The 56,016-nt window shown below is 72.0% G+C and carries 54 protein-coding genes and 1 pseudogene (2 of these 55 cut by a window edge); 17 read left to right on the forward strand and 38 right to left on the reverse strand.

The window, feature by feature from the left end; genetic code table 11:
• Positions 1–532: 532 nt before the first annotated feature.
• Positions 533–1,807, reverse strand: coding sequence for a tyrosine--tRNA ligase (gene tyrS / locus B0I31_RS38365; RefSeq protein ID WP_106620294.1), 1,275 nt, complete (start codon positions 1,805–1,807; stop codon positions 533–535).
• A 93-nt stretch (positions 1,808–1,900) separates the two neighbouring features.
• On the opposite strand from tyrS, the gene B0I31_RS38370 reads away from it, so the two are divergent.
• Entirely contained in the window at positions 1,901–2,359 is a 459-nt protein-coding gene (locus tag B0I31_RS38370; protein ID WP_245950758.1) for a hypothetical protein, read from the forward strand.
• Positions 2,360–2,458: 99 nt separating this feature from the next.
• Positions 2,459–2,980, forward strand: coding sequence for an EF-hand domain-containing protein (locus B0I31_RS38375; protein WP_181320759.1), 522 nt, complete (start codon positions 2,459–2,461; stop codon positions 2,978–2,980).
• A gap of 16 nt (positions 2,981–2,996) precedes the next feature.
• Here B0I31_RS38375 and B0I31_RS38380 read toward each other — a convergent pair whose 3' ends face one another.
• Genes B0I31_RS38380 through argC form a run of 9 tightly spaced genes read right to left on the reverse strand, consistent with a single transcriptional unit; the run spans position 2,997 to position 11,675 of the window.
• On the reverse strand, positions 2,997–3,626 hold the full coding sequence (locus B0I31_RS38380; protein WP_106620295.1) for a DNA-3-methyladenine glycosylase: 630 nt from the start codon (positions 3,624–3,626) through the stop codon (positions 2,997–2,999).
• A complete protein-coding gene (argH, locus tag B0I31_RS38385; RefSeq protein ID WP_106620296.1) occupies positions 3,610–5,001 on the reverse strand; it encodes an argininosuccinate lyase in 1,392 nt (463 codons plus the stop codon). The genes B0I31_RS38380 and argH overlap by 17 nt, the downstream gene beginning before the upstream one ends.
• A gap of 12 nt (positions 5,002–5,013) precedes the next feature.
• Positions 5,014–5,931, reverse strand: coding sequence for an argininosuccinate synthase domain-containing protein (locus B0I31_RS38390; RefSeq protein WP_106620297.1), 918 nt, complete (start codon positions 5,929–5,931; stop codon positions 5,014–5,016).
• Positions 5,924–6,430 (reverse strand): arginine repressor, encoded by a 507-nt coding sequence (locus B0I31_RS38395; protein WP_106620298.1) that lies wholly within the window; start codon positions 6,428–6,430, stop codon positions 5,924–5,926. Before B0I31_RS38395 ends, B0I31_RS38390 begins: the two co-directional genes overlap by 8 nt.
• The gene (gene argF / locus B0I31_RS38400) at positions 6,427–7,353 is read right to left on the reverse strand and encodes an ornithine carbamoyltransferase (protein WP_106620299.1); all 927 of its coding nucleotides are present in this window, start codon (positions 7,351–7,353) and stop codon (positions 6,427–6,429) included. The genes B0I31_RS38395 and argF overlap by 4 nt, the downstream gene beginning before the upstream one ends.
• Positions 7,353–8,540 carry an acetylornithine transaminase gene (locus tag B0I31_RS38405; RefSeq protein WP_106620300.1) on the reverse strand — a complete coding sequence of 396 codons (1,188 nt, stop codon included), beginning with the start codon at positions 8,538–8,540 and terminating at the stop codon, positions 7,353–7,355. The genes argF and B0I31_RS38405 overlap by 1 nt, the downstream gene beginning before the upstream one ends.
• A complete protein-coding gene (gene argB, locus B0I31_RS38410; protein WP_106620301.1) occupies positions 8,537–9,424 on the reverse strand; it encodes an acetylglutamate kinase in 888 nt (295 codons plus the stop codon). Before argB ends, B0I31_RS38405 begins: the two co-directional genes overlap by 4 nt.
• Positions 9,421–10,662 (reverse strand): bifunctional glutamate N-acetyltransferase/amino-acid acetyltransferase ArgJ, encoded by a 1,242-nt coding sequence (gene argJ, locus B0I31_RS38415; protein ID WP_106620302.1) that lies wholly within the window; start codon positions 10,660–10,662, stop codon positions 9,421–9,423. The genes argB and argJ overlap by 4 nt, the downstream gene beginning before the upstream one ends.
• The gene (gene argC, locus B0I31_RS38420) at positions 10,659–11,675 is read right to left on the reverse strand and encodes an N-acetyl-gamma-glutamyl-phosphate reductase (protein ID WP_106620303.1); all 1,017 of its coding nucleotides are present in this window, start codon (positions 11,673–11,675) and stop codon (positions 10,659–10,661) included. The genes argJ and argC overlap by 4 nt, the downstream gene beginning before the upstream one ends.
• Positions 11,676–12,343: 668 nt before the next feature.
• Between argC and B0I31_RS38425 the strand changes: the two genes are divergently transcribed.
• Positions 12,344–12,676, forward strand: a complete 333-nt coding sequence (locus B0I31_RS38425) for a hypothetical protein (RefSeq protein WP_106620304.1) — start codon at positions 12,344–12,346, stop codon at positions 12,674–12,676.
• Here the strand turns inward: B0I31_RS38425 and B0I31_RS38430 are convergent.
• Positions 12,643–13,836, reverse strand: coding sequence for a cytochrome P450 (locus B0I31_RS38430; protein WP_106620305.1), 1,194 nt, complete (start codon positions 13,834–13,836; stop codon positions 12,643–12,645). The genes B0I31_RS38425 and B0I31_RS38430 overlap by 34 nt on opposite strands.
• A 115-nt stretch (positions 13,837–13,951) precedes the next feature.
• On the opposite strand from B0I31_RS38430, the gene B0I31_RS38435 reads away from it, so the two are divergent.
• On the forward strand, positions 13,952–14,575 hold the full coding sequence (locus B0I31_RS38435) for an HAD family hydrolase (RefSeq protein ID WP_245950760.1): 624 nt from the start codon (positions 13,952–13,954) through the stop codon (positions 14,573–14,575).
• Here the strand turns inward: B0I31_RS38435 and sthA are convergent, their stop codons facing one another.
• Positions 14,576–15,988, reverse strand: coding sequence for a Si-specific NAD(P)(+) transhydrogenase (sthA, locus tag B0I31_RS38440; protein ID WP_106620306.1), 1,413 nt, complete (start codon positions 15,986–15,988; stop codon positions 14,576–14,578).
• 41 nt (positions 15,989–16,029) lie between these two features.
• On the opposite strand from sthA, the gene B0I31_RS38445 reads away from it, so the two are divergent.
• Positions 16,030–16,701: a DNA alkylation repair protein gene (locus B0I31_RS38445; protein ID WP_106620307.1), complete on the forward strand. Its 672-nt coding sequence runs from the start codon at positions 16,030–16,032 to the stop codon at positions 16,699–16,701.
• A gap of 6 nt (positions 16,702–16,707) precedes the next feature.
• Here the strand turns inward: B0I31_RS38445 and B0I31_RS38450 are convergent, their stop codons facing one another.
• The 3 genes from B0I31_RS38450 to pheS form a co-directional block, all read right to left on the reverse strand.
• Positions 16,708–17,199, reverse strand: a complete 492-nt coding sequence (locus tag B0I31_RS38450; protein WP_073891996.1) for a hypothetical protein — start codon at positions 17,197–17,199, stop codon at positions 16,708–16,710.
• Positions 17,200–17,506: 307 nt separating this feature from the next.
• The gene (gene pheT, locus B0I31_RS38455; protein WP_106620308.1) at positions 17,507–19,984 is read right to left on the reverse strand and encodes a phenylalanine--tRNA ligase subunit beta; all 2,478 of its coding nucleotides are present in this window, start codon (positions 19,982–19,984) and stop codon (positions 17,507–17,509) included.
• A gap of 3 nt (positions 19,985–19,987) precedes the next feature.
• Complete coding sequence (gene pheS / locus B0I31_RS38460) at positions 19,988–21,055, reverse strand: phenylalanine--tRNA ligase subunit alpha (RefSeq protein WP_106620309.1); 1,068 nt, start codon at positions 21,053–21,055, stop codon at positions 19,988–19,990.
• 343 nt (positions 21,056–21,398) lie between these two features.
• Between pheS and B0I31_RS38465 the strand changes: the two genes are divergently transcribed.
• Both B0I31_RS38465 and B0I31_RS38470 read left to right on the forward strand, forming a co-directional pair.
• Positions 21,399–23,153: an HSP90 family protein gene (locus B0I31_RS38465; protein WP_106620310.1), complete on the forward strand. Its 1,755-nt coding sequence runs from the start codon at positions 21,399–21,401 to the stop codon at positions 23,151–23,153.
• Complete coding sequence (locus B0I31_RS38470; protein WP_106620311.1) at positions 23,150–25,954, forward strand: hypothetical protein; 2,805 nt, start codon at positions 23,150–23,152, stop codon at positions 25,952–25,954. Before B0I31_RS38465 ends, B0I31_RS38470 begins: the two co-directional genes overlap by 4 nt.
• Before the next feature lie 587 nt (positions 25,955–26,541).
• On the opposite strand, the gene B0I31_RS38475 is transcribed toward B0I31_RS38470, so the two are convergent.
• The 4 genes from B0I31_RS38475 to infC all read right to left on the reverse strand — a co-directional run bounded on the left by B0I31_RS38475 (position 26,542) and on the right by infC (position 28,788).
• The gene (locus B0I31_RS38475; RefSeq protein ID WP_106620355.1) at positions 26,542–27,390 is read right to left on the reverse strand and encodes a TrmH family RNA methyltransferase; all 849 of its coding nucleotides are present in this window, start codon (positions 27,388–27,390) and stop codon (positions 26,542–26,544) included.
• On the reverse strand, positions 27,387–27,776 hold the full coding sequence (gene rplT / locus B0I31_RS38480) for a 50S ribosomal protein L20 (protein WP_106620312.1): 390 nt from the start codon (positions 27,774–27,776) through the stop codon (positions 27,387–27,389). Before rplT ends, B0I31_RS38475 begins: the two co-directional genes overlap by 4 nt.
• A 126-nt stretch (positions 27,777–27,902) precedes the next feature.
• Positions 27,903–28,097, reverse strand: coding sequence for a 50S ribosomal protein L35 (gene rpmI, locus B0I31_RS38485; protein ID WP_053722438.1), 195 nt, complete (start codon positions 28,095–28,097; stop codon positions 27,903–27,905).
• A 73-nt stretch (positions 28,098–28,170) separates the two neighbouring features.
• Complete coding sequence (gene infC / locus B0I31_RS38490) at positions 28,171–28,788, reverse strand: translation initiation factor IF-3 (protein ID WP_106620313.1); 618 nt, start codon at positions 28,786–28,788, stop codon at positions 28,171–28,173.
• 268 nt (positions 28,789–29,056) lie between these two features.
• On the opposite strand from infC, the gene B0I31_RS38495 reads away from it, so the two are divergent.
• Positions 29,057–29,407 carry a DUF1844 domain-containing protein gene (locus B0I31_RS38495; protein WP_053722440.1) on the forward strand — a complete coding sequence of 117 codons (351 nt, stop codon included), beginning with the start codon at positions 29,057–29,059 and terminating at the stop codon, positions 29,405–29,407.
• 172 nt (positions 29,408–29,579) lie between these two features.
• On the opposite strand, the gene B0I31_RS38500 is transcribed toward B0I31_RS38495, so the two are convergent.
• Positions 29,580–30,176, reverse strand: coding sequence for a hypothetical protein (locus B0I31_RS38500; RefSeq protein WP_106620314.1), 597 nt, complete (start codon positions 30,174–30,176; stop codon positions 29,580–29,582).
• A 97-nt stretch (positions 30,177–30,273) separates the two neighbouring features.
• Between B0I31_RS38500 and B0I31_RS38505 the strand changes: the two genes are divergently transcribed.
• The gene (locus tag B0I31_RS38505; RefSeq protein WP_245950762.1) at positions 30,274–32,565 is read left to right on the forward strand and encodes an ATP-binding protein; all 2,292 of its coding nucleotides are present in this window, start codon (positions 30,274–30,276) and stop codon (positions 32,563–32,565) included.
• 168 nt (positions 32,566–32,733) lie between these two features.
• Here the strand turns inward: B0I31_RS38505 and B0I31_RS38510 are convergent, their stop codons facing one another.
• The 3 genes from B0I31_RS38510 to B0I31_RS38520 are packed head-to-tail and all read right to left on the reverse strand — an operon-like array spanning position 32,734 to position 34,863.
• A complete protein-coding gene (locus B0I31_RS38510) occupies positions 32,734–33,117 on the reverse strand; it encodes a RidA family protein (RefSeq protein ID WP_106620315.1) in 384 nt (127 codons plus the stop codon).
• A 31-nt stretch (positions 33,118–33,148) separates the two neighbouring features.
• Complete coding sequence (locus B0I31_RS38515) at positions 33,149–33,898, reverse strand: IclR family transcriptional regulator (RefSeq protein WP_106620316.1); 750 nt, start codon at positions 33,896–33,898, stop codon at positions 33,149–33,151.
• Positions 33,895–34,863: a sugar kinase gene (locus B0I31_RS38520; protein ID WP_106620317.1), complete on the reverse strand. Its 969-nt coding sequence runs from the start codon at positions 34,861–34,863 to the stop codon at positions 33,895–33,897. Before B0I31_RS38520 ends, B0I31_RS38515 begins: the two co-directional genes overlap by 4 nt.
• A gap of 108 nt (positions 34,864–34,971) precedes the next feature.
• Here B0I31_RS38520 and B0I31_RS38525 point away from each other — a divergent pair, with 108 nt between their 5' ends.
• The 3 genes from B0I31_RS38525 to B0I31_RS38535 are packed head-to-tail and all read left to right on the forward strand — an operon-like array spanning position 34,972 to position 39,216.
• Positions 34,972–36,225, forward strand: a complete 1,254-nt coding sequence (locus B0I31_RS38525; RefSeq protein ID WP_106620318.1) for an amino acid deaminase — start codon at positions 34,972–34,974, stop codon at positions 36,223–36,225.
• 10 nt (positions 36,226–36,235) lie between these two features.
• On the forward strand, positions 36,236–37,825 hold the full coding sequence (locus B0I31_RS38530) for an N-acyl-D-amino-acid deacylase family protein (RefSeq protein WP_106620319.1): 1,590 nt from the start codon (positions 36,236–36,238) through the stop codon (positions 37,823–37,825).
• On the forward strand, positions 37,822–39,216 hold the full coding sequence (locus B0I31_RS38535; RefSeq protein ID WP_106620320.1) for a GntP family permease: 1,395 nt from the start codon (positions 37,822–37,824) through the stop codon (positions 39,214–39,216). Before B0I31_RS38530 ends, B0I31_RS38535 begins: the two co-directional genes overlap by 4 nt.
• A 213-nt stretch (positions 39,217–39,429) precedes the next feature.
• On the opposite strand, the gene B0I31_RS38540 is transcribed toward B0I31_RS38535, so the two are convergent.
• The gene (locus B0I31_RS38540) at positions 39,430–39,978 is read right to left on the reverse strand and encodes an SRPBCC family protein (protein WP_245950764.1); all 549 of its coding nucleotides are present in this window, start codon (positions 39,976–39,978) and stop codon (positions 39,430–39,432) included.
• A 441-nt stretch (positions 39,979–40,419) separates the two neighbouring features.
• Positions 40,420–43,293 carry an excinuclease ABC subunit UvrA gene (gene uvrA, locus B0I31_RS38545; protein ID WP_106620321.1) on the reverse strand — a complete coding sequence of 958 codons (2,874 nt, stop codon included), beginning with the start codon at positions 43,291–43,293 and terminating at the stop codon, positions 40,420–40,422.
• Between the two features lie 230 nt (positions 43,294–43,523).
• Between uvrA and B0I31_RS38550 the strand changes: the two genes are divergently transcribed.
• Entirely contained in the window at positions 43,524–44,315 is a 792-nt protein-coding gene (locus B0I31_RS38550; RefSeq protein WP_106620322.1) for a maleylpyruvate isomerase family mycothiol-dependent enzyme, read from the forward strand.
• 101 nt (positions 44,316–44,416) lie between these two features.
• Here the strand turns inward: B0I31_RS38550 and B0I31_RS42405 are convergent.
• Positions 44,417–45,355 (reverse strand): annotated as a pseudogene (locus B0I31_RS42405) (acyltransferase family protein); the annotation flags it as partial.
• A gap of 116 nt (positions 45,356–45,471) precedes the next feature.
• Between B0I31_RS42405 and B0I31_RS38560 the strand changes: the two are divergent.
• On the forward strand, positions 45,472–46,149 hold the full coding sequence (locus B0I31_RS38560; RefSeq protein ID WP_106620324.1) for an MBL fold metallo-hydrolase: 678 nt from the start codon (positions 45,472–45,474) through the stop codon (positions 46,147–46,149).
• A gap of 133 nt (positions 46,150–46,282) precedes the next feature.
• On the opposite strand, the gene B0I31_RS38565 is transcribed toward B0I31_RS38560, so the two are convergent.
• The 5 genes from B0I31_RS38565 to B0I31_RS38585 form a co-directional block, all read right to left on the reverse strand.
• Complete coding sequence (locus B0I31_RS38565) at positions 46,283–46,855, reverse strand: hypothetical protein (protein WP_146174115.1); 573 nt, start codon at positions 46,853–46,855, stop codon at positions 46,283–46,285.
• Positions 46,856–46,904: 49 nt separating this feature from the next.
• On the reverse strand, positions 46,905–47,552 hold the full coding sequence (locus B0I31_RS38570) for a hypothetical protein (protein WP_146174116.1): 648 nt from the start codon (positions 47,550–47,552) through the stop codon (positions 46,905–46,907).
• 401 nt (positions 47,553–47,953) lie between these two features.
• Positions 47,954–48,433 carry a macro domain-containing protein gene (locus tag B0I31_RS38575; protein ID WP_245950766.1) on the reverse strand — a complete coding sequence of 160 codons (480 nt, stop codon included), beginning with the start codon at positions 48,431–48,433 and terminating at the stop codon, positions 47,954–47,956.
• A 15-nt stretch (positions 48,434–48,448) separates the two neighbouring features.
• Positions 48,449–49,048, reverse strand: coding sequence for a DUF7711 family protein (locus B0I31_RS38580; protein ID WP_146174117.1), 600 nt, complete (start codon positions 49,046–49,048; stop codon positions 48,449–48,451).
• Positions 49,049–49,090: 42 nt separating this feature from the next.
• Positions 49,091–49,870 (reverse strand): class I SAM-dependent methyltransferase, encoded by a 780-nt coding sequence (locus B0I31_RS38585; protein ID WP_106620358.1) that lies wholly within the window; start codon positions 49,868–49,870, stop codon positions 49,091–49,093.
• Between the two features lie 89 nt (positions 49,871–49,959).
• Between B0I31_RS38585 and rnhA the strand changes: the two genes are divergently transcribed.
• A complete protein-coding gene (rnhA, locus tag B0I31_RS38590) occupies positions 49,960–50,445 on the forward strand; it encodes a ribonuclease HI (RefSeq protein ID WP_106620359.1) in 486 nt (161 codons plus the stop codon).
• Here rnhA and B0I31_RS38595 read toward each other — a convergent pair.
• The 6 genes from B0I31_RS38595 to B0I31_RS38620 form a co-directional block, all read right to left on the reverse strand.
• A complete protein-coding gene (locus B0I31_RS38595; RefSeq protein ID WP_106620328.1) occupies positions 50,401–50,895 on the reverse strand; it encodes a hypothetical protein in 495 nt (164 codons plus the stop codon). The two genes, rnhA and B0I31_RS38595, sit on opposite strands and share 45 nt — an antisense overlap.
• A gap of 14 nt (positions 50,896–50,909) precedes the next feature.
• Positions 50,910–51,299 carry a hypothetical protein gene (locus B0I31_RS38600; protein WP_106620329.1) on the reverse strand — a complete coding sequence of 130 codons (390 nt, stop codon included), beginning with the start codon at positions 51,297–51,299 and terminating at the stop codon, positions 50,910–50,912.
• Between the two features lie 107 nt (positions 51,300–51,406).
• On the reverse strand, positions 51,407–52,012 hold the full coding sequence (locus B0I31_RS38605; protein WP_106620330.1) for a response regulator transcription factor: 606 nt from the start codon (positions 52,010–52,012) through the stop codon (positions 51,407–51,409).
• Positions 52,009–53,082 carry a sensor histidine kinase gene (locus B0I31_RS38610; protein WP_106620331.1) on the reverse strand — a complete coding sequence of 358 codons (1,074 nt, stop codon included), beginning with the start codon at positions 53,080–53,082 and terminating at the stop codon, positions 52,009–52,011. The genes B0I31_RS38605 and B0I31_RS38610 overlap by 4 nt, the downstream gene beginning before the upstream one ends.
• Positions 53,083–53,089: 7 nt before the next feature.
• Positions 53,090–53,479 carry a hypothetical protein gene (locus B0I31_RS38615; RefSeq protein ID WP_106620332.1) on the reverse strand — a complete coding sequence of 130 codons (390 nt, stop codon included), beginning with the start codon at positions 53,477–53,479 and terminating at the stop codon, positions 53,090–53,092.
• 87 nt (positions 53,480–53,566) lie between these two features.
• Positions 53,567–54,700: an aminotransferase-like domain-containing protein gene (locus B0I31_RS38620; RefSeq protein WP_106620333.1), complete on the reverse strand. Its 1,134-nt coding sequence runs from the start codon at positions 54,698–54,700 to the stop codon at positions 53,567–53,569.
• A 143-nt stretch (positions 54,701–54,843) separates the two neighbouring features.
• Between B0I31_RS38620 and B0I31_RS38625 the strand changes: the two genes are divergently transcribed.
• Together B0I31_RS38625 and B0I31_RS38630 are read left to right on the forward strand one after the other, a co-directional pair.
• Entirely contained in the window at positions 54,844–55,167 is a 324-nt protein-coding gene (locus B0I31_RS38625; protein ID WP_106620334.1) for an ArsR/SmtB family transcription factor, read from the forward strand.
• A protein-coding gene (locus B0I31_RS38630) for an SRPBCC family protein (protein ID WP_106620335.1) crosses the window boundary here: on the forward strand, positions 55,167–56,016 show its 5' portion. It continues 2 nt past the right edge of the window; the window shows 850 of its 852 coding nt (coding positions 1–850); the start codon lies at positions 55,167–55,169; the stop codon is cut by the window's right edge — 1 of its three bases falls inside, at position 56,016. The genes B0I31_RS38625 and B0I31_RS38630 overlap by 1 nt, the downstream gene beginning before the upstream one ends.
• Positions 56,006–56,016: the end of an ADP-ribosylglycohydrolase family protein gene (locus tag B0I31_RS38635; protein ID WP_106620336.1), read on the reverse strand. 823 nt of this gene lie beyond the right edge of the window; the window shows 11 of its 834 coding nt (coding positions 824–834); its start codon lies off the right edge, out of view — the gene reads right to left on this strand; it ends in the stop codon at positions 56,006–56,008. The genes B0I31_RS38630 and B0I31_RS38635 overlap by 13 nt on opposite strands.

Consider the following 56,016-nt stretch of genomic DNA (forward strand, 5'->3'; position numbering starts at 1 on the left):
AGTTGTCCAGTAACAATCTCAAAGGAAACCTCTTGACGAGGTTCATAAATTTACTGGCTATTCGGCACGCTGTTGAGTTCTCAAAGAACACGCGCACATCATCACTCGCCGCTCGCGCGGTCCGATCCGAGGCTTGTGATTCGCTGAAGCTTGTGTTGGAAGCCAGACGCCCTGGTCGCAACGGCTCAGACGAGCCTGGACTGGGTCTTCCGTTCCGAGGTCACCCACTCTACCACGCTAGCGGGAGCTTGGTTCGTGACCTGCCGCACTCCGTTCCGGTGTTCCCGGCCCGTTCCGTGCTGACATGGAGAAAGTTACACGCACCCGAACCGGAGGTCAAATCGGGGGCGCGGCACCACGCCACAGGCTGAAACCGCAGGTCAGCAGCCCGTGCCGCAGTCCACCTCACGCTATCGGACCAGGTCCACCGGCAACAGTGTGACCGCGATCACACTCGAACGGCGCGAAGGCCGCCGGTCCTGGTGGGACCGACGGCCTTCGAGGTGACGCTCGGTGAGGCTGTTCGCGCAGGTCAGGCCTGCACGCGCACCCCGGCGGTGTTGCGCTTGCCGCGCCGGACGACCAGCCACGACCCGTGCAGCAGGTCCTCCTTGGCGGGCACCCACTCCTCGTCGGTGACCTTCGAGTTGTTCACGTACGCGCCGCCCTCCTTCACGGTGCGCCGCGCCGCGCCCTTGCTGTCCGCCAGCCCGGAGCTGACCAGCAGGTCCACGATGGTCGGCGCGTCGGCCAGGCGGACCTCGCCGGTCGGCGCCTCGGCCATCGCGGCCTCCAGCGTGGACAGGTCCAGCTCGCGCAGCTCGCCGCGGCCGAACAGGGCCTGGCTCGCCACGATGACCTGCTTGGTCTCGTGCTCGCCGTGCACCAGGTTGGTGAACTCCTCGGCCAGCTTCTTCTGCGCGGCCCGCAGGTGCGGCGCCTCGGCGGTCTGCCGCTCCAGCTCGGCGATCTCCTCCTGGGGCAGGAAGGTGAACAACCGCAGGTAGCGGAGCACGTCGGCGTCGCCCACGTTCACGAAGTACTGGTACCAGGCGTACGGCGAGGTCATCTCCGGGTCGAGCCACACGTTGCCGCCGCCGGTGGACTTGCCGAACTTGCGGCCCTCGGCGTCGGTGACCAGCGGCGCGGTCAGCGCGTGCACGGACTTGCCGTCGACCTTGCGGACCAGGTCGACGCCGCCGACGATGTTGCCCCACTGGTCGGAGCCGCCCACCTGGAGCCTGGTCCCGTACTTCCGGTTGAGCTGGAGGTAGTCGTGCGACTGCAGGAGGAGGTAGCTGAACTCGGTGTACGACATGCCCTCGCCGTCGAGGCGGCGTTTCACCGTCTCGCGGGCGAGCATGACGTTGATCGAGAAGTGCTTGCCGACGTCGCGCAGGAACTCCAGCACCGAGACGTCGCCGGTCCAGTCGAGGTTGTTGACCACGATCGCGCCGGTGGGGCTGTCGTCGAACTCGACGAACCGCTCCAGCTGGCCGCGGATGCGCCCGGCCCACTCGGCGACGGTGTCCAGCGGGTTGAGCGCGCGCTCCGCCGTGTCACGAGGGTCGCCGATCATGCCGGTGGCGCCGCCCGCGAGGACGATCGGCCGGTGCCCGGCGCGCTGGAAGCGGCGCAGCATGAGCAGCGGGACGAGGTTGCCGGCGTGCAGGCTGGGCGCGGTCGGGTCGAACCCGGCATAGAGGGTGAGCGGGCCCGCGTCCAGGTCCTCGCGCAGGGCGTCGAGGTCGGTGGACTGCGCGATCAGGCCGCGCCAGGACAGCTCATCGAGGATGTGCTCGCTCACGGTTGGCCATTCTCCCTTACCTGGTCAAAGCGGTTTGAGGCGGTGTCCGTGGCGGGTAGTCGGCGAGGGGCCCCTAGTGAGAGGACCGCGGCGATGACCTACCCGGACCGCGACCGACGTCCCGCTGACCGTCCGACCGAGTTCATGCCCTCCCAGGAGCAGGTGTACCGGCAGGAAGCGCCCTACCCGCGGGAGGAGGAGGTGGTCGAGCGGGGTGACGGCCGGGTGCGCACCGTGCGCGTGGTGTGCGCCGTGATCGACGTGATCTGCTGGCTGTTCGCGATCGTGCTGGCGATCCACATCTTCCTGGTGATCGGCGGCGCCAACCCGGCGAACGGGTTCGCCCAGCTGATCGAGTCGTGGTCGGCCGCGGTGTCGTTGGGCCTGCGCGACCTGTTCACGCCGGCGAACGAAGCCCTGCGGACGTTGCTCAACGACGGCCTGGCCGCCCTGCTGTGGCTGCTGATCGGCGCGGTGCTGACCAGCGTGATCAGCCGGATCGCGCTGCCCGCGCACGAGCGGCGCGTGTGGTATCGGCGGACGGTGCGCTAGCCGCGCTACTGAACGTCACCGATGTGTCACTCGGCCGCGCAGGGGTTTGCCCCGGCTGGTCAATTGTCCTCGTGGCGTTCGGCGACCAAGTTTGCTTGCGTGGCCAGCGACTTGCAGCGGAAGAAGACCTCCATCGTGTTCACCGCCATGGACTCGAACGGTGACGGGTTCCTGGAGCGGGCCGATTTCGAGGCGTTGACGGACCGGTGGGTGCACATCCGCGGCGGTGCCGAGCAGGACCGGTTGCGCGAGATCATGATGAGCTGGTGGGACGCGCTGCGGGAGGCGTCGGACCACAACCGCGACGACAGGATCACGGTGGACGAGGTGCTCAAGGTGGTGGACAACCTCGGCACCATGCTCGACCTGGTCGTGGCCACCGCGGAGTCGATGTTCGAGGCGGTGGACGAGGACGGCGACGGCCGGGTGTCGGCGCCCGAGTACGCCCGGATGATCCACGCCTGGACCGGGGACGACGCACCCACCGACACCGCGTTCACCCGGCTGGACCTCGACGGCGACGGCGCGATCTCGAAGTCCGAGTTCGTGCAGCACTGGGTGGAGTTCTGGGCGGGCGACGACGCGGACGCGCCCGGCACGCACGTCTTCGGCGAGGTCTAGGCCCCGAAGTCGGTCTTCAGCCGACGACGCGGGTGCGGCGGGTGCCCCGGCGGTAGGTGCTGACGGCGGGCGAGTCGATCCAGAACCGCCAAGGCACGTCCACCGCCACGGCCACGCCGACGCGCGGGCCGGTGCGGATGTCGGCTTCGTCCACCGGGTCGCCCGCGAGCAGCCGCACGGTCGCGTCCGGCTCGGTCAGGTCGACCCCGTTGTGCCCGCGGTCGAGGCCGAGGACGCCGGTCAGCCTGGCCGGGCCCTTGGCGAGTTCGGCGTGGCTGCGGGCGGACGGCCGGCGGGCGTGGGCCAGTGCCGAGCCGGTCACGACCTCGCCGGCGCGCAGCAGCACCGCGCCGGGCACGCCATCGGTCAGCGACACCACGTTCGCGCAGAAGTGCATGCCGTAGACGAAGTACACGTAGAGCCGACCGGCCGGGCCGAACATCACGTCGTTGCGCGGCGTGCGGCCCCGGTAGCAGTGCGACGCCGGGTCGTCGCCGCCCCGGTAGGCCTCGACCTCGACGATCCGCACGCCGACCACGCCCTCGTCGGTGGTCGACTCGATGGTGCCGCCGAGCAGGAGCCGTGCGGCGTCGACGGGGTCGACGGCCAGCTCCTGCTCGGTGAACCGCCTAGGTGTTGCGGGCAACGGAGACCTTGTCGCGCAACCTCTTCAACTGCTCGGCGACCCGGTCGGGGGCGGTGCCGCCGTGCGCGTCCCGTGACGCGATGGACCCTTCCACGGTCAACACGCTACGCACCTCGGGGGTCAGCGCGGGCGAGATGGTGGCGAACTCCTCATCGGTCAGCTCCTCCAGCCCGACGCCGCGGCCCTCGGCCACGCGGACGCACTCGCCCGCCGCCTCGTGCGCCACCCGGAACGGCACGCCCTGCCGGACCAGCCACTCGGCGATGTCGGTGGCCAGGGTGAACCCGGCCGGCGCCGCCGCGGCCATCCGCTCGGTGTCGAACCGCATGGTGGCGATCATCCCGGTCAGCGCGGGCAGCAGCAGTTCCAGCTGCTCGACCGAGTCGAACAGGGGTTCCTTGTCCTCTTGGAGGTCCCGGTTGTAGGCCAGGGGCTGTGCCTTCAGGGTGGCCAGCAGGCCGGTCAGGTTGCCGATGAGCCGGCCGGACTTGCCCCGGGTCAGCTCGGCGACGTCGGGGTTCTTCTTCTGCGGCATGATCGAGCTGCCGGTGGCCCACGCGTCGTCCAGCACCGCGAAGCGGAACTCGGCGGTCGTCCAGATGATCACCTCTTCGGCGATGCGGGACAGGTCGACGCCGATCATGGCCAGCACGAACGCGATCTCGGCGGCGAAGTCGCGGGACGCGGTGCCGTCGATGGAGTTCTCCACCGGCCCGTCGAAGCCCAGCTCCGCGGCCACCGCCGCCGGGTCCAGGCCCAGCGACGAGCCCGCCAGCGCGCCCGAACCGTACGGCGACAGGGCGGTGCGCTTGTCCCAGTCGCGCAGCCGGTCCACGTCGCGCAGCAACGCCTGGCCGTGCGCGAGGAGGTGGTGCGCGAGCAGCACGGGCTGCGCGGACTGCAGGTGCGTGCGGCCGGGCATGACGGCGGTGGCGTGCGCGGACGCCTGGTCGGCCAGCGCCTCGACCACGTCCAGCACGCCGGCGGCCACCCGCCCGGCGGCGTCACGCAGCCACATGCGGAACAGCGTGGCCACCTGGTCGTTGCGGGACCGGCCGGCGCGCAGCTTGCCGCCCAGCTCCGGCCCGGCGCGCTCGATCAGGCCGCGCTCCAGCGCCGTGTGCACGTCCTCGTCGGCCAGCGTCGGGGTGAACGACCCGGACGCCACGTCGGCTTCCAGGGCGTCCAGCGCCGCCAGCATGCGGTCCAGCTCGTCGGTGGTCAGCAGGCCGGCCCGGTGCAGCACGCGGGCGTGCGCGCGGGAACCCCTGATGTCGTACGGGGCGAGTCGCCAGTCGAAGTGCGTCGACGCCGACAGTCGCGCCATCGCCTCCGCCGGTCCCCCGGCGAACCGGCCACCCCACAATGAACTCACGTGATCGAATCCCTACGTCGCGGCGATCTTGTCCGGCAGGCGCCGGGGTTGCCCGCAGCCCAGGCCGAGGTCGGACAGCGCCTCCTCGCCGCGCCGGCCCGTGACGACCGCGCGGCCACCGTGCAGCACGAGCCGGACCTCGCCGGACACGTGCCACTGGGTGGTGTCGATGAAGCTGTCCAACGCCTGCTTGAGCGGCGAGAACCACAGGCCTTCGTGCACCAGTGCACCCCAGCGCCGCTCGACCCGCCGCTTGAAGCGGACCAGGTCGGGCTCCAGGGTGACGTCCTCCAGCTGTTGATGAGCGGTGGTCAACGCGCTCGCGCCCGGCGTCTCGTAGGCGCGGACGCCGGTCAGGCGGCCGGTCCCGGACACGCCCGCCCTCCGGTTCAGCTCCCGGACGGCCTGCGGCATGGTCACGGTCTCGCCGTCGACGGCGACCGGCCTGCCCCGGTCGAACGTGAGGACGAGCTCGTCGGGGTCGCCCGGCTCGATCCGCACCGGCGGGCGCGGTGGCACCGGCTCGTCGGCCCGTGCGACGGCTACAACCTCCAGGTCGGGCGCGAGGGCGCGGACACCGGCCTCGAAGCGGATCCGGTCGGCGCCGGTGCGGTCGTGCGCCACGGTCGTCGCGCCGTGCCGGCGGGCGGCCTCGACGAGGTGCGCGGCGACCAGCGGTGGCAGCAGCGCGGACGCCGGCCGGAGGGCGTTGGCGCGCAGGGCGGGCAGGCAGTAGCGGTCGGCGAACTCGTCGCGGGCGTCGATCACCTCGGCCTCGACCGCGCCGCCCGCCAGCGCCCGCGCGCGGGTGGCCGCCGGGTCCACGTTCCCGCCGAGGTCCACCGCAACGGCGACGACCTCGGCGCGCCCGCGGACCGCCGTCGAGGGGTCGAGCCCGCCGGAGTAGGCGAGGACGACCCGCTCACTCATGGTGCTCCTCCGGCGGCGACTGGTCCTCGCCCGCGGCGAGCGCGGTCACCCGGGCGGCCAGGTCCGCGCCGCTGAGGGGTTCCCGCGCCACGGCGAGGATGGTGTCGTCACCGGCGATGGTGCCGACGATGTCGTGCAGCGCGGCCCGGTCCAGCGCGCTGGCCAGGAACTGGGCCGCGCCGGGCGGGGTGCGCAGGACGGCGAGGTTGCCCGAGTGGTCCACGGACACCAGCAGTTCACCGAGCAGGCGGGTGAGGCGGGACGTGCCGCCCTGCACGCCGCGCACCGGGCTGCCGTCCTCGGGGATGACGTAGACGGGCGCGCCGCCATCGGGACCGCGCAGCTTGACCGCGCCCAGCTCGTCCAGGTCGCGCGACAGCGTGGCCTGGGTGACCTCGATGCCTTCCACCGCCAGCGTCTTCGCCAGTTCCGACTGGCTGCGGATGGCGCGTTGGGCGACCAGTTCGACGATGCGGGCCTGCCGCGCGGTCCGGGTCATCGTGACTGCTCCAGCAGCCACACCAGCAGTGCTTTCTGGGCGTGCAGCCGGTTCTCGGCCTCGTCCCACACGGCGCTGTCCGGCCCGTCGAGCACGTCGTCGGTGATCTCCTGGCCGCGGTGCGCGGGCAGGCAGTGCAGCACGGTCGTCTTCACGCCGGTCGCGGCGACCAGGTCGGCGTTGAGCTGGTAGGGCCGGAACGGGCGCATCCGGTCGCGGCCGTCGTTCTCCTGGCCCATGGACGTCCACGTGTCGGTCATCAGCACGTCCGCGCCGTCCACCGCCTCGCGCGGGTCCTCGATGACGGTCACCGAGCCGCCGGTGTCCGCGGCGCGCTTGCGTGCGTCGTCCAGCACCCACGGCAGCGGCTGGAACAGCGCCGGCGCGGCGATCCGCACGTGCATGCCCGCGGTGGCGCCGCCGAGCAGGATCGAGTGGGACATGTTGTTCGCGCCGTCACCCAGGTAGGTGACGGTGAGGCCGGCGAGCCTGCCGTGCACGCGGCGGAGGGTCTGCAGGTCGGCCAGCACCTGGCACGGGTGGAACTCGTCGGTCAGCGCGTTGATCACCGGGATGCGGGACACCGACGCCATCGCGTCGATGCGCTTCTGCGCGAACGTCCGCCACACCACCGCCTCGACGTACCCGGACAGGATGCGGGAGGTGTCCTCGATGGTCTCCTCGCGGCCGAGCTGCATGGACCGGCCGTCGATGATCACCGGGTTGCCGCCGAGCTGGGCGATGCCGACCTCGAACGACAGCCGGGTGCGGGTCGAGTTCTTCTCGAAGATCACCGCCACGGACTTCGGCCCGGCCAGCGGCTTCGCGGTCATCCGGTCGGCCTTGTAGTCGTCGGCGAGGTCGAGGACCGCGGCCTGCTCGTCGGGGGTCAGGTCGTCGTCACGCAGGAAGTGGCGCACCATCACGGCTCCTGGCCTGGGGTCGTGGTCGGGAGGAACGACGGCAGGTCGGCCACGAGCCGGTGGGCGTCGGCCTCGTCCAGCACCAGCGGCGGCGCCAGGCGGATGACGTCGGGCTGGATCGGGTTGATCAGATAGCCGGCCTGCTGCGCGGCCGCCGCGGCCTTCGCCGAGACCGCCTCGCGCAGCGTGATCCCGAGCAGCAGGCCGGCGCCCCGCACACCGGAGATGAGCGGGTGGTCCAGCGCCTCGACCCCGGCCGCGATCTCCTTGCCGACCGCGGAGGTGTGCTCCAGCAGGCCGTCCGCGGCGATCGTGTCCAGCACCGCGAGCGCGGCGGCGCAGCACACCGGGTTGCCGCCGAACGTGGTGCCGTGCTGGCCGGGGCCGAACAGGTCCTTGGCCGGGCCGACCGCGATGCACGCGCCCAGCGGCAGCCCGCCGCCGAGGCCCTTGGCCAGGGTGATCACGTCGGGCACGATCCCGACCTGGTGGAACGCGAACCAGGTGCCCAGCCGGCCGATGCCGGTCTGCACCTCGTCCAGGACGAGCAGCGCGCCGTGCTCGGTGGTGATCCGGCGGGCCGCTTCGAGGTAGCCCTCGGGCGGCACGACCACGCCGTTCTCGCCCTGGATCGGCTCCACGATGAACGCGGCGGTCTCGTCGTCGATCGCGGCCTCCAGCGCGGCCACGTCGCCGAACGGGACGTGCACGACGCCGGGCACCAGCGGCTCGAACGGCTCGCGCTTCGCGGGCTGGCCGGTGAGCGCCAGCGCGCCCATCGTGCGGCCGTGGAAACCGCCCTCGGTGGACACGACCTTGGTGCGGCCGGTGCGGCGGCTCAGCTTGAACGCGGCCTCGTTGGCCTCCGCGCCGGAGTTGCAGAACAGCACCCGGCCGTCACCGTCCACACCGGACAGGTCGAGCAGCCGTTCGGCGAGCTTGAGCGCGGGTTCGTTGATGTAGAGGTTGGACGTGTGGCCGATCTTGCCGATCTGCTCGGTCACCGCGGCCACGATCGCCGGGTGGGCGTGGCCGAGCGCGTTGACCGCGATGCCGGTCAGCAGGTCCAGGTACCGGTTGCCATCGGCGTCCCAGACGTACGCGCCCTCACCCCGCGTCAACGTCAGGCCGGGCGTGCCGTAGTTGTTCATCATCGCGGCCTGCCACCGCTGCTGGTGGTCGCTCATGCCTCGTCCGTCCCGGTCTTCTCGGTCACCATCGTCCCGACGCCCTCGGAGGTGAAGACCTCCAACAGCACCGAGTGCGCCAGCCTGCCGTCGATCACGTGCGCCTCGGGGACGCCGCCGCGCACCGCGCGCAGGCAGGCCTCCATCTTCGGCACCATGCCGCTGTCCAGGTCCGGCAGCATCTTCTCCAGCCGCTCGGCGTCGACCCGGTGCAGCAGCGAGGTCTTGTCCGGCCAGTCCGCGTACAGGCCCTCGACGTCGGTGAGCACGACCAGCTTCTCGGCCTTCAGCGCCACCGCCACCGCGCCCGCCGCCGTGTCGGCGTTGACGTTGTGCACCACACCGTCCGCGTCCGGCGCGACCGTGGACACGACCGGGATGCGGCCCGCGCGCACGATGTCCAGCACCGCGTCCGGGTTGACGTCGACGATGTCGCCGACCAGACCGATGTCGACCGGCTCGCCGTCCACCACGGCCGACCGCCGCGCGGCGGTCAGCAGGTGGGCGTCCTCACCGGACAGGCCGACCGCGAACGGGCCGTGCGAGTTGATCAGGCCGACCAGCTCGCGCTGCACCTGCCCGACCAGCACCATGCGGACCACGTCCATGGCCTCCGGCGTGGTGACGCGCAGGCCGCCGCGGAACTCGGACTCGATGCCCAGCTTCTTGAGCATCGCGGCGATCTGCGGCCCGCCGCCGTGCACCACGACCGGGTGCAGGCCCGCGAGCTTGAGGAACACCATGTCCTGCGCGAACGCGCGCTTGAGCTCGTCGTCCACCATGGCGTTGCCGCCGTACTTGACGACCACGATCGCGCCCCGGAACCGCTGCAGCCACGGCAGCGCCTCGATCAGGATCCCGGCCTTGACCTGTGGCGTGATCACGAGCTGTACGCGCTGTTCTCTTCGACGTACCCGTGCGACAGGTCGGTGGTCAGCACGGTGGCGGTGCCGTCGCCCAGGTTCAGGTCGACCACGATCTCCACGTCCCGGCCGGACAGGTCGGCCTCGCTGCGGTCGGCGGCCTTGTGGCCGTCGGCGAACAGCGTCACGCCGTTGATCGTGATGCCGAGCTTGTGCTGGTCCACGGTGGCCTGCGAGCGGCCCACGGCCATCGCGATGCGGCCCCAGTTCGGGTCGGAGCCGAACAGCGCGGTCTTGACCAGGTTGTCCTCGGCGACGGTCTTGGCGACCACGACGGCCTCGGCCTCGGTGAGCGCGCCGTTGACCGTGATCGAGACCTCCTTGGTCACGCCTTCCGCGTCCCCCTGGAGCTGCTTGACCAGGTCTTTCGCCACGGCGGTGAGCACGTCGGCGAAGTCGTCCGGGCTGGGGGTGACTCCGGAGGCGCCCGAGGCGAGGACGAGCACGGTGTCGTTGGTGGACGTGCCGCCGTCCACGTCGAGCCGGTCGTAGGTCTTGGCGGTGACCGCGCGCAGGGCCGCGTCCAGGGCGTCGCCGTCGATCACCGCGTCGGTGGTGATGACGCTGAGCATCGTGGCCATGTTCGGCGAGAGCATGCCCGCGCCCTTGACGAACCCGCCCACCGACCAGCCATCGGGGTGGTCCTGCCAGCACTGCTTGGGGTGGGTGTCGGTGGTCATCACGGCGGTGGCGGCGTTCAGGTCCGCCTGGTCGCCCGCGGCGAGTTCCTGGGCCGCCTTCTTCACGCCCGCCTTGAGGTTGTCCATCGGCAGGCGTTCGCCGATGAGACCGGTGGAGCACACGGCGACCTCGATCGCGCCGACGTCCAGCACCTCGGCGACCTTCTCGGCGGTGGCGTGGGTGTCCTGGAAGCCCTCGGGGCCGGTGCACGCGTTCGCGCCGCCGGAGTTGAGCACCACGGCGTGCAGCTTGCGCTCCTGGAGCACCTGCTGGGACCACAGCACGGGCGCGGCCTTCACCTGGTTGGTGGTGAAGACGCCCGCGGCGGCCTGGCCGGGCCCTTCGTTGACGACCAGCGCCAGGTCGAGCGCGCCGGACTCCTTGATGCCGGCGGCGACACCCGCGGCTTTGAAGCCCTTCGGTCCCGTAACGCCTTTGTGGCGCTCGGGTGCGGGTGTCCCGCTGTGCGCAGTAGGTGCTACTCCCGCAGTGGACTGGCCGGTGGTGTTGCGGTTCAAGGTGCTACTCCCACGGTGGACAGGCCGGTGGTCTCCGGCAGGCCGAGTGCCAGGTTCATGCACTGCACCGCGGCGCCCGCGGTGCCCTTCGCCAGGTTGTCGATCGCGGCGACCACGACCAGCCGGTTCACGTCCCGGTCGACGGCCACCTGCAGCTGGACGGCGTTCGAGCCGAGCACCGCGCCCGTGGTCGGCCAGTGGCCTTCCGGCAGCAGGTGCACGAACGGCTCGTCGGCGTAGGCCTTCTCGTACGCGGCGCGGACGTCCGCGTCGGCGTCCTTGAGCGTCGCCGAGCAGGTGGCCAGGATGCCCCGCGGCAACGGCGCCAGCACCGGGGTGAACGAGACGCCCACGGGCTCGGCGGCGACCTTGGACAGGTTCTGCGCGATCTCCGGGGTGTGCCGGTGAGTGCCGCCGACGCCGTAGGCGCTGAGCGAGCCCATCACCTCGGAGCCGAGGAGGTTCGGCTTGAGCGCCTTGCCCGCGCCGGACGTGCCGGACACCGCGACGACCGTGACGTCGGGCTCGACCAGGCCCATCGCCGGCGCCAGGGCCAGCGACGACACGGTCGGGTAGCAGCCGGGGACGGCGACTCGGCGGGCGCCGCGCAGCTCGTCGCGCTGACCGGGCAGCTCGGGCAGGCCGTACGGCCAACTGCCCGCGTGCGTGCCGCCGTACCAGCGGTCCCAGGCGGCGGGGTCGGTGAGCCGGTGGTCCGCGCCGCAGTCGATGACGAGCGTGTCGTCACCGAGCTGGGCGGCGATCTCGGCCGAGCGGCCGTGCGGGAGGGCGAGGAAGACGACGTCGTGACCCGCGAGGGTGTCGGCGGTGGTCTCCTGGAGCACCCGGTCGGCCAGCGGCAGCAGGTGCGGCTGGTGGGTGAGCAGCGTCGAGCCCGCGTTGCCGCCGGCGGTGAGCGCACCGATCTCCACGTCCGGGTGACCGAGCAGGAGGCGCAACACCTCTCCCCCGGCGTACCCGCTGGCCCCGGCGACCGCGATCCGTACCGTCATGCGGATAAGTATGCACGGTGATGCAAAGGTACTCAAATCGTTTTCGGGCGAGGGGGGAAGGGGGAAGGCGAGGGGGAGGGCAGGGGCTCGAAGAGATCAAAAGATCAAAAGCGTCCTCGCCGGACGGGCAGATCAACAGGATGACCCCAACTACCCCTGGATCTCCCGACCCAGCGTGGTCCCGGGCTTCGTGTCATCCCACCGACCTCCCTCCGGGCTACCACACGCGTCAAGAGGGCGCCCACAGTTGACGCCGCAGGCAAAGCTGGACCAGCCCTCTTGACACGTGCGGTAGGGCTACGCCAGGTCGGCGGGATGACACGAACCCCTACCTTGAGAAAGTCGAAGTGCATCGCAGCCGCACACGCCCCGGCGCCGCCCGACCCCGCGCTCGCCGGCGACCCCCGCGCCGTGCCACGGGCACGTCCTTCTTCCCAAAAGGAGGGCTTCGTGTCATCCCGCCGACCTGGCTTTGCCCTACCGCACGTGTCAAGGGCGGCGCGTCCAACGAATCGAGCGGCGCGGTCGGCGGAGTCGTGCTTTCCTGTACGGGAACTGGGGGGTTCATCGTGATGCAGGATTCGCGCGACCACGCACGGGGGCACATCTCACCAGGCCGGAGGCCTCGCCGCACCGGCTCTCCCGGCCCGACCACCGCACGGCCGTGGGTGAAGGTGCTGGCCTGGGCCGGTGTGCTCAGCACGCTCGTGGGCATGACCGTCATCGGCCTGGACGTGGTGTGCGGCACCACCCCGGGGCCCGCCCTCGGCTCGGTCAGCGCCGCCGGGTTCCCGGGCCGTGACCCGTTCCCGGGTGCCCCGATCCCCGCCGACGACCGGCTCGACGCCTCCACCGTGACCGCGAGCCGGGCGGCGCGCACGACCGACTCGGGCCTCGGCATCAGCCTGTTCTGCGGCGGCTTCGCGCTCGCGGCCATCGCGGGCCTCGGGCACGCGCAGGACCGCCGTCACCAGGTCACGGGCAGCGACCCGAGGCCGTAGACGACCTGCTGGGTGCGGTAGTCGGGGTAGGACCCGACCGTGCGCAGAGCGGGGAACCGGCGTACCAGGGCGGGGAACGCGATCCGCATCTCCATCCTGGCCAGCGGCGCGCCCAGGCAGTGGTGCACGCCGTGGCCGAACGCCACGTGGCTGCCCGCGTCACGGCCGATGTCGAACCGGTCCGGGTCGGGCACGAGCGCCGGGTCACGGTTGGCCGCGGGCAGTGAGCAGATGATCAGCTCGCCGGCGCCGATGGCCTGGCCGCCCAGCTCGACCTCGGTGGTCGCCACCCGCGGCACGCCGGTGTGCACGACGGTCAGCCAGCGCAGCAGCTCCTCCACGGCGGCGTCGGCGCGTCCGGGCTCCTCGCGCAGCAGCCGGAACTGCTCGGGGTGGCGCAGCAGGGCGAGCACGCCGAGGCCGAGCATGTTGGCCGTGGTCTCGTGGCCGGCGAGCAGCAGCAGGTCCGCGATGCCGACCAGCTCGCGGTCGTCGAGGTCGGCGGACTCGTCGCGGGCCAGCATGCCCAGCAGGTCGTCGCCCGGCTCCGCCCGCGCCCGCGCGACCAGCTCGGTCAGGTACGCCTTGGACTCGTACTGCACGGCGAGCCGCCGCTCGAAGGACAGCGTGACGTCGAAGAACTCCGCGTACCGCTGCTGGAACTCGTCCCGGTCCTCGAACGGCACGCCGAGCAGCTCGCAGATCACCAGCGCCGGCACCGGCAGCGCGAACTCGGCCACCAGGTCGGCGGGCGGCCCCTTGCGCTCGACGGCGTCCAGGTGGGCGTCCACGATCTCGTGGATCCGCGGTTCGAGCCGGCGCATCCGGCGGGCGGTGAACTCCGGCGCCAGCAGCCGCCGCAGCCGGGTGTGCTCGGGCGGGTCGAACGCGAGCAGGTTGCCCGGCCGCACGGGCGCCAGTTCCTCGTCGGTCAACGCGGGCGCGCCCGGCACCAGGTGGTACGCCGAGATGCGGAACCGGCTCGGGTCGCCGTAGACCCGGCGGACGTCCTCGACCCGGGTGACCAGCCAGATCGACGCGCCCAGCTGCGGCGACTCGATCCGGCGCACCCCGTCGGTGTCGCGGACCTCGGTCAGGTCGGGGGCGGGGTCGAACCCCACCCGGCGGAAGTGCAGGGGTGTCGTCGGCATCGCGGCCATGCCGCCTCCCACCGTCGAGGGTCCTGCGAAAAACGTTAGCCACGCGTCGGAGTGGTGCGGCAGCCTTCACACGAGTGAGACGGCAACTACCGACCGTGACGACGAAGGGGCTCCGATGCGCCTGCGGGCAGTGATCTTCGACTGGCGGGGGACGCTGGTGCTCACACCGACGTTCCGCGGGTGGGTGGCGGAGGCGCTGCGCCGGATCGGGCGCGACCCCGGGCAGGCCGCCGAGGTCATCGCGTCACTGGACCTCGCGTCGCTGGACGCGCCGGGCGTGGACGCGGACGCCGCGCGGCACCGGGAGACCTACTACGCCGGGTTCCGGGCCGCGGGGCTGGACGGGGACCTGGCCGACTCGCTGTACGCGGTCGAGTCCGACCCGGCGTTCAACCCGTTCGCGGTGGACGTCGGGCCGACGTTGCGGGAGCTGCGCGGCGCGGGCGTGCGGATCGGGGTGCTCAGCGACATCCACTTCGACATCCGGCCCGCGTTCGGCGACCTGCCGGTGGACTCGTTCGTGCTGTCGTTCGAGCACGGCGTGGTGAAGCCCGACCCGGCGATCTTCCGCATCGCGCTGGACGAGCTCGGCACCGCGCCGGGCGAGACGCTGATGGTCGGCGACCGCTCCACGCACGACGGCGCGGGCGTGGAGGCGGGCCTGCCGACGTTGCTCGTCCCGCCGCTGCGGCACGTCGACGACGCCCGCCTGCACCTGGTCACGAACCTGGTCGGCTGATCAGGACCCGAACCGCTCCAGGGCGCGCATCTTGTTCGTGGCGTCCAGCGCGGCCACCTTGTACGCCTCGGACAGCGTCGGGTAGTTGAAGACGGTGTCCACCAGGTAGTCCACCGTGCCGCCGCACGCCATGACCGCCTGGCCGATGTGGACGAGGTCGGTCGCGCCGGTGCCGAACAGGTGCACGCCGAGCAGCTTGCGGTCCACTGTGGACACCAGCAGCTTGAGCATGCCGTAGGCGTCGCCGACGATCGAACCGCGCGCCAGCTCGCGGTACCGCGCCAGGCCGACCTCGTACGGCACGGCGGACGACGTCAGCTCGGCCTCGGTGGCACCGCAGTACGAGATTTCCGGGATCGTGTAGATCCCGATGGGCTGCAACGCCGACAGCTCGCGCGCCTTCTCGCCGAACGCGTGGTACGCGGCGAGGCGGCCCTGGTCCATCGACGTGGCGGCCAGCGCCGGGAAGCCGATCACGTCGCCCACCGCGTAGATGTGCTCGACCGGCGTGCGGTAGTGATCGTCCACGGTCAGCCGGCCGCGGTGGTCGGCCTCCAGGCCCGCCTTGTCCAGGTCCAGCGCCTCGGTGTTGCCCTGCCGGCCGGCCGAGTACATCACCGCGGCGGCCGGGATGCGCTTGCCGCTGGCCAGCGTGGTGACCGTGCCGCTGTCGGAGACGTCGACGTTGACGACCTTCTCGCCGAACCGGAACGTCACCGCGAGGTCGCGCAGGTGGAACTTCAGCGACTCCACGATCTCCGGGTCGCAGAAGTCGAGCATCCGGTCGCGCTGCTCGACCACCGTCACCCGGCTGCCCAGCGCGGCGAACATCGACGCGTACTCGATGCCGATCACGCCCGCGCCCACCACGACCAGGGACGACGGGATCTCCTCCAGGGAGAGCACCTCGTCGGAGTCCAGCACCCGGATCTCGTCGAAGTCCACCTGGTCCGGCCGGGCGGGACGGGTGCCGGTGGCGATCACGACCTTCTCGGCGGTGACGGCGTGGTGCTCGCCGCGGTGCGCGCCGTCCACCGCGACGGTGTGCGGGTCGAGGAACCGGGCGGTGCCCTGGAGCAGGTCGATGTGGTTGCGGTGCAGCTGGGCGCGCACGACCTGGACCTCGCGGCCGATCACGTGCTGCGTGCGGGCGAGCAGGTCGGAGATGGTGATGTCCTGCTTGACCCGGTAGCTGGCGCCGTACAGGTCGCGCTGGCTCATCCCGGTCAGGTACATCACCGCCTCGCGCAGCGTCTTCGACGGGATGGTGCCGGTGTTGACGCACACGCCGCCCACCATGTCGGCGCGGTCCACGATCGCGACCCGCTTGCCGAGCTTGGCGCCCGCGATGGCGGCCTTCTGGCCGCCGGGGCCCGACCCGATGACGACCAGGTCGTAGTCGTACTCGCTCATGCACCGAAGCGTCGCACACCACGCCCCTCTACGGTGGCGGGGTGAGCGGACTCGTCGAGGTGATCCGGCAGGCGCTGACAGCGGTCGCCGATCCGGTGAAGGCGCCGGAGATGCGGCGGTACATGAAGTCCGCCATGCCGTTCCTCGGCGTGCCCAAGCCGGTGCGGGCGCGAACCTTGAAGGACGTCTTCGCCGCTCACCCGTTCGCGTCACGGGAGGAGTGGGTCGCGGCGGTGCTGGAGGTGTGGCGCGGCGCGGAGTTCCGGGAGGAGCGGTACGCGGCGCTGGACCTGGCGGGCCGCCACCCGAAGTGGCGGGGCGTCGACCTGCTGCCCGTGTACGACGAGCTGGTGGTGACCGGCGCGTGGTGGGACTTCGTGGACGAGATCGCGTCACGGCTGGTCGGGCCGCTGCTGCGCGCGTTCCCGGACGAGGTCACGCCGGTCATGCGCGCCTGGGCCCGGGACGACGACCGGTGGCGCCGGAGGGTGGCGGTGATCTGCCAGCTCGGGTCGAAGGCGGCGACCGACCTGGACCTGCTGACCTGCGCCATCGAGGCGAACGCCGACGACCCGGACTTCTTCCTGCGCAAGGGCATCGGCTGGGCGCTGCGGCAGCACTCCCGCGTCGACCCGGACTGGGTCCGGGCCTTCGTCGAATCACACCCGGGCCTGTCCGGGCTGTCGAAGCGCGAGGCGCTCAAGCACCTCTGAGCGCGGCTAGGCGCGGGCGGCCCGACCCGAGTAGGTCAGCGGGAACACCAGGTCCGTGCACGCGCTCGGCACGTCGTGCGCGATCTGCACGACCATCTCCACCTCGACCGACCCCGAGGGCGGGATGGTCACCGGCTCCGCCATCGGCACCACGGTCAGCACCGCGGGCGGGCAGCCCGGCACCTTGTTCTGCGCCTCGTCCAACGGCTGGCCCGGCTCGGCCTGCAACGTCAGCACCACGATGTCCACGCTGTTCGGGTTCGACAGCCGCACCAGGCGGGCACCCTCGCTGCCCGGCGTCAGCTCGACCGCCGCGCCGGAGATGTCGTTGATCTCGAACGGCTTGAGGTCGGACACCTCGCCGCCGCTCACCGAGTACGCCATCGCGGGCAGTTCCGGTTCCGGCCAGGTCAGGTGCATGGCAGCGACCACGGCGGCGCCCACGCCGAGGATGGTCATGGCGACGGCGACTTCCGCCCGCGGACCCAAGCTGCGCATGAGGCAACCTCACTCGATTGCTGCTCCAGGCGGTGGGTTCGCCGCTAGCTCCCCGTCGGACCGGCGACCAGACTCGCCCGGCGGTTCATCGCTTCGCCCCTCGGCCCAGCGGGCCGCGAAGCCAATCTTGGAGAACGTTCAACCTGTGCGCAAGGACCTGGCCGACCCGGAAAGAAAGGTCTTTGGGCCTCTTGACACGGCACGCGACACTGCGTGATCAGCACGTTCACCCTGTCACAGCCACCGGGCGATTCACCCGTGCGGCGTAGTCCTGGACCCGCACTCGTGCGGGTCCAGGACGCCCGCGTCAGCCTCTCAGCACCGCGCCGAAGCGCTCCGCGGCGGCGGCCACGGCCGCGTCACGTGCCGCCGTCGCCTCCTCCACGGTCAACGTGCGGTCCGGCGCGCGGAACCGCAGCGAGTACGCCAGCGACCGCTTGCCCTCGCCGACCTGGTCACCGGTGTAGACGTCGAACAGCCGGATGTCCTCCAGCAACGCCCCACCGCCCGTGCGCAGCACCCGCGCCACCTGCCCGGCGGGCACCTCCACCGGCACGACCACGGCCACGTCCAGCAGCACCGGCGGGTACGCCGACACGACCGGCGCGGGCCGGTGGTCGCTCAACGGCAGCGCGTCGAGGTCCAGCTCCATCGCCACGGTCCGCTTCGGCAGCCCCAGCGCCTCCACCACCTTCGGGTGGAGCTCACCGGCGTGGCCCACGGGCCAGTCGCCGACGCGCAGCTCCGCGCACCGGCCGGGGTGCCACGGCGCGAGGTCGGAGGCGACCACGGTCAGCTCCACCCCGTAGGCCTGGCCGACCAGCCGCGCGGCCTGCACCGCGTCCGCCCAGTCCGCCTGCCTGCCCTTGCCCCACCAGCCGGCCTGCTCGCGGTTGCCGGTCAGCACGGCCGCCACGTGCACCGGCTGCTGCGGCAGTGCCGCCAGCAGCGACGCCACCTGCGCGTCCGAGGGCCGCTCGCCCACGCCGACCTGCGGCACCGGCACCTGCTGCGTGCGCGGCAACGTCACCTGGGCGATCGTGTAGACCGCGAGGTCCTTCTGGCCGCGCGCCAGGTTCCGCTGCACCGTCTCCAGCAGGCCGGGCACCAGCGTGGTGGCCAGCGCGTGCTTGTCGGACTCCAGCGGGTTGAGCACGCTCACCGTGTTGCGCCGCACGTCGCCCTCGGGCAGGCCCAGCGCGTCGAACACCGCGGGCGCGACGAACGGGAACGGCTTGACCTCGACGAACCCGCTCTCCGCCAACGCGCGCGACACCGTGCGGCGACGGCGCTGCTGCTCGGTCAACCCGCGACCGGCGGGCGCGGGCGGCAGCGTGGACGGGATCGTGTCGTAGCCCTCCAGCCGCAGCACCTCCTCCACCAGGTCCGCGGGTTGGGTCAGGTCCGCGCGCCACGTCGGCGGGATCGCGGTGACCATGGTCGCGCCGTCGTCACCGGTGGTGACCTCGACCTGGCAGCCGATCTGGCCGAGCCTGCGCGCCGTCACGCCGCGGGCGTAGTTCACGCCGGCGACCCGGTCGGGCAGGTTGATCGGCATGGACACCGGCTTGGGCTGCGTCGGCCCGCCCACGTCCGTGCGACCGGGCTTGATGCTGCCGTCGCCGAACATGTCCAGCAGCCGGGCCGCGCGCTCCAGGGCGACCGGCGCCAGGGCCGTGTCCACGGTGCGCTCGAACCGCTTGGCCGCCTCGCTGGGCAGCTTGTGCCTGCGCACCGTGCGGGCGATGGACGCCGGGTCCCAGTTCGCCGCCTCCAGCAGGATGTCCGAGCTGGTCGCGGACACCTCGGTGCTCGCGCCGCCCATCACACCGGCCAGCGAGACCACGCCGCTGTCGTCGGCGATCACGATGTCGTCCGGGTCCAGCGCGCGGACCTGCTCGTCCAGCGTGGTCAGCTTCTCGCCAGCCACCGCGCGCCGCACCACCAGGCCGCCCTTGACCGACCGCGCGTCGAACGCGTGCAGCGGCTGGCCCAGCTCCAGCATCACGTAGTTGGTGACGTCCACCGGCAGCGAGATCGACCGGATGCCCGCCAGCATCAGCCGCCGGCGCATCCACCACGGCGTCGGCGCGGTCGGGTCGACGCCGCTGACGCGCCGGGCCACGAACCGGGAGCACGCGCCCTCGTCCTCGATGCGGACGGGCAGCACCTCGCCCTCGCCCTCGGGGACCTCGGCCGTGCCGGGGTCGCGGTAGGGCACGTCGAACGCGCACGCGATCTCGCGGGCCAGGCCGCGCACCGAGAACGCGTAGCCCCGGTCGGGGGTCGGTGCGACCTCGATCACCGTGTCGCCCAGGCCGAGCAGCTCGATCGCGTCGTCACCGGGCTGCGCCGTGCCGCTGGGCAGCACCATGATCCCGGAGTGGTCGTCGCCCAGGCCCAGCTCGGCGGCCGAGCAGATCATGCCGTTGCTGGTGCGGCCGTAGGTCTTGCGCGCCGAGATGGTGAAGCCGCCCGGCAGCACCGCGCCGGGCAGCGCCACCACGACCGTGTCACCCTCCTGGAAGTTCGACGCGCCGCAGACGATGCCGTTGACCTGGTCCGGGCCGACCTCGACCTGGCAGTAGCGGATCGGCTTCTTGAACTCGGTCAGCTCCTCGATCTCCACCACGCGGCCCGCGACGAGCGGACCGGTGACCGAGTCGAGCTCGTGGACGTCCTCGACCTCGATGCCGATCCGGACGAACGCCTCGGCGAGCTGCTCGGGCGTGGGCGTCTCGGCGAACTCGAGGTTCTCGACCAGCCAGGTAACCGGAATGCGCACCGGTCAGGCCTCCGTTCCGAATGGCTGGGTGAAGCGGACATCGCCTTCGACCATGTCGCGCATGTCGGGCAGGCCGTTGCGGAACTGCAGCGTGCGCTCCAGGCCCATGCCGAACGCGAACCCGGAGTACACGTCCGGGTCGACGCCGCAGTTGCGCAGCACGTTGGGGTTGACCATGCCGCAGCCGCCCCACTCGACCCAGCCGGGGCCGCCCTTCTTCTCCGGGAACCACACGTCCACCTCGGCGGACGGCTCGGTGAACGGGAAGAAGCTCGGCCGCAGGCGGGTCTTGGAGTCCTCGCCGAACATGGCGCGGGCGAACGCGTCGAGCGTGCCCTTCAGGTGCGCCATGGTCAGGCCCTTGTCCACGGCCAGGCCCTCGACCTGGTGGAAGACGGGGGTGTGGGTGGCGTCCAGCTCGTCGGTGCGGAACGTGCGACCGGGGCACACCACGTAGACGGGCGGCTCGCGGTCCAGCAGCGTGCGCGCCTGCACCGGGCTGGTGTGCGTGCGCAGCACCAGGCCCGAGTCGGCGGGGCCCACGTAGAACGTGTCCTGCATGGTGCGCGCCGGGTGGTCCTTGCCGAAGTTCAACGCGTCGAAGTTGAACCACTCGGTCTCCAGCTCCGGGCCCTCCGCGACCTCGTAGCCCATGGCCACGAACACGTCGGCGATGCGCTCGGCCAGGGTGGAGATGGGGTGGCGGGCGCCTCGGGGCACCCGGTCCCACGGCAGCGTGACGTCGACCGTCTCCTCGCGCAGCACCCGGTCGTCGCGCTCGGCCTGCAGCCGGGCGCGGCGCTCCTCGAACGCGGCCTTGACCGCGTTCTGCGCCTCGTTCACCCGCTTGCCCGCCTCCGCCTTCGCGGCCGGCGGCAGCGCGCCGATCTCGCGGCGGGCCAGCAGGACCGGCGAGCGGTCACCCAGGTGGCTCGGCTTCACGGCGGCGAGCTCGTCGAGGTCGGCCGCCTTCGCGAACGCCTCACGAGCCTGCTCGACCGCCGCGTCGAGCGCTTCGGGTGAGAGCGCCGCGACCTGCTTGGGGTCGTACGGGTCGTTGGCTCCGGACATGGTTGGTGGACAGCTCCCGTCACGGACAACTGGTGGTCAGCCCTCCGCACGGCATGCGGAGCGGCGGGTCGATCCTAGGTGATCGGCCATCCGCCGCACCCACCGCCGCCCACGGGCGCCACCCGAGGTGACCGGCCGCTCACCCGGAAGACGTCGCCGGGTCACCCGTCGCGCCGCCGCGGCAGCGGGAGCGAGCCGGAATTGTCGGTGGGCCGTGGCAGTCTTGACCGCGCGCGAGCTCCCACCCCGGCGGGCGATCAGCGGAAAACCGGGTCACCAGCCGCCGGCACGCCCTTAGAATCGTCCCTCCCCCGTGACCTGACCCGAGGTGAACTCCACTCCCATGGCACACACCTTCGGTGTCGACCTGCGCGGGATCATCGACCTGCTCAGCCACCACCTCTACAGCAGCCCGCGGGTGTACGCGCGCGAGCTGCTGCAGAACGCGGTGGACGCGATCACCGCCCGCCGCGCGCTGCAACCGGACGCGCCGGGCGAGGTCGTGATCGAGCCGGTCGGGTCCTCCGGCGGCACCTTCCGCATCTCCGACACCGGTATCGGCCTCACCGAGCGCGAGGTGCACGACCTGCTGTCCACGCTCGGCCGCACGTCCAAGCGCGACGACCTCGGCTTCGCCCGCCAGGGCTTCCTCGGCCAGTTCGGCGTCGGCCTGCTGTCGGCGTTCCTGGTCGCCGACCGCATCCGGCTCGTCAGCCGCTCGGTCAAAGGTGGCCCGGCGGTGCGGTGGACGGCCGACTCGGCGGGCAACTACGAGGTCGAGGTCGACGACGCCGCGCGCGGCGACATCGGCACCACGATCGAGCTGGTGCCGCACCGCGACTCCGAGCACTGGCTGGAGCGCGACGTGGTCAAGGCGCTGGTCACCGAGTACGGCGAACTCCTGCCGGTGACGGTCCGGATCGGCGACGAGGTCGTCACGCACGGCGAGCTGCCGTGGGTGGAAGACGCCCTGGCCTACGGCGAGAAGGTGCTGGGCGTCCAGCCGTTCGACGCGATCCCGGTCGAGGTACCGACGGTGGGTCTCAAAGGCGTCGCCTACGTGCTGCCCGGCGGTGTGCACCCCGGCGCACGCCAGTCCCACCGCGTCTACCTGAAGCGGATGCTCGTCGGCGACGCCATCGAGGGCCTGCTGCCCGAGTGGGCCTACTTCGTGCGCTGCGTGGTCGACTCGACGTCGCTGCGGCCGACCGCGAGCCGCGAGTCGCTCTACCAGGACGAGACACTGCTCGCCGTGCGCGAGGAGCTGGGCCGCCAGGTCCGCGACTGGCTCGTCCGGCTCGACGCGACCAGCCCCGAGCGCACCCGTGCCCTGCTCGACGCGCACCACCTCGGCATCAAGTCGCTGGCCAGGGTGGACGACGAGATGCTGCGGCTGGTCGAGCGTTGGCTGCCGTTCGAGACCACGGACGGCCCTCAGTCGCTGCGCCAGTTCCGCCGCAAGCACGGCACCATCGCGCACGTGCCGGACGTGGACGAGTTCCGCCAGCTCGCGCCGGTCGCGCACGCCCAGGGCATGGGCCTGGTCAACGCGGGCTACGCCTACGACGCGGAGATCATGGCCCGGCTGGTCGCCCTGGACGGTCCCACCGCCGCGCGCCGGGTCGCGCCGACCGAGGTGCTGGCCGCGCTGGACGACCCGGACCCGGAGCTGGAGCGCGCGCTGCGCGAGCGGTTCACCATGGCCAAGGACGTGCTGGAGCGGCACGACTGCGACGCCGTGCCGCGTGACTTCGACCCGGGCTCGTTGCCCGCGCTGCTGGTCACCAACGTGGAGGCCGAGCGCAGGCGGGACGCGCAGCAGGTCGGCGAGCAGGCCGACCCGCTGTGGGCGGAACTGCTGGGCAGCCTGGTCGAGTCGTCGTCGGACGCCGCCCAGCGGCTCGTGCTCAACTGCCGCAACCCGCTGGTGCGGCGGCTGGCTCAGCTGACCGACCCGGCGCTGGTGGAGCTGACCGTGGAGTCGCTGTACGTGCACGCCCTGCTGCAGGCGCGGCGTCCGATGCGGCCGAAGGACACCGCGGCGCTGAACCGTTCGTTCCTGGAACTGCTGGACCGCGCTGTGGGGGATCACCTGTGAACGAGGAGAAGGAAGCCGCCGAGCGGCAGTTCGTCGAGGCCTACCACCTGCCGGAGGGCATGCCGCGGCACGAGGCGCTGGAACGCGCGGCCCGTGCCGCCGACGCCGTCGACCACCTGCCGCTGGCGGTGAGCTGCCGGATCGCGCTCATCCGCTCGGCCTACGACCTGGGCCGCTACGACCTGATGCTGGCGCCGTTCGCGTGGTGCGGCACGGCCGAGCAGCGCGACCCCACGGCGTTCGACGAGTGGGAGACGCACAGCTTCGACTGGGCGCACAAGTGGATCGTCAGCGGCCTGATCGCGGACCCCCGGTTCACGCTGGCGCAGATCGGGTCGTTCGTCGACCAGCTCGCCGAGCGCTACCAGCGGCTCGGGTACTCGATGCAGCCGGTCCACGGCGCCCGTGCCGACCTGGCCGCGCACGTCGGCGACGACGAGGCGTACCGGGAGCACTTCGCGAAGTACCTGGCGATGGACCGCGGCCCGATGAGCGACTGCGAGGCGTGCGTCATCGAGGAGCAGGCCGGTCACCTGATCCGGCAGGGCAAGCACGCCGAGGCGGTCGCGCACGCCGAGCACCAGCTGGGGCAGGAGACCGGCTGCGCGACCCAGCCGCAGGGCATCCTGACCACGTTGACGCCCGCGTTCGTGGCGCTGGGCGACGTGGACCGGGCGCGGCAGGCACACGTGGTGGCGTACCGGCTGGTGCGCGACGACCTGGTCAGCGGCTACCTGGAGGACCACCTGGAGTTCTGCGCGACGTCGGGCAACGTGCGGCGCGGCGTCGAGCTGCTGCGCGGCCACCTGCACCGGGTGCACCACTCGACCAGCCCGTCCCGGGCCATGCACTTCGCGGCGGGTGCCGCGCTGCTGCTCAGCCGGGTGTCGGCGGACGAGGAGTTCCACGTGCCGCACGACGGGCGCACGACCGTGCTGTCCGCGCCGGAGCTGCGTGAGCTGCTGGAGGCGCAGGCGCTGGAGATCGCGGCCCGGTTCGACCGGCGCAACGGCAGTGACGCGGTGAGCACCCGCATCCGGCGCACGCTGGCCGCGTCGGACACGATCCCGGTGCCGCTGGCCGTGCCGATCCCGTCCGCGCCCGCGCCGGTCGCCTCCGTCGACGAGGAGCCGGTGACCGTGGCCGACCCGGTCGAGCTGGCGCAACAGCTGTGCGACGCGTTCGACAGCGGCGAGTTCATCGTCGGCATGCGGCTGCTGCGGTCGTTGCCGGAGGACATGGACCCGTTGCTGCCGGAGACGCTGGGCGCGCTGGTCGCGGCGCGGCGGGCGATCGTCGGCGGGCACGTGCGGCCGAAGGAGGAGGTGCTGGCGGAGCTGGACGTGGCGATCGAGCGGCTGGTCGCGTGCGGTGAGCACGACCTCGCCAACCGGTACCGGGCGCGGGGCGCGGGGCTGCGCGCCGAGGAGGACGGGCCGGCGGAGTCCACCGCGGTGGCGCGCACCTGCCTGGCCGAGGCCGAGGCGACGGGCACCCCGTACACGCGGGTGCTGACCAGGTTGCTGCTGGCGGACCTGCTGGCGGACGCGGACGAGACCGACGAGCAGGGCGCGTTGGCCGCCGAGGCGCTGGAGCTGGCCCGGGCCGAGGTGCCGGAGCTGGTGTCGCGGGCGCGGTGCGACCGGGCCCAGTACCTGGCGAGCACCGGGCAGCTGGACGAGGCGCACGGCGAGGTCGTGGACGTGCTGTCGGACGCGCCGTCCGCGTCGGTGCGGTTCGACGCGTTGCGGCTGCTGCTGAAGATCCAGACCGTGCGGGGCGAGGAGGAGGCCGTGCGGACGGCCGCCGAGTTCGTCGGCGCGTTCGGCTCGCCGCGCGGTCCGTGGACGGCGGAGACGCACCGGCAGCGGGTGGCGTCGGTGGAACGCCTCGGCTTGGAGGCCGAGCACCTGCCGGAGCTGCGGGAGGCGGTGACGGTCGGGCATGAGCTCGGCGTGCCGGATGACGTGGCGAAGGCGTGCTACGCCCTGGCCGGCGGCTACCTCAAGGCGGGCCGCTTCGTCGAGGCCGCCGAGGCGCTGGAGGAGGCCGTGCGGGTGATCGAGGGCGGCGAGGTGGACCCGGACGTCATCGTCCCCGTCCGCTACCGCCTGGGTCAGGTGTGCGCCCGCCTGGACGAGATCGAGGCCGCCCGCCGTCACCTGGAAGTCGCCCTGGGCCTGGTCCCGCCGGACGAGCCGTGGCGTCGGGCCATGGTGCTGGACGTCCTGGCGGGCGTCCTGCGCCGCTTGGACCTACCGCTGGAAGCCGCCTCCGCCTACCAGGGCGCCGCGACCGCGTGGCAGGAGGTCGACGAACCGGCCGAAGCCGCCGGCTCCCTGGTCGAAGCCGCCGCCGCGCTGCCGAACGAGGAGGCCGCCGAGTGCGCCACCACGTTGACCGAGGCGGAACACCTCCTGCAGTCGGTGGAGGATCCCGACCACCGCACGCACCTGACGGCTCGGATCGCCGCGATCCGGGCGTTCCTGCACATCCAGGCGGGCGAGCACGCGGCGGCGATCGAGCAGAACGGCATCGCCGAGGAACTGGCCGCCCAACTGGGCGACCTGGACTGGCAGACGTTCCTGGTGACCAGGGGCGCGCGCTTCCTGCTGGACTCGGGTGATCAGCCCAACGCCGAGTCGGAAGCCCGCCGCGCCGGCACCTTGATCAACGACGAGACCCCACCCCAACTCCTCGGCGACATCGCCAACGTCCTCGAGGAAGCCCTCCGAACCCAATCCAAACCGACCGCGAGCGACCCCCTACTCCGCACCCTGAACACCCGCCTGGAAGCTTGATCAAATGCGGCTTGCCACCCTCAAACCCGCAGGTCAGCAAGCCGCAGACCAGGCTCGCCAAGTGTCAACCATGATCACCCCATCGAGCGAATCACCGCTCTACCGAGAACCAAAACCAACTTCGTGCGTCGCCTAGAACAAGCAAGGAGGCCGGCCCAGGCACCAGGAGACCCCCGCCCCACACCCCCACCGACCCGACCACCACACCCCCGGCCAACCTCCCCCACCGCCCCACCACCACCAGCCGGACGAGGTGCGGGCACACAGCCCTCACTGAGGTGCAGCGGCCCGCCCGGGAGTACAGCGAAACCTGCCGAGGCCCGGCCACCGCCAACCCACCCACTGGCCCACGGCGGCCTGCCGGGCTGCGGCCACCTGACAGCCGCACGGCGGCCTGCCGGGCTGTGGCCATCTGACTGCCGGGGCGGCCACGCGCTGGTCCGCAGCGGTCTGCCGGGCTGCGGCCACCCGACTGCCGCACGGCAGCCTGCCGACACACGGCGGCCGGCAGGGGTGAACGGAGGCGGGACACCGGGGCGTCCGTCAGACCCTGGGCGCGCGGCCGTCAGACGCCGGGCGCGCGGCCGTCAGGCCCGCTGGGCACGAGCCGAAGCGTAAAGACACACCGCGGCGGCGGTCGCCAGGTTGAGGCTCTCGGCCCCGCCGTAGATCGGCACCTTCAGCGAGGCGTCCAAACCGGCCACGACCTCGTCCGGCAACCCGTGCGCCTCGCTGCCGAACACCCACCCGGTCGGCACGGCGAGGTCACCGCGCAGGTCGGCGGTCACCAGGTCCTCGGGCGCGTACCCGTCCGCCGCGACCAGCCGCAGCCCCGCCGCGCGGCACGCCGCGAACGCCTCGCCCGCGTCCCGCACCCGCGCGATCGGCAGGTGGAACACGCTGCCGGTGGACGCGCGCACGCACTTGCCGTTGTGCGGGTCGACCGTGTCGCCGGCGAAGATCACCGCGTCGGCGCCCGCCGCGTCCGCCACGCGCACCACGGTGCCCGCGTTGCCCGGGTCCGCCACGCCGTGCAGCACGGCCACCAGCCGCGCACCCGGCGCGAGCGCCGCGGAAAGCGGCACGTCGACGAGCGAGCACACGGCGACGAGTCCCTGCGGCGTCACGGTCTCCGACAGCCCGGCGGCGGCCTTGTCGGTCACGGTGCTGACGGGCACGCCGGCGTCGACCGCGGCGTGCACCAGCGAGCGGTTGCGGGTGGCGGCGTCGGCGGTGACGAAGAGTTCGTGCACGTGGCCGCGGTCGGTGGCGGCCCAGGCCAGGGCCTCGCGGACGGCCTGCGCGCCCTCGGCGAGGAAGCGCGAGGCGCGGTCGCGGCCGGAACGCCTGGTCAGGTGCTTAGCGGCAACGACCCGGGGAGTCCGTTCGGTGAACGGAGCATCCCCGGGTCGTGGTGCGCGATCGTTCGCGCTCAGGCCTTGTCCTCGACGGGCGCGTTGACGTCGCTCGGCAGGGCGGCGCGAGCGGCCTCGACCAGCGCGGTGAACGCGCCGGCGTCGCTGACGGCCAGCTCGGCGAGGATCTTGCGGTCGACCTCGATGCCGGCCAGGCGCAGGCCCTGGATGAAGCGGTTGTACGTCATGCCGTTGGCGCGGACACCGGCGTTGATGCGCTGGATCCACAGCTTCCGGAAGTCACCCTTGCGGGCGCGGCGGTCCCGGTAGGCGTAGTTGAGCGAGTGGAGCACCTGCTCCTTGGCCTTGCGGTACAGCCTCGAACGCTGGCCGCGGTAGCCGCTGGCGAGCTCAAGGGTGGTACGGCGCTTCTTCTGGGCGTTCACTGCCCTTTTGACGCGTGCCACGGGTCCATCCTGTCGATCTCGTGGGGCCGGTGGGGGCCGACCCCGGTGTTCAAAGGGGTGAAGGTCTAAGGCTCAGAAGCGTCTAAGGCCCGAAAGGCCCGGAAAAGCCCGGAAGGGCTCAGACGCTCAGAGGCCGAGCAGCTTCTTCAGCCGCGGCACGTCGTTCTTCGCGACCTCGGTCGTGCCGGAGAGGCGGCGCGTCAGCTTGCTGGACTTCTTCTCCAGCAGGTGGCGCTTGCCGGCCTTCTCGCGGACGAGCTTGCCGCTGCCGGTGACCTTCACGCGCTTGGAGGTCCCGCTGTGGCTCTTGTTCTTGGGCATTTCCGTCCTCAGTCTCGTGCAGCCACCGGGGATGGGGGCGGCCATGCTTGCTCCCGGCCCGGAGGCCGGGAGATCACTCTTCGACAGACTCCGACTCGGACTCGGCCGGCGCCTCGTCGGCGCTGTCGTGCTTGATCGGTCGGGTCTTCGTGGTCTTGTGCGGGGCCAGCACCATGATCATGTTGCGGCCGTCCTGCTTCGGGTTCGACTCGACGAAACCGAGCTCCGCGACGTCTTCGGCGAGCCTCTGCAGCAGGCGGTAACCCAGCTCCGGCCGGGACTGCTCACGGCCCCGGAACATGATGGTCACCTTGACCTTGTTCCCGTGCGACAGGAAGCGGGCCACGTGGCCCTTCTTCGTCAGGTAGTCGTGCGGGTCGATCTTCGGCCGGAGCTTCTGCTCCTTGATGACCGTCAACTGCTGGTTGCGGCGAGACTCGCGGGCCTTCTGCGCGCTCTCGTACTTGAACTTGCCGTAGTCCATGAGCTTGCAGACGGGCGGCCGAGCCTGCGCGGCGACCTCGACGAGGTCGAGGTCCGATTCCTGGGCGAGTCGGAGCGCGTCCTCGATGCGAACGATCCCGACCTGCTCGCCGTTCGGCCCGACCAGACGAACCTCGGGCACGCGGATGCGGTCGTTGATGCGCGGCTCGGTGCTCGCGGGAGCACCTCGGTTCGAGGGACTTGTCATTCACGTCCTTTGTGACTCGTTGTGCGCCAAAAGACAAGAGGCCCCACACCTGCCCGGTGTGAGGCCCGCTTCCGACCGATCGCACAACGAAGGGCGCAGTCCACCCCTCGTGGGACCGGACCCGGCCACCTGCTCGAAGCGGCAGACTCGGGTGGGAGCGGGGCTCCACTTGCCGTCCCCACAGGTGCGGGGACTGGTCGCGCGGAGAATACTAGCAGACGGCCTTGTCAACCCCCGAATCGGCGACCCGTCCGGGGTGGTTGCGAGAATGGCTCCCGTGACCGACCTGCCTTCGAACAACGTCCGCGACCTGTCCGATGTTCCCAGCGTCGAGGTGATCAGCAAGGCGGCGATCATGCTGCTCTCCTCCGCCGCCGAACGCCTCGGCCTGGCCGACGAAGACCCCGAGCACAGCCCGCGCCGCGACCTCGACGAAGCCCGCCGCCTGATCACCGCGCTGGCCGGCCTGGTCACCGCGTCGGCCGAGTACCTGGGCCCGCACGCCGGGCCGCTGCGCGAGGGGCTGCAGTCGGTGCAGCGGGCGTTCCGGGAGGCGTCGGCGTACCCGGACGAGCCGGGCCAGGGTCCGGGCGAGAAGTACACCGGCCCCGTGTACTGAGCGTTCAACTCAGGTGTTCTGAGCGTTGGACTCTCGCGCCCCGAGCGTTGGACTCTCGCGCCCCGAACGTTGGACTCTCGCGCCCCGAACGTTGGACTCTCGCGTTCGGAACGTAGGACACGCGTGAGTGGTGACGTGGGGTGAGGGGGCTCGGTGCGGTAGGTGGTGGGGATTAGGGGCGGACGCCGTTGGCGCGGAGGCGGCGGGCGGCCAGGGCCTGGATCACCTCGGGGTCCTGCCGCCGCCAGCCCTCGACCGGGTCGCCGGGGAACGCCGCCAGGTCGCGCAGCGACAGGGTGTTCAACGCGTGCAGCGCGAGCAGGTCGAGGCGGCCCTGGTCGCGCAGCCGCCGTGCCACCGCGGCCCGCCGGGCGAACCTCAGCCGCAGCGGCAGCCACGTGATCAGCACGAACGCCAGCGGGATGGCGATCAGGGCGATGGTGAGCCACAGCGCGGTGGACTCCACCGCCTGCACCTGCGCCTGGCCCGCGTCCGACAGGGTGCCGCCCGCGGACCGGCCGCGTTCCAGCGCCTCGGCCAGCCTGTCGCCGACCAGCGGCACGTCGCGGGCCTTGTCGGCGGCGTCGCCGAACGTGTCGGTCAGGCTCTGCCCGGCGTCGGACAGGCCGTCGCCGGGTGCGCGCAGGGCGCGGACCGAGTCGCCCACCGCCGTGGCGACCTTCACCCAGAACCACGTCCAGGCGACGGCGAGCAGGTCGGCGAGGACTTGCCACAGCAGCCGGGGCGGGCGATCCGCGTACCACTTCATGAGGTGTGGTCTTACCACCCCGGCGTTACCGGAAACCCGAGTGATGGTCGTCGCGGGCCGTCCTCGGGGTCGGTGGCACTACTGTCGAAGTGTGGGGATGACGTTCGGTGAGCTGCTCCGCGCGCACCGGTTGCGGGTCCGGTTGACGCAGGAGGAGCTGGCGGAGGGTTCCGGGGTCAGCGTGCGGGCGATCAGCGACATGGAGCGCGGTCGGGCGAAGGGGCCTCAGCGGCGCACGGTGGAGGCGCTGGCGGGTGTGCTGTCGTTGGCGGAGCAGGAGATCGGTGAGTTGCTGGACGCGGCCAAGCAGGGCCGGGCGCGTCGTGCGGTGTCGCCTGCGACGCCGTCCGCGTTACCCCCGGACGTGGCCGACCTGACCGGTCGCGAGGGTGAGCTGGCCGAGTTGGCGGCGGTGGCGGAGGGTACGCGGACGACGTCGGTGGTCGTGGTGCACGGTCCGCCGGGTGCGGGGAAGACGGCGTTGGCGGTGCGGGCCGCGTATCGATTGGCGTCTCGTTTCGCGGACGGGTGCTTCTTCTTCAACCTGCGCGGGATGGACGTGCGGCCGGTGCACCCGTCCGAGGTGGTGCACCGGATGTTGTCGGCGTTGGGTGTGCCGGAGAAGGAGATCCCGGCGGGTGAGGCGGAGCGCTCGGACCTGTACCGGGCGCGGTTGCGGGAGCGGTCGACGTTGCTGGTGCTGGACAACGCGTCGGACGAGGCGCAGGTGCGGCCGTTGCTGGCGACGGGGTCGGGTTCGCTGGTGGTGGTGACGTCGAGGTTGGTGCTGGGCGGGTTGGAGGCGAGCCGGCGGTTGGGGCTGGACGTGCTGGACCCGGGTGAGTCGTTCGACCTGTTGGGCGCGATCGCGGGGCGGGCGCGGGTGGGTGCGGAGCCGGTGGCGGCGGCGCGGGTGGCGAAGTTGTGCGGTCACCTGCCGCTGGCGCTGCGGATCGCGGGCAACCGGCTGGCGAGTCGTCCGAAGTGGACGATCGGGCACCTGGCCGGGCAACTGGTGGATGAACGGCGGCGGTTGTCCGCGTTGACGGCGGGTGACCTGCGGGTGCGGACGGCGTTCGAGATGTCGTACCGGCAGCTCGGGGCGAAGGCGGCGGTGTTGTTCCGGCGGTTGTCGTTGGTGCCGGGTGCGGATTTCGGGCCGGACGTGGCGGCGGCGCTGGCCGATGTGGACCGGTTCGCGGCGGAGGACACGTTGGAGGAGTTGGTGGACATGAGCCTGCTGGACACCGCGGAGGTGCCCGGCCGGTACGTGTTCCACGACCTGATCCGGGTGTTCGCCGGTGAACGGCTGGCGGACGAGGAGCCGGCGCCGGTGGTGGGGCAGGCGCGGCGGCGGATGGTGGACTGGCTGCTGGGCACGGCGGTGCGGGCGGCCGGGTTCTTCGGGCCGGACGCGCGGACGACGCCGTCTGGGTTGTTGGGCAGCCAGGAGGACGCGGACGCGTGGTTGACCGCGGAGGCGGGCAACTGGTTGGGCGCGATGCGGTGGGCGGGTGCGAACGGGCTGCACGCGGAGGTGTTGCGGCTGGCCACGGCGATGCACTGGTACTCGGATCAGCGTGGGCGGGCCGAGACGTGGGTGGAGGTGTTCACCGCGGGGGTGGCGGCGGCGCGGGCGTTGGGCAGCGTGCGGGACGAGGCCGTGCAGCTGAACTTCCTGACGTGGACGTTGTCGGTGCTGATGCGCCGGTTCCCGGAGGCGTTGGCGTTGCACGAACAGGCGTGGCGCGCGTCGGTGGCCGCGGGTGACGTGGTGGAGCAGGGTTGGGCGGTGCACTACCGCTCGGTGTCGGAGTTGCGGACCGGGCGGTTGGAGGAGGCGCAGGTCAGCGCGCGGCGGGCGCAGGAGCTGTTCCGGCGGGCGGAGTTCGGGCTGGGTGAGCAGATCTCGTTGTCGTGCCTGGCGTTGGTGCTCGACGGGTTGGCGCGGCACGAGGAGGCGGTGCGGGTGCACCGGGAGCTGCTGGCGAACGTGCGGTCGGGGAGGTTGGAGCTGGCGCCGGTGATGGCGACCGAGATGTCGGCGACGCTGCTGGTGCGCACGGCGCAGAGCCTGGTCCGGTTGGCGCGGTGGCCGGAGGTGTTGGCGGCGGCCGACGAGGCGTTGGAGCTGCTGCGTGCGGCGCCCGCGCCGTCGAGCTTGTGCGATGCCCGCTACCTGCGGGGGTTGGCGCTGCACCGGCTCGGTGATGCGGAGGCGGCGCGGGCGGAGCTGGTGCTGGCGGCGGCGTTGGCCGACGAGCACCGGCACCACCGGCTGGCGGTGGTGCTCGGCGCGTTGGCGGACGTCCAGGACGACTTGGGCGACCCGGTCGAGGCTGGGGTGTCCCGCGACCGGGCCGCCGCCGCGGAGTCAGCCGATCGGTGATGCGTTCCTAGCCATCGCCGGGTCCTTCCCTGACGTTCTCCTTGGGGGGTGAGCCCAGTCAATCGCGCGCGCCCGTCCGGCACCACGCAGAACAACCGGCAGAAGTACGTGCGGTCGCCCGTTGGTGAGGACTGCCGGTCGGTCGGGAGGTGTCGGTCGAGCACGGTGTCAGTCGAGCACGGCGAGCGCGTCGATCTCGACCAGCAGCCTGTCGGGCAGGCCGACGTAGACGGTGGTGCGCGCGGGGAACGGTTCCTCGGTGACGAATTCGCCGTAGGCGGCGTTCATCTCGGCGAAGTGGGCGGTGTCGGTGAGGTAGACGCGCAGCATGACCACGTCGGCGAGGGACGCGCCGCCCGCCGCCAGCACGGCGGTCACGTTGCGCATGGCCTGCCTGGTCTGTTCGGCCACGGTGTCGCCGACGACGTCGCCGGTGGCCGGGTCGAACGCGACCTGGCCCGCCACCTGCAGGATGGGCCCCTTGCGGACGCCCTGGGAGAACGCGGCCACGGGGGTGGGCGCGTCGGCGGTCCTGATCTCGGTCTTCGCCATGGGTTGTGCGTTTCCTCTCTGGGTCGAACGGTCAGTCGCGCGGCGTCCAGCCGCACTCGACGGAGGCCGCTCGCGCGGTGGCGAGCAGGTCGGGCAGGTGGCCGAGGAGGCCGTCGAAGTCGAGCAGCACCTTGGGCACGGACATCGAGACGGCGGCGACGACCTCGCCGCGGGCGCCGCGGATGGGTGCGGCGACGCAGTGGATGAAGTCCTCGTGCTCGGCGTTGTCGACCGCGTAGCCGGCGGAGCGGACGCGGTCCAGCTCGGCCAGGTAGGCGTCGGGGGTGGTGATGGTGTTCGCGGTCAGCGGCACGTAGTCGATGGACCGGGCGATCTCGCGGCGGCGGGGTTCGGGCAGGTCCGACAGCAGCACCTTGGCGACGGCGGTGCAGTGCAGCGGCGCCCGTCTGCCGATGCGCGAGTACATCCGCATGGGGTGGGTGCTGTCGTACTTGTCGATGTAGATGACCTCACCGTCCTCGTAGGAGGCGAGGTGGACGGTGTAGCCGGTGCGGGCGTTGAGGTCGCGCAGGGCGTTCTCGGCGCTGCGCCGCACGTCGCGTTCCTCCAGCGCCCGGTTGGCGAGGTCGAACAGGGCGGTGCCGAGCCGGTAGTGGTGCACGCCTTCGCGTTGCACGAACCGGTGCGACTCCAGGGTGCGCAGCAGCCGCATGGTGGTGGACTTGTGCACGTCGATGACGCCGGACAGCTCTTCCAGCGTCTTCGGCCCGGTGGCCAGTTCACCCACCAGGGTCAGCGCCCGGTCCAGGCTTTGGCTCATCGACGTCTCCTCAGGTGTGCGGCGGCCCACGTGCGGGAGTCGGCGTCCAGCAGTGGCACGGTCACCGCGGGCGGCAGCGACTCGCCGACATCTTCCCTGGTGAGCAGTGCGGAGGCGGCTTGGAGGTGCCCGGCGCGCAGCCGGCGTGCCGGTGGTTCGCCGGCGAGGTGCGCGGCGAGGTAGCCGGCGGCGAAGGCGTCGCCCGCGCCGACGGGCTCCACCACCTCGACCCGGAGGCCGGGTTGGAACGTCGTCTCACCGCGTTCGTGGACGGTCGCGCCGCGTGCGCCGTGCTTGACCACGAGCGTCGTCGGGCCGGGCAGCAGCGCGCGCAGCTCGGCCGGGTCGCCCGTCCCCCACACGGCCTGCGCCTCGTCGGAACCGGCGAGCACGATGTCCGCCGCGTCGGCGAGGTCGCGCAGCACGGACGGGTCGCGGTCGTGCCACAGCGCGGGGCGCCAGTTGAGGTCGAACGACACCGGCACGGCCCGCGGTCGGCGCAGGACGGCGCGCAGCAGCTGCAGGCAGCTGTCCGACAGGGCGGCCGTGATGCCGCTGACGTGCACGAGCGCCACGTCGTCGAGGCGCAGCCGGTCGAGCGTGTCGGGGCCCATCGCGGAGGCCGCCGAGCCGCGCCGGTAGTACCGCACGGGGCTGCCCGCGGCGTCGGCTTCCTTGACGTAGAGGCCGGTCGGCCGGTCGGGGTCGACGCGCACGTCGGTGACGTCCACGCCCGCGCCGCCCACCGCGTCGAGGACGGCGCCGCCGAACGCGTCGTCGCCCACGGCGCTCACCCAGCGGCTGCGCACGCCCAGTCGGGCCAGGTGGACGGCGACGTTGGACTCGGCGCCGCCGATCGCCCGGTTCCACGTGCGCACGGCGCGCACCGGGCCGGGTTCGGCGGGCACCAGGACCGCCATGGTCTCGCCGAGGCACACCACGCCGCCCGGCAGGTCGAACCGCATCCGTGCTCCTCGCTCGACGATTGACGGCCAGGCGACTGAATGTTACACACTCCAGCATCACATTGCGCAATAGCCGTTGCGTCACATGCAACGTGAGGAGCGACAGACGTGGACCTCGACGCTGTGGCCGCCATCCGCGACGAGCGGGTCGACTGGCGGTTCAAGGGCCTGCCCGCCGACGTGTTCGGCGCGACGGTCGGTGACGTGGCCGGACGCCGGCTCGACCTGTTCGCCGACGGTTTCGTCGGGCCCCTGGTCGTGCTGGACGCCGCCGCGCTGGAGCACAACCTCGCCACCATGGCCCGCTGGTGCGAAGACCACGGCGTGCTGCTCGCGCCGCACGGCAAGACGACCATGGCCCCGCAGCTGTTCGCCCGCCAGTTGGCGCACGGCGCGTGGGGCATCACCGCGGCCAACACCAGCCAGCTGCGGGTCTACCGGGCGTTCGGGGTGCGGCGGGTGCTGCTGGCCAACCAGCTCGTCGACCCGGCCGGGCTGCGGTGGCTGGCCGCCGAACTGGCTGCCGATGACACGTTCGAGTTCACCTGTTGGGTGGATTCCGTCGCGGGCGTGGCGCGGATGACCGAGGCGTTGGGCAGGGTCGACCGCCCGGTGGACGTGCTGGTCGAGCTCGGGGCGCGCGGCGGGCGGACCGGTGCGCGCGACCAGGCCACGGCGGTGGAGGTGGCCCGGGCCGCCGCCGCGAGCCCGGCGCTGCGGCTGGTCGGCGTCGGCGGCTACGAGGGGGCGCTGGCGCACGACGCGTCACCCGCGGCCCAGTCCGTCATGGACGGTTACCTGACGTCGTTGCGGGACTTGGCGATCGCGCTGCGGGACCGGTTCGAGGTGGCCGACCCGATCGTCACCGCGGGTGGCAGCGCGTACTTCGACCAGGTGGCGGCGAAGCTCACCGAGCCGTGGCCGTTCCCGGTGCGGCCGGTGCTGCGCAGCGGCGCGTACATCACCCACGACGACGGCTTCTACCGCGGGATCTCGCCGCTGGGCCGCACGCCCGGCGCGCAACCGTTCCGCAGCGCGCTGCGGGCGTGGGCGCAGGTCACCTCACGTCCCCAGCCCGACCTGGCGCTGCTCACGCTCGGCAAGCGTGACGCGTCGTTCGACGAAGGCCTGCCCGAGCCGCAGGTCGTGCGCGGGCGGGACGGCGGGACGCGACCGCTGGCGGCCGAGGTCACCGCGCTCAACGACCAGCACGCGTTCGTGCGGCTGACCGGTGACGACGTGGAAGTCGGCGACTGGGTCGGCCTCGGCCTGTCCCACCCCTGCACGGTGTTCGACAAGTGGCAGCTGATCCCGGTGGTCGAGGGCACCACCGTGGTCGACCTGGTCCGCACCTACTTCTAGGAGGCACACCGTGGACATCGTCTTCCGAGGCGCACGGGTCGTGGACGGCACCGGCGCGCCCGCCTACCGCGCGGACGTGGGCGTGCGCGACGGGCGGATCGCCGAGATAGGTGACCGGGTCGACGGCGGGCGGGTGGTCGACGCAGACGGCCGGGTCCTCGCGCCCGGCTTCATCGACATGCACTCCCACTCCGACCTCCAGGTGCTGGCCAACCCCGACCACCTGGCCAAGGTCTCCCAGGGCGTGACCACCGAGGTGCTGGGCCAGGACGGGCTGTCCTACGCGCCCGCCGACGACGAGGTGCTCGCCGTGCTGCGGGCCCAGCTCGCCGGCTGGAACGACGACCCGCCCGGCTTCGACTGGGACTGGCGCTCGGTCGGCGAGTACCTGGACCGCCTCGACCGGGGCATCGCGGTCAACGCCGCGTACCTCGTGCCGCAGGGCACGCTGCGGATGCTGTGCGTCGGCTACGACGACCGGCCCGCCACCGACGCCGAGCTGGACCGGATGCGGGACGTGCTGGCGCGGTCGTTGCGGGAGGGCGCGGTCGGCATGTCGTCCGGCCTGACCTACACCCCCGGCATGTACGCCGACACCGCCGAGCTGACCGAGCTGTGCCGGGTCGTCGGCGAGCTGGGCGGGTTCTACAGCCCGCACCACCGCAGCTACGGCGCGGGCGCGCTGGACGCGTACGCGGAGATGGTGCGCGTGTCGCGTGACTCGGGCTGCCCGCTGCACCTCGCGCACGCCACGATGAACTTCGAGGTCAACCGCGGTCGGGCGGGCGAACTGCTGGACCTGCTCGACCGGGCCATCGCGGACGGCGCCGACATCACCCTCGACACCTACCCGTACCTGCCGGGCGCGACGTACCTGTCGGCGTTGTTGCCGAGCTGGGCGGGCGAAGGCGGACCCGAGGCGACGCTGGCCCGCCTGACCGACGCGGGCACGCGGGAGCGCATCCGGGTCGAGCTGGAGGAAACCGGCTCGGACGGCTGCCACGGCGTGCCGGTCGACTGGGAGGCCATCGAGGTCAACGGCGTGCGCAGGACCGAGAACGCGCACCTGGTCGGCTCCTCGATCGCCGAGTCCGCGCGGCGGGCCGGGCGACCGCCCGCCGAGCTGTACTTCGACGTGCTGGTCTCCGAACGGCTGGGCACCTCGTGCCTGATGCACGTCGGCCACGAGGACAACGTCCGGGCGATCATGCGGCACCCGGTGCACACCGGCGGCAGCGACGGCCTGCTGGTCGGCGACCGGCCGCACCCGCGCGCGTGGGGCACCTTCCCCCGCTACCTCGCCCGGTACGTGCGCGAACTCGGCGTGCTGGGGCTGGAGGAGTGCGTGGCCCACCTGACCGGGCGTGCCGCGCAACGGCTGCGGCTGGCCGACCGCGGGCTCGTGCGCGAGGGCTACGCCGCCGACCTCGTGCTGTTCGACCCCGACGCGGTCGCCGACACCGCGACGTTCGAGCAGCCCCGGCAGGCCGCCGAGGGCATCACCCACGTCGTCGTCAACGGCGTCACCGTGCTCGACGACGGCCGGCGCACCGACGCCCTGCCCGGCCGTTCCCTGCGCAACCCCGGGAGCCGCGTGTGATCGACTGGTTGCAGCACACCACCGGAGGCCTGCTGACGCTGTCCGCGCTCAGCATCGCCCTGCTCCTGGCGATGATCATCAGGTGGAAGGTCGAGCCGTTCATCGCGCTGCTCGTCGTCGGCCTGCTGGTGGCGCTGGCCGCGGGCCTGCCGGTGGAGACCCTGGTCGGCTCGGCGCAGAAGGCGTCGGAATCCCTGGTGGAGAAGGGGTTCGGCGGCATCCTCGGCCACGTCGCCGCGATCATCGGCCTGGGCACGCTGCTCGGCTCGATCCTGGAGGCCTCCGGTGGCGCCGAGGTGCTGACCCGGTCACTCCTGCGGGCGTTCGGCGAGAACCGCGCGCCGCTGGCCATGGGGCTGGCCGGGCTGATCTTCGGCGTGCCGGTGTTCTTCGACATCGGCATCTTCGTGCTCGCGCCCCTGGTGTACGTGGCCGCGAAGCGCAGCGGCCGGTCGATCGTGCTGTACGCGATGCCGTTGCTGGCGGGTTTGTCGGTGATGCACGCGTTCATGCCGCCGCACCCCGGACCGGTCGCGGCGGCCGGGATGCTCGGCGTGGAGCTCGGCTGGATCATCATCATGGCGCTGGCCGTGGCGCTTCCCGCGTGGTTCATCGGCGGTGTGCTGTTCTCCGCGTGGATCGGCAAGCGGCTGCACGTGCCCGTGCCGGAGGAGATGCTGGCCGCGGCGGAGAAGATGCGCGGCTCGCAGACCAAGGGCGAGCCGCCGCTGTCGCTGGTGCTGGGGATCATCGCGGTGCCGTTGGTGCTGATCCTGGCGGGCACGTTCGGCAGCATCCTGTTGGCCAAGGGCTCCACCCTGCTGGGCGTGTTCACGTTCTTCGGCACGCCCGCGGTGGCGTTGACGATCGCCGTGCTGCTGGCGTTCTGGCTGCTGGGGTTCCGGCGGGGCATGACGCGCGAGCAGGTGACCGAGCTGTCCGCCGCGTCGCTGCGGCCGGTGGCGATGATCCTGCTGGTGGTCGGCGCGGGCGGGTTCTTCGGCGCGGTGCTGTCCGCGACCGGTGTGGGCAAGGTGCTCGCCACGTCGCTGGCCGACGTCGGGTTGCCGGTGATCGCACTGTCGTACGTGATCAGCTGCGGGATGCGCATCGCGCAGGGCTCGGCCACCGTGGCGATCGTGACCACGACCGGCATCGTCCAGCCCGTCGTCGCCGACCTGGACTACTCGCAGCCGCAGCTCGCGCTGCTCGTCATGTCGATCGCGGCGGGCTCGATCATCGCCTCGCACGTCAACGACGGCGGGTTCTGGATCGTGTCGCGCTACTTCGGCCTGTCGGTCAAGGAAACCCTCCAGACGTGGACCGTGCTGGAGACCATCCTGTCCGTGGTCGGCTTCGCAGTCGCCGCCCTGCTCAGCCTGGTCGTGTAACCCGCGGGACGGCGGGTGCCCCGGTTCGCCGGGGCGCCTGCGCGTTCAGCACCTGGTTCACCGCAGGAGCCGCGCCCACGCGTTCAGCGGTTGGCGCGGCACCTGCTGGCACCTCGACCAGCCGCCGCCAGGGCACCTCCGCCAACCGGCACCAGGCAACCGCCGCCAGCGTCCGCCGCCCGACCTCGGCCAGCCTGCTCCGCCCGCCTCGGCTCAGTCGGCGCTCAGCGGCTCACCGTTCGCCAACGGCTCACCGTTCCCCATGGGTCCACCGTCGCCCAACCGCTGCTCACCGTTGCCCAACGCCGCCTGGAACCCGGCCAGGTAGGTGCGCAGACCACGCTGGCCGCTGCGCATCATCAACTCGTGGTTCGCCTTGAGCAGCGGACGGCCGAGCAGGGCCAGGCGGCGCAGCAACGGCTTGCGCACCACCACCTCCTGGTCGTACACCAGCCGCGACCCGGTGCCCTCGCCGAAGACGCGCCAGCTCACCGTGCCGTCGAGGTCGCCGACCAGGTCGGCGCGCAGCAGCCCCGCCTCCGGTTCCCGGGCGTTGTGGTGCGCCTGGAACACCAGGTCGTAGGGCAGCACGGACCGGCAGCGCAGCTCGGCCGCCTGCTCCGCGATCTGCCGGGCGGCGCGCACCTCGCGCCACCAGCTCGGGTAGCTGCCCAGGTCCGCGAGCACCTCGAACGCCCGCTCGGGCGTGGTGTCCACCGACCAGACGCTGCGGAAGCGGTACGAGTTCAGACGCTGCGGCATGGCGCCATGGTCACGCACATCGGCCCGGTCACGCAGACCGGCCAGGCAGACCGGTCGCGCGAACCGGCCGCGCGGTCCGGCGCAGACCGGTTGCGTCGGCCCGGCCACTCAGGCGGTCGCGTCGGTCCGGTCGCGTCGGTCCGGTCGCGTCGGTCCGGTCGCGTCGGTCCGGTCGCGTCGGTCCGGTCGCGTCGGTCCGGTCGCGTCGGTCCGGTCGCGTCGGTCCGGTCGCGTCGGTCCGGTCGCGTCGGTCCGGTCGCGTCGGTCCGGCAGGCGGACCGGCAGGCGGACCGGTGCAGTACGTATACCGGTCGGGTGGCGGTTGGGTTTGGCCAGCGCGGTGGGTGTCCGGGCCGGCGCGCCTCCTTTAATCCGGCAACGCATTCGGCGTTTCCATTCATACCCGGGAGCCGTAACGCCTTTGGGTGATCTTGGCGTTGTTCAGCCCACGGCGGCCTCGGTGGGTAGGACTTGGCGCAGGAACTGGCCGGTGTAGCTGTTCGCGACCTCCGCGATCTGTTCCGGCGTGCCCTCCGCCACCACCGTGCCGCCACCGGACCCGCCCTCGGGACCCATGTCGACCAGCCAGTCCGACGTCTTGATCACGTCGAGGTTGTGCTCGATCACGATCACCGTGTTGCCCTTGTCGACCAACCCGTTGATCACGCCCAGCAGCTTGCGGATGTCCTCGAAGTGCAGGCCCGTCGTCGGCTCGTCCAGGATGTACACCGTCTTGCCGGTCGACCGCTTCTGCAGCTCCGCCGCCAGCTTCACCCGCTGCGCCTCACCACCGGACAGCGTCGGCGCGGGCTGGCCCAGCCGCACGTACCCCAGGCCGACGTCCACCAACGTGCGCAGGTGCCGGTGGATCGCGTTGATCGGCTCGAAGAACGTCGCCGCCTCCTCGATCGGCATGTCGAGGACCTCGGAGATCGTCTTGCCCTTGTAGTGCACTTCGAGCGTCTCGCGGTTGTACCGGGCGCCCTTGCACACCTCGCACGGCACGTAGACGTCCGGCAGGAAGTTCATCTCGATCTTGATCGTGCCGTCGCCCGCGCACGCCTCGCAGCGCCCGCCCTTGACGTTGAACGAGAACCGCCCCGGCTGGTAGCCGCGCACCTTCGCCTCGGTGGTCGCCGCGAACAGCTTGCGGATGTGGTCGAACACACCGGTGTAGGTGGCCGGGTTGGACCGCGGGGTGCGGCCGATCGGCGACTGGTCGACCTGCACCAGCTTGTCGACCTGGTCCAGCCCGCGCACCCGCGTGTGCCTGCCCGGCACCTGCCGCGCGCCGTTGAGCTTGTTCGCCAGCACGGTCGCCAGGATGTCGTTGACCAGCGTGGACTTGCCCGAGCCGGACACGCCGGTGACCGAGACCAGGCAGCCGAGCGGGAACGACACGTCGATGCCGCGCAGGTTGTGCTCGCGCGCGCCGACCACGGTGAGCTGCCGCTTCTTGTCGATCTTGCGGCGGGTGGCGGGCATGGCGATCTCCTTGCGCCCCGCCAGGTACGCGCCGGTGATCGACTCCTTGTTCTTCAGCAGCTCCTTGTACGGGCCGCTGTGCACGACCTTGCCGCCGTGCTCGCCCGCGCCGGGGCCGATGTCGACCACCCAGTCGGACGTGCGGATGGTGTCCTCGTCGTGCTCGACCACGATCAGCGTGTTGCCCAGGTCGCGCAGCCGGGTCAACGTCTCGATCAGCTTGTGGTTGTCACGCTGGTGCAACCCGATCGAGGGCTCGTCCAGCACGTACAGCACACCCACGAGCCCGGAGCCGATCTGCGTCGCCAACCTGATCCGCTGAGCTTCTCCACCCGAAAGTGTGCCGGACGCGCGGTCCAGTGACAGGTAGTTGAGGCCGACGTCGAGCAGGAAGTGCAGCCGGGCCTGGATCTCCTTGAGCACCGCGCCCGCGATCATCGACTCGCGCTTGCCCAGCTTGAGCCCGTCGAGGAACTCCGAGCACTCCGACACCGACATGGCGCAGACCTCGGCGATGGACTTGTCGCCCTTGCGGCCGTGGTGCAGCGTGACGGCCAGGATCTCCGGCTTGAGGCGGGTGCCCTGGCACGTGGGGCACGGCACCTCCCGCATGTAGCCCTCGTACTTCTCCCGCATGTACTCGGACTCGGTCTGCTCCTGCCGCCGCTCCAGGAACGGGATCACGCCCTCGAAGTTGGCGTAGTAGGAGCGCTCGCGGCCGTAGCGGTTCTTGTAGCGGACGTTGACCTGCTCGTCGACGCCGTGCAGCACCGCCTTCTGCGCCTTGGCGGGCAGCTGCCGCCACGGCGTGTCCATCCGGAACCCGATCGCGAGGCCCAGCGATTCCAGCAGCCGGGTGAAGTACTCGGCGGTCTGGCCGGACGCCCACGGCGCGATCGCGCCCTCGGCCAGCGACAGCTCGTCGTCCGGCACGACCAGCTCCGGGTCGACCTCCTTGCGCACGCCGATACCGGTGCACGCGGGGCACGCGCCGTAGGGCGAGTTGAACGAGAACGACCGCGGCTCCAGGTCCTCGATCGCCAGCGGGTGGCCGTTCGGGCAGGCCAGGTTCTCGGAGAAGCCGCGCACCCGGCCCGGGTCGTTCTCCGGGACGTCCACGAACTCCAGCTCGACCAGGCCGTCCGCGAGCCGCAGCGCCGTCTCCACCGAGTCGGTGAGCCGCTGCTTGGCGCTCGTCTTCACGCTGAGCCGGTCGATCACGACCGCGATGTCGTGCTTCTCCTGCTTCTTCAGCTTGGGCACCTCGCCGAGGGCGTACACGACGCCGTCGACCTTGGCGCGCGAGTAGCCCTGCGACTGCAGGGTGGAGAACAGGTCGACGTACTCGCCCTTGCGGCCGCGGATGACCGGCGCGAGCACCTGGAACTTGGTGCCCGACTCCATGGCCAGCACCTGGTCGACGATCTGCTGGGGCGTCTGCTTGCTGATCGCCTCGCCGCAGGTGGGGCAGTGCGCCTTGCCGGCGCGGGCGTAGAGCAGCCGCAGGTAGTCGTAGACCTCGGTGATGGTGCCCACGGTCGACCGCGGGTTGCGGCTGGTCGACTTCTGGTCGATCGACACCGCGGGCGACAGGCCCTCGATGAAGTCGACGTCCGGCTTGTCCATCTGGCCGAGGAACTGCCGCGCGTACGCCGACAGCGACTCCACGTAGCGGCGCTGGCCCTCGGCGAAGATCGTGTCGAAGGCGAGGCTGGACTTGCCCGAGCCGGACAGCCCGGTGAACACGATGAGGCTGTCCCTCGGCAAGTCGAGGTCCACCCCTCGCAGGTTGTGCTCGCGCGCCCCGCGAACGACAAGCCGGTCGGCCACAACGGTTCCCTTCGGTTTTTGACCTTTCCCCGAACAGACGTTCGAAAAGCGTAGCGGACCACCGCGCCGGCCCTGTCGGGGAGGGCGAGCACCATGCTAGGGGCGGGCACCGACAATTCGAGACGGGCACACTCCCACGATCGTGCGCCAACGGCTCTACCGGTCGGTAGTGAACGCCCCTACGCTGGGGTGATAGGCCGTTCGGCCGCACACGCCGGGATGAGGTGCCCATGAGCTTCGCTGATGCCGCCCAGGTCCGATCCGCCCAGACGAGCGTACCCGCGCCCCGCGAGCAGTCGGCCGCGGTCCAGGACGCGGTCGCCGGGCTCGCCGAGGTCGAACGGGCGACGGGCGCGTTGTACGAGGTCGTCGCGGCCCTCGACCTGCCCGCGCTGCGCGGTCCGAGCCTGCTGCCGGGCTGGAGCCGGGCGCACGTGGTGACGCATCTCGCACGCAACGCCGACGCCCTGGTCAACCTGCTGACGTGGGCGAAGACCGGGGTCGAGCACCAGATGTACCCGAGCGCGGCCGACCGCGACGCCGACATCGCCGAGGGCGCGGCCCGGCTGCCGCAGCTGCTGCGGGCCGACCTGGACGCGGCGTGCCAGCGGTTCGCCACGGCCGCCCGCGAGCTGCCGCCCACGGCGTGGGAGGCGGAGGTCGTGCACCCGAAGTCGGGGCCGTTCCTGGCGCACCGGGTGCCGTGGCTGCGGCTGCGCGAGGTGTGGTTCCACCTGGTCGACCTCGACGGCGGCGTCGGTTTCGAGGACCTGCCGCCGGAGCTGCTGGAGCGCTTCCTGGAGGACGTCGTCGGCCAGTACGCCGACCGGGCCGACGTGCCGCCCGTGCGGGTGGAGGCGGTGTTCCCGGACGGCCGTCAGCGCAGCTGGGAGCTGACCGCGGGCAGTGCCACGTCGCCGGCGGTGAACGGTGCCGCGGCCGACGTGCTGGCGTGGTTGACCGGCCGCCACAGCGGTGCCCGGCTGAACGGGACGGCGCCGACGTTGCCCAAGTGGCTCTGAGCCGCGTGCAGGCGGGCGGTGAGCAGCAGGCCGACGAGGGTCGGGCGGCTCGCCGTCAGGGCGCGGTGCGCCGGGCGTTCCACGAACTTGGTCAGCAGCCACCCGAGGACGACGGCTGAGCCGAGGAAGAACGCCAGCTCCGTCCACGGTCCCCCGTAGGGCGCGACCTGGGCCATCACGAGGTAGCCGAGTTCCTGGTGCACCAGGTACAGGCCGTAGGAGATGCCCGCCAGCCACTTGATCGGCCGGGAGAGCAGGCGCACGGGCGCGATGTCCCAGTCCCGACCGCCCGCCGCGGCGCACACGCCGATCAGCAGCACGCCGAGCGCGATGGCCGACCTGAGGTCGACGGTGTGCCAGGCCTGCGCCAGGAGGGCCGCCGTGAGCAGGGCGAACAGGTGCCGGTCGCCGAGCCGGCCCTTCGACCACAGCCAGATGGCGATGCCGATGGCGAACAGCAGCGCCCGGTGCGCGCCCAGACCGTTGTAGAGCGTGTTGACCAGGCCCGGCGGGATCGCCCAGTCCTTGACGACCACGGGGACGACGACGAGGGCCCACAGCAGCGCCTTGAGCGCCCGGCCGCGGACCCGTGACGCCAGCAGGGCGCCCGCGATGAACCCCGTGACCTGGATCGGGAGCGTCCAGTAGGAGGCGTCGACCAGGCGGGCGTCCGGGAACCAGCTCTGCAGCAGGAGGACGTTGACGAGCAGGTCGCGCGGGGTGAGCTCGCTCCAGCCGGCCGGTGCGAGGTAGCGCAGCACGGCGTAGGTGCACACGGCCGCCACGAGGTAGGCGGGCACCAGGCGTGCCAGGCGGTTGCGCAGGAAGCGGCCGGGTTCGCCCTTGGCCAGTGACGAGCAGGCGAAGAAGGTGGAGATCACCACGAGCGTGCTCGCCCCGAACTCGAAGCCGAAGACGAACGGTGGCCGGTCGAGCTCCGGGTGGTTCGCCGGGCCCACCCGGGTGGCGTGTTGGAGCATCACGCACAGCACGGCGAGGATGCGCAGGACGTCCCAGTTGATCCGGCGTTTGGTAGGCACGAGGTGGAAGAACCCTAATCAGACGACATCGGAGGAGCGGCGGAGTTCGTTACCAACCCTAAGGGGTCGGGCTGTGGGGATCCTCAAGGGTGTCGGGTCGGATACGGTCGGCCATTGTGGACGTACTAGAGGACTACACGGGGCACGTGACGCCGGGCGGCCCGGCGGCGCGGCGCACCCTCGACGCGCTGACCATCACGAAGATCTCGGTCGGGCCGATGGACAACAACGCGTACCTGCTGGTCTGCCGCGCGACGAACGAGGGTCTGCTGATCGACGCGGCGGCCGACCCTGAGCGGCTGTCGGACGTGGTGGGCCACTCGGTGGACCGGCCGAGGCTGAAGACCGTGGTGACCACGCACCGGCACCAGGACCACTGGGGCGCCTTGGGCGCGGTGGCCGGCGCGAACGGCTCGAACACCGTCGCGCACGCGGCGGACGCGGAAGTCCTGCCCATCCCGCCCGACGTGCTGGTGGAGCACGGCGACACGGTGCACGTCGGCGAGGTCCCCTTGACGGTGATCCACCTGCGCGGCCACACACCGGGCTCGATCGCCCTGCTGTACCGCGGCCCAACCGGCCACCCCCACCTCTTCACCGGGGACTCGCTGTTCCCGGGAGGGGTCGGCAAGACCACGTCGCCCGAAACGTTCACTTCCTTGATCGACGACGTGGAGAGCCGGATCTTCGCCGAGCTGCCCGACGACACGTGGGTCTACCCAGGTCACGGCGACGACACCACCCTGGGGCGTGAGCGACCTCACCTGGCCGAGTGGCGTTCGCGCGGCTGGTGACCCAGTGCTCGATGGATGAGCGGCCGGTCACTCATCGGTGCCATCACTGACGGGGTGACCGGTGTCGTCACAGCTCGAGGCGACCCTTCGATGACGGCCGGCGCGGCACACCGTCCGGCACGCCCCGTCGAGGTCAGAGGTGGTCGACGTCGGCGGATGTCGCGGTGTGCAGTTCGAGGGTGCCGAGGTGCTCCGGGGTGCCGGTGAGGAAGACCGCCTGGTCGTGCCAGCTCGCTGTGATCACCACGGCGCCCAGTGCGTCGATCCTGGTGGCCGGTACGAGGTCGCTGTCGATCACGACGTCCACGGGTGCGGCGGGCGCGTCGGTGACGGCCGCACGGACCCGGGCGTGGTTCGCGGCGGAGCTCTCGCGCGACGGCACCACGAGGCCGCGTTCGCGACCGCCGGCTCCGCCCAGGAACCTGAGCAGCTGGACCTCGGCGTTCTCGACGGGCAACCCTCGCGGGGAAAGCCCGTGTGGCGACCGCACGGTCTTGATCACCAGCCGCGGGCTTCCGGTCGGGGACCGGTAGGTGACGTCGACGGCCCACGGCTCGTCGCCCGCGCGGTCGGTCCCCACCGCCGCGATCGACCCGAGGCCCATGCCCGTCGACGCCGCGGCCACGCGACCGGGGAACGCGGCGAGGTGTTCACGAGGATGGGGGTCGCGGGGAAAACCCGCGGCCCCCATCGATCGGTGGTCCATGAGGCGCTCACCCTCGATCGGCCGAGCGCCGACTCGGCACGGTAGGCGCTCAGTAAATGTACTCGGGATCGTAAGGCCCGCCGGAGAAGCAGACCGAACCGTCCACCAGGATAGCGTAATTGCTACCGTTGGGTGAAACGGAGGCCGCCGCGGGCCCGACCGTCAAACCACCCACGATGCGGGGCAGGCTGACATAGCCGTCGGCGTCGTAGAACGGCGCGAACGAGTGGGAGGTCGTGCCGCCGGAATCGTCCAGCACCACGGTCCAGGAGAACGTGGACACCGCGTCGCGAACGAAGAACCCGGTGTCGATCAGGACCTCCCTGTTGCCGCGCGCGTTGAGCCAGACCCACGAAGTGCCGCAGTTCCCGGAGACCACGTTGTTCGTGGTCAGCTCACCCGGAGTGCCCTTTTTCACGGAATACTGCGTGCCGTCCGGATTGGTGCGGATCTCGTAGCCGTTCGCTTCGGCGACCGCGGCGTCGAAGCCGCCGAACCGCATCGGCACCTCCACCACCGTGGTGGCGTTCCCGCCGCTCGGTGACACCGGTGCGGCGCTGCCGGCAGCGGTCGTACCGATGATCGCGACCAGCGTGGCAACCCCCACCAGCACGGCCCGGCCCGCGCTCCGGAGCCTCGCCGTCCTCGTTTGCCCCGACGTCGCGGCCCAGTCTGCCGCCTTGTGCTGTCGTGCCATTTGTTCCCCCTCGATCGTCCGAACGAAGTTACCGGAAACTCCTCGCGCGAATGCGTCACAGCAATCGCGCACACGTCCTGCTCCAGGGACGTGCCGGTCCGTGCCGACAACCAGCGCCACGTGGAATGGAAACGGGCTGCACGGAACGGCGTTCACCAGTGGTGCGAGGAATTGGTCGAACCTGGTGCACGTTCCGACCGGCCGGCACTGGTTCGAATAGTGCCCCACCGGGGGAATCCGGTGCAAGCAATAAGACGCGCGACTGCCGACCCCGCCGACGTGATGTCTCGCCACGGCGGGACAGCTACGCCGCAAGGCGCACGCATCCGCCGAGGTCCCACTTCCGGACAACGCGAGCCGCTGCACGCCGTGGAGCGGGAATCGTCACCGCTCCCCCACGGTCATGGGTTGTCGGTGCGCGCCGGTTCGGCGTCGAGCGGGATTTCGGTGTCCTCGTCGAACGCGACCGGTCGGACCAGGGTGAGGTCGGTCGGCGTGGCACGGATCGTGGTGATGGCGATGCGGGCCGCTTCCTCCGGCGGGAAGCCGTAGACGCCGGTGGCGATGGCGGGGAAGGCGACGGTGCGGGCGCGCAGGTCGGCGGTAACTTCGAGGCTGCGCCGGTAGCAGGAGGCCAGGACTTCCGCCTCGCCGTGACCGCCGCCCTCCCACACCGGGCCCACGGTGTGGATCACGTGCCGGACCGGCGGGGTCAGGTCGAACGCGGGGGTGGCCAGGGCGGCGTCGGTGAGCCCCGGGTCCAGCTCGCGGTACGCCGCACGGGCGGCGGCCAGGAGCCGGTCCGGGTCGACCACCACCACGTCCCGCCGGGTCCGCGGGCTGATCGTCATCCCGGCGACGGGACCGCGCGGTTCGTCCACCTCACGACCACAGGTTCACCCGATCCGGTCCACCGCGTCGAGCAGGTCGAGGTAGCCGTCGCTCGCCCGCCACAGGCCGTCCGAGACCGTCGTGAGCTTGCCGGGGCTCCAGCGCCGCTCCTCGTACGCACGGGTCTGGCGGCGCAGTGCCCGCAGGCTCACCGCCAGCTCGTCGGACAGCCGGGCCCGCAGCTCGTCGGCTCCCGGCGCGGGCGGCCTGACCTGCTCGCCACGCCCGTCCGCGAGCGCCGCGACGGTCTCCTCCACCAGCCCGTCCGCCGCGTCCCAGACCAGCGCGGGCCGGTCGACGTGGTGGTTCCAGACCGGGGCGTGCGCCGAGCGCCACAGCACCCGGACCGGGTTCCTGGACGCCCTCGTCGCGTTGGCCCAGTGCTCGGCGCCGTGCGGCTCGCTCAACCACGGGACGTCGTCGACCGGCAGGTCCACCACCACGGCGACGGTCACCCGTTCGAGATCACGTGGTGCGCCGAGGATGTCGCCCACGGCCCACAGCCGCACCGCCCGCAACGGGTGGATCGAGCTCGGCAGACCCGCCAGTTCGCCGCACTTGGCCGCCAACTCCTCGACGTGCCGCACCGCCCGTGACCATTTCACCCGTCCATCCTCACCCATCCCGGGGGCGGGTGGCGGCCCGCGTCACCTCTGTCCGGTCAGGACGGTCACGTGGACGTGTTCGGTGAACGGCCCGTGGGGTTCCAGGGCGCGGCCGATCCGCTCGGTGAAGGCGGGACGGTCCGCGGGGAACCGGTCGGCGGGCAGCGCCGAGAGGACACCGCCCACAACGGACTCGACGTCCAGGGTGTCGGTGTAGTCGACAGCGCGCACGTCGACCCGGAACCCGGCCTCGACCAGGCTCCACCGGTACCGCTCCTGGCTCTCCTCGTCGGTGCCGCACGTGCGGCCGGCGGGCGTGCCCAGCCACTGCTCCAGGCTCTCGCGCAACGCCCGCGACCAGTCGCTGTCCTGCAGCCACAGCGGCGTGCCGTTGGTCAGCACCGCCACCCCGCCACCCGGCCTGACCAGCGAGGACACCTCGCGGAACAGGTCGTCGTGCCGCATCCAGTGCAACGCCTGGCCGATCGTGACCACGCCGACCGACCCGTCGCCGAGCGCGGCGCGCAGCGCGGGCACGTCCGCGTCCGTCCCGACGACCCAGGACACGTTCGCCAGTCCCCGCTCCGCCGCCGCACGCCGACCGTGCGCCAGCATGTCCGGCTCCGGGTCGACACCGACCACGGCGCGGACCCGGCCCGCGAGCGGCACGGTCACCTGCCCGGTGCCACACCCGAGGTCCACCGCCACGTCGTCCGACGTCAGCGCGAACACCTCCGCCAGCGCGTCGAACACCGCCGGCGGATAGCCCCGCCGGTAGCGGTGGTAGTAGTCGGCCACGTCACCCCGGAAACCCAGTGCCATGACCACAGGGTGCCCACGGCGGCGGTCGGACGACAGCGATTGCGCTCATGGCCGAAACGGTCACCGGACCGGTCGGTATCTTCGCCCGCATGGAGCAGGTGGTGGAGATCTACACCGATGGCGCGTGCAGCGGGAACCCCGGGCCTGGCGGGTGGGGTGCGGTGCTGCGGTACGGGGCGCACGAGCGCGACCTGTTCGGCGGCGAGTCGTCGGCCACCACCAACAACCGGATGGAGCTGATGGCGCCGATCCGCGCGCTGGAGACGCTCAAGCGGCCGTCCGCGGTGCGGATCTACACCGACAGCACCTACGTCCGCAACGGCGTCCTGTCGTGGATGACCAAGTGGAAGGCCAACGGCTGGCTGACGTCGGGCAGGCAGCCGGTCAAGAACGTCGACCTCTGGCAGCGCCTCGACGCCGCCGCCGCGCCCCACCAGGTCGAGTGGCACTGGGTGAAGGGACACGCCGGGCACCCGGAGAACGAACGCGCGGACCGGCTGGCGGTCCGCGGCGTCCGGGCGGCGATGGAGTCAGATCTGCGGGCAGACGTCGTACATGACGCGGAACAGGCGTGAGGACTCCGGGGTCTGCCCGGGCGGCAGGGCGAAGTAGCCCTTGGCCGCTTCCACGCACTGGGTGAGCAGGTCGTGCTGGGTGGTCAGGGTGGACTCCCGGGACCGGTTGGTCTCCAGGGTCGCGTCGGCCTGCTCCTGCCTTCCGGTCACGTTGGCGAGCGTTCGTTCCTGGTCGGCGCGGGTGCTGGCGATCGTGTCGCGGTCCGTGCGTTCGCCCAGGTAGAGGGCCGTGAAGAGGCCCGCGACGAGGGCGAACACGGCGGCCAGCGCGGATAGCGCGACGACCGGTGCCCGGCTGGGGCCGGTGGTCGGCGGTGGCGCCGCCTGGTACGGCAGCGGCACGCCGTTCGGCGGGGTCGGCGGCGGTGGCGTCAGTCCCGGTGGCGTCAGTGCCGGTGACGTCATCAGCGGCGGTGGCGTGAACAGGCGGTCGGGCTCTGGCGTGGTCATGTCGGCTCCCCGGCTCAGCAGTTCTCGGCGGCGCGGCGGACGGCGGGCCGCAGGGCCTCTTCGTCGTCGCTCCTCGCCGCGATGATCGATTCCTTGGCCGGGTCGGCGCACTTGTGCAGCTCGGCGTTCGCCGCCTCCAGCGTGGCGATCCGGTCGGTCACGGTGTCGTTGGTCTGCTCGGTCTCGGCCAGCCGTCCCTCGGCGTCGGTGAGCGACCGGCTCGTCCGGTCCAGCCGCTGGACCTCCAGGCCGTGCTCCTCCTTCGCCCCGACGAACAGCACGATCGTCAGCACGGACGCGCCCAGCAGCAGCACGACGAGCAGGCTCAGCAGCACGACGGCGACCCGTGAGCGTGGCCGCGGCGGTGCCGGCGGTGACGGGATCGACAGCACGTGGTCGGTCATGGTGGCCCCCTCTTTCCCTTGTGTTGCCTTGAAAGTAGGGATGCCGGGCACCACCGGCCAAGCCTCGGGAGGGCGGAAACTTCCGCTATCCGGCAGGGACCCGGGGCTCAGAGCCAGCCGTTGTCGTGGGCGGTGACGTAGGCCTCGGAACGGGTCGCCGCGCCCAGCTTCGCCACCGCCGCGGCCAGGTAGTTGCGGACGGTGCCGGTGGACAGGTGGGTCTGGCGCGCGATCACGGCCACCGGCGTGTCGTACTCCGCCAGCCGCAGCACCTCCAGCTCACGCGGCGTCAACGGGCACGGCGGCGTGGTGAGCGCGTCCGCCGCCAACTCCGGGTCGACGTACCGGGCGCCGCCGTGCACCCGCCGGATCACGTCCGCCAGCGTGCCGCCCGGCGACCCCTTCGGCAGGAACCCCTTCGCGCCGGCCGACAGCGCCCGCCGCAGGTGGGGCGGCTTGCCGCGACCGGTCAGGACCACCACCGCGCACGACGGCAGGGACGACGCCAGCGACGCGGTCACCTCGAACCCGTCCAGCACCGGCATCTGCAGGTCCACCACGGCCACGTCCGGCCGGTGCGCCAACGCCGCGCGCACCGCCTCCCGGCCGTCCCCCGCCTGCGCCACCACCTCGATGTCCGGTTCCAGCCCGAGCAGCGCCGCCACCGCGACGCGGATCAGCTCCTCGTCGTCGGCCAACAGCACGCGTATCACGGCCGCACGGTCGCCACCAGCGTGAACACACCGCCCTCCTCCCCCGTGCGCACCGTCCCGCCGACCCGCTCCAGCCGCTCCGCCAGCCCGCGCAACCCCGACCCGTGCCCCGGCACGCCGGCCGCGCCGTCGTTCGCCACGGTCAGCCGCACCTCGTCGGCACCGACCGCGACGTCGATCGTGCACCACCGGGCCCGGCTGTGCCGCAGCACGTTCGTCCCCGCCTCCCGCAACGCCCACGACAGCTCGCGCGCCACCGCGGGCAACGCCGCCGGAATTGACACCGTGCACCGCACCCCGGCCGAGGTCAACACCTGCTCGATCGCCGACGCCTGCTCGTCCAGGTCGACGGTCCGGTAGCCGTGCACGGTCTCCCGCAGCTCCGCCAACGCCGACGCGGCCAGCTCACGCACCCCGTCCGCCTCCGCGCCGGCCCGCGCGCCGTCCACGGTCGCCAGCCGCGACGCCAGCTCCGCCTTCAACGCGATCACGGTCAACCGGTGCCCCAGCACGTCGTGCACGTCCCGCGCGAACCTCAGCCGCTCCTCGATCACCGCCAGCCGGGCCCTCGCCTCACGTCCCCGCTGCGCCTGCACCACCAGGTCCCACAACCACACCGGCAGCACGTGCATCAACGCCAGCCCCAGGCCGACACCGCCGGCGATCACCAACGCCCGCAACGGTTCCGGCGACACCACCACGGCCACCGCGACCACCACGGGCACCACCACCCACCACCGCCGACGCACCACCACCGGCGCCGTCCCCACGAGCGCCGCGCCGACCCACGCCCACGTGTCCCACCGCCCCGCCGCCACCGGCGCCAGCAACGGCACCGACAGCAGCGACGCCACCAGGAACGCCACGTCCCACCGGGACCGCGCCGAACCCGGCGTCACCGACGCGTAGAGCACGCCCGCGCAAGCCGCGCTGAACAGCACCACGCCGACCAGTCCCGCCACCACCCAGGCGGGCCGCCGTTCCAGCAGCACGCCGACACCCGGCCCGACCAGGCTGGTCGACCAGGCCACGCCCAGCGACACCAGCGTGAGCACCCTCGCCCGCCGCATCACGCGCTCACCATGCCAGCGACACGCCGACGAACGCATCCACCACGGCGCACGCCAGCGCGTACCAGGTCGGCACCACCAGCTTGGCGCGGAAGTGCACGAGGTCCCAGGCGGCGTGCGCCAACCAGCCCGCCGCCACCAGGTACCGGCCGACGTCGGGGTCCACGAGCAGCGCCACCGCCGCCACCGCGCCGAACACCGCCACGCCCGCCACCTGCGCCCACAGCACGCGGGTGCGGCGCAGCTCGCGGCGCAGCAACCCGACCACCAGGTAGACCAGCGCGCACGCGACCAAGCCCCACGTGCCGAAGCCGGTCCAGTCGTCGCCGCCGTCGGACACGATCACCACGCCCAGCGCGGTCGAGATCACCAACGAGTAGATCGAAGAGCGTTTCATGGACTCCACGGTGGTGCGGGCGGCGCACAACCCACACCCCCGCGGTGTCACGAAGAACCCGTGCGGATCGCACGGCCCGACCGTGCGCTACCGCAGCACGGTCCCCAGCCGCCGCATGCCCTCCGCGATCTCGTCGACCGTGTTGGTGGTGAACGACAGCCGCAGCGTCGACCGGTCCGGCGTGGTCGCGTAGAACGGCGCACCGGGCACGAACGCCACGTCACGCGCCAACGCCGCCGTGATCAGCGAAGACGTGTCCACCCCACCCGGCAGCGACACCCACACGAACATCCCGCCGTCCGGATCGCTCCACCGCGTCCCGGCGGGGACGGTCGACGGCAGGGCGCCGATCATCGCGTCCCGCCGCTCCCGGTAGGCCGCGCACAGGCCGCGGATGTGCTCGTCCAGGTCGTTCGCCTTCAGGTACACCGCCGCCGCGGCCTGGTCCACGGTGGACGTGTGCAGGTCCGCCGCCTGCTTCACGATCACCAGCGTGCGCATGATCGACTCGGGCGCGCGCAGCCAGCCCAGCCGCAGACCCGGCGCGCCGACCTTGGAGAAGCTGCCCGCGTACAGCACGCGGTCGCTCATCGACGCCAGCGACGGCACCGGCTCGCCCCGGTAGCGCAGCTCGCCGTACGGGTCGTCCTCGACCACCCACAGGCCGTGCCGGTCGGCCAGCGCGGCGATCTCGGCCCGCCGCGCCGCGCTCAACGTCCGGCCGGTCGGGTTGGCGAACGTCGGCACCAGGTACAGCAGCTCCGGCCGTTCCCGCGCGATGACGTCCGCCAGCGCGGCGGGGTCCAGGCCGTGCTCGTCACCCGCGACGGGCACGACCCGGGCACCGGCGAGCTGGAAGCACTGCAGCGCGGCCAGGTAGGTCGGCTCCTCCACCGCGACGACCGCGCCCGGCTCCAGCAGGGCGGTCACGACCAGCGTCAACGCCTGCTGCGAGCCGGACGTGACCAGCAGGTCCTCCACCGCGGTCGGCAGGCCGCGCCGGGTCAGCCGGTCGGCGACCAGGCCGCGCAGGTCCACGTCGCCCTCGGTGGGCGCGTACTGCAGGGAACGGGCGGAGACCGCCTGGTCGAAGGCCGCGCGCAGGCCGTCGACGTCGAACAGCTCGGGCGCGGGCAGGCCACCGGCGAACGAGATGACCTCCGGGCGGGAGGTGAGGGCGAGCAGGTCGCGGACGGGCGAGCCGGCGAAGGTGCGCGGCATGAAGGGCTCCTCGAAATCGTCGAGCGGAAGAGGTTCACGCGGTCGTGCCACGCATGAGGTCGGCCGCACTGGGGTCGAGGCGCCACGGTCATCCTAACGCCCGACGTTGACAGCATATATGCCGTTACAGCTATATTGCCGGTATGGCATCTACGTTCGCCGTGCTCGCCGACCCGCACCGGCGGCAGATCCTGGACGTGCTGCGTGACGGCGAGCGACCGGTCAACGACCTGGTCGACGGGTTGTCGGTGAGCCAGCCGACGGTGTCCAAGCACCTGAAGGTGCTGCGCGACGCCGGGCTGGTCGAGGTCAGGCGGGACGCCCAGCGACGGCTCTACCGGCTGCGGCCGGGGCCGTTGGCCGAGGTCGACGCCTGGCTCGCGCCGTACCGGCGGATGTGGGAGGACAGCCTCGACGCACTGGAACGCCGACTGGACGTGATCGGCCGGGAAGACGGGAGTCGCTGATGAGCACCGAGCTGCGGCGGATCGACGGCAAGCCCGTGCTGAGGTTCGAGCGGGTGCTCGGGCACCCACCGGACCTGGTGTGGCGGGCGGTCACGGAGCCGGCCGAGCTGGCGCACTGGTTCCCGGCGGCGGTGGCGGTCGACGGGAAGGAGCTGACGTTCTCCTTCCCCGACCAGGTCACCACCGGCGAGGTGCTGGAGTCCGACCCGCCCAGGGTGTTCGCGTTCCGCTGGAACACCGACGTGCTGCGGTTCGAACTGCTGCCGCACGAGCGCGGCTGCCTGCTCGTGTTCACGCACGTCCTCGGCGACGAGCACGGCGCGGCCCGCAACGCCGCCGGCTGGGACACCTGCCTCGCGGCACTGGAGGCGCGGCTCGACGACCGGCCGTTCGAGCCTCCGGCGGACGTGCTCGGCCCGATGGAGCGCTACCTCCGCGAGTTCGGGCTGGACGAGGGCCGGTTGGACGGCGACGTGGTGCGGTTCGTGCGCGACCTGGTCTGGCGCCCGCTGGACGAGGTGTGGGCGCTGCTCACCGAGGGCGAGGAGGGCGTGCCGACCCGGGCGACCAACCCGCACGTGCCGGCCGGACCACTGGTCGAACGCACACCACCGCGCGTGCTGGCGTTCGACTCGCCGACCGGCCGGGTGCGCTGGGAGTTCCGGCACGACCCCGACGAGGGCACGACGGTGGAGCTGACGCACGCGCTGGCCGACCCGGCGTTCGCGCCGCAAGCGCTCGCGGCGTGGCACGCGCACCTGGAACTGTTCTTCGCGGCCACGTTCGGCGACGTCCGCTGCCCGTGGCCGGAGGACCGGGTCGCCGAACTGCTCGACCACTACCGCAGCT

The sequence above is a fragment of the Saccharothrix carnea genome (assembly GCF_003014735.1).
GTDB classification, from domain to species: Bacteria; Actinomycetota; Actinomycetes; order Mycobacteriales; family Pseudonocardiaceae; genus Actinosynnema; species Actinosynnema carneum.

What these genes read in the sequence shown, in the direction of transcription:
- B0I31_RS38615 (WP_106620332.1), bottom strand. Translation starts at nt 53,479, where the DNA reads ATGAAACGCTCTTCGATCTACTCGTTGGTGATCTCGACCGCGCTGGGC.
- infC (WP_106620313.1), bottom strand. Translation starts at nt 28,788, where the DNA reads ATGACAAGTCCCTCGAACCGAGGTGCTCCCGCGAGCACCGAGCCGCGC.
- B0I31_RS38370 (WP_245950758.1), top strand. Translation starts at nt 1,901, where the DNA reads ATGACCTACCCGGACCGCGACCGACGTCCCGCTGACCGTCCGACCGAG.
- argF (WP_106620299.1), bottom strand. Translation starts at nt 7,353, where the DNA reads ATGGTGCGCCACTTCCTGCGTGACGACGACCTGACCCCCGACGAGCAG.
- B0I31_RS38550 (WP_106620322.1), top strand. Translation starts at nt 43,524, where the DNA reads ATGAGCTTCGCTGATGCCGCCCAGGTCCGATCCGCCCAGACGAGCGTA.
- B0I31_RS38395 (WP_106620298.1), bottom strand. Translation starts at nt 6,430, where the DNA reads ATGACCCGGACCGCGCGGCAGGCCCGCATCGTCGAACTGGTCGCCCAA.
- B0I31_RS38570 (WP_146174116.1), bottom strand. Translation starts at nt 47,552, where the DNA reads ATGGCACGACAGCACAAGGCGGCAGACTGGGCCGCGACGTCGGGGCAA.
- B0I31_RS38495 (WP_053722440.1), top strand. Translation starts at nt 29,057, where the DNA reads ATGGCTCCCGTGACCGACCTGCCTTCGAACAACGTCCGCGACCTGTCC.
- B0I31_RS38430 (WP_106620305.1), bottom strand. Translation starts at nt 13,836, where the DNA reads ATGGCCGCGATGCCGACGACACCCCTGCACTTCCGCCGGGTGGGGTTC.
- B0I31_RS38510 (WP_106620315.1), bottom strand. Translation starts at nt 33,117, where the DNA reads ATGGCGAAGACCGAGATCAGGACCGCCGACGCGCCCACCCCCGTGGCC.
- B0I31_RS38585 (WP_106620358.1), bottom strand. Translation starts at nt 49,870, where the DNA reads ATGGCACTGGGTTTCCGGGGTGACGTGGCCGACTACTACCACCGCTAC.
- B0I31_RS38610 (WP_106620331.1), bottom strand. Translation starts at nt 53,082, where the DNA reads ATGCGGCGGGCGAGGGTGCTCACGCTGGTGTCGCTGGGCGTGGCCTGG.
- pheS (WP_106620309.1), bottom strand. Translation starts at nt 21,055, where the DNA reads ATGTCCGGAGCCAACGACCCGTACGACCCCAAGCAGGTCGCGGCGCTC.
- B0I31_RS38500 (WP_106620314.1), bottom strand. Translation starts at nt 30,176, where the DNA reads ATGAAGTGGTACGCGGATCGCCCGCCCCGGCTGCTGTGGCAAGTCCTC.
- B0I31_RS38505 (WP_245950762.1), top strand. Translation starts at nt 30,274, where the DNA reads ATGACGTTCGGTGAGCTGCTCCGCGCGCACCGGTTGCGGGTCCGGTTG.
- B0I31_RS38625 (WP_106620334.1), top strand. Translation starts at nt 54,844, where the DNA reads ATGGCATCTACGTTCGCCGTGCTCGCCGACCCGCACCGGCGGCAGATC.
- rpmI (WP_053722438.1), bottom strand. Translation starts at nt 28,097, where the DNA reads ATGCCCAAGAACAAGAGCCACAGCGGGACCTCCAAGCGCGTGAAGGTC.
- B0I31_RS38390 (WP_106620297.1), bottom strand. Translation starts at nt 5,931, where the DNA reads ATGAGTGAGCGGGTCGTCCTCGCCTACTCCGGCGGGCTCGACCCCTCG.
- B0I31_RS38435 (WP_245950760.1), top strand. Translation starts at nt 13,952, where the DNA reads ATGCGCCTGCGGGCAGTGATCTTCGACTGGCGGGGGACGCTGGTGCTC.
- B0I31_RS38620 (WP_106620333.1), bottom strand. Translation starts at nt 54,700, where the DNA reads ATGCCGCGCACCTTCGCCGGCTCGCCCGTCCGCGACCTGCTCGCCCTC.
- B0I31_RS38540 (WP_245950764.1), bottom strand. Translation starts at nt 39,978, where the DNA reads ATGCCGCAGCGTCTGAACTCGTACCGCTTCCGCAGCGTCTGGTCGGTG.
- B0I31_RS38515 (WP_106620316.1), bottom strand. Translation starts at nt 33,898, where the DNA reads ATGAGCCAAAGCCTGGACCGGGCGCTGACCCTGGTGGGTGAACTGGCC.
- argC (WP_106620303.1), bottom strand. Translation starts at nt 11,675, where the DNA reads ATGACGGTACGGATCGCGGTCGCCGGGGCCAGCGGGTACGCCGGGGGA.
- B0I31_RS38450 (WP_073891996.1), bottom strand. Translation starts at nt 17,199, where the DNA reads ATGCGCAGCTTGGGTCCGCGGGCGGAAGTCGCCGTCGCCATGACCATC.
- B0I31_RS38565 (WP_146174115.1), bottom strand. Translation starts at nt 46,855, where the DNA reads ATGGACCACCGATCGATGGGGGCCGCGGGTTTTCCCCGCGACCCCCAT.
- B0I31_RS38595 (WP_106620328.1), bottom strand. Translation starts at nt 50,895, where the DNA reads ATGACCACGCCAGAGCCCGACCGCCTGTTCACGCCACCGCCGCTGATG.
- B0I31_RS38600 (WP_106620329.1), bottom strand. Translation starts at nt 51,299, where the DNA reads ATGACCGACCACGTGCTGTCGATCCCGTCACCGCCGGCACCGCCGCGG.
- B0I31_RS38465 (WP_106620310.1), top strand. Translation starts at nt 21,399, where the DNA reads ATGGCACACACCTTCGGTGTCGACCTGCGCGGGATCATCGACCTGCTC.
- rnhA (WP_106620359.1), top strand. Translation starts at nt 49,960, where the DNA reads ATGGAGCAGGTGGTGGAGATCTACACCGATGGCGCGTGCAGCGGGAAC.
- B0I31_RS38520 (WP_106620317.1), bottom strand. Translation starts at nt 34,863, where the DNA reads ATGCGGTTCGACCTGCCGGGCGGCGTGGTGTGCCTCGGCGAGACCATG.
- sthA (WP_106620306.1), bottom strand. Translation starts at nt 15,988, where the DNA reads ATGAGCGAGTACGACTACGACCTGGTCGTCATCGGGTCGGGCCCCGGC.
- B0I31_RS38405 (WP_106620300.1), bottom strand. Translation starts at nt 8,540, where the DNA reads ATGAGCGACCACCAGCAGCGGTGGCAGGCCGCGATGATGAACAACTAC.